Here is a 57,671-nt window from a genome sequence, read left to right on the forward strand (position 1 = left end):
GTCGCCATCGTGCTGCAGGCCGAGGGCGGTGGCGCGGTGCTGCTGACCCCGCGCGACCACCTCAAGCCCGGCGACACGGCCGCCATCGTCACCGACCGCACCTGCTTCTACGCCGAGGCAGGTGGACAGGTCGGCGACCGTGGCGAGCTAGTCACGGCGGAGGGTCGCTTCGAAATTACGGGCACGCTGCGACCGGGCCACTTCGTGCTGCACTACGGCACGCTGGTGCAGGGGACACTCGCGGCCGGCGACCAGGTCGAGCTCCGCGTGGACACCAAGCGGCGCGCGACGATGAAGAACCATACCGCCACGCACGTGATGAACTGGGCGCTGCGCGAGGTGCTCGGCGACCACGTGCAGCAGAAAGGCTCGCTCGTCGATCACGAAAAGACCCGCTTCGACTTCTCGCACCCGCAGGCCCTGACGCCAGCCGAAATCGAGCGCGTCGAGCAGCTCGTCAACGACGTGATCCAGCGGAAGCTGCCGGTGGATTACCAGGTTGTGCCGCAACAGGACGCCCTGAAGATCAACGGTCTGCGGGCCGTCTTCGGCGAGCGTTACCCCGACCTGGTCCGCGTCATGTCAGTCGGCGTGCCCGTCGCGGACCTGCTCGCGCGGCCCGACAATCCCGAATGGCGGCAGTACTCCATCGAGTTCTGCGGCGGCACGCACCTGAAGAACACCGCCGACATCGAGCACTTCGCGATTACGAACGAGGAGGCGGTCGCGAAGGGCATTCGCCGGATCGTGGCCGTCACCGGCACCTCGGCCCAGTTGACTGAAGAGATCGGGACGGCCCTGATCCAGCGCGCCGAGCAGCTCCTGCAGGGACCGCCGGAGGAGTTCGCCGCCGGCCTGTCGGAACTGCAGACGACGCTGGTGAACGCGAGTCTCGCGCTGCGGCACCGCGCGCGGCTGAACGCGTTGCTGGCCGATTTGCAGAAGGCCGCCCGCCGGCAGCAGAAAGCCGAGGCCGCCGATGCGGCTGACATCGTGAAGCAGCGCCTGGCCGAAGTGCTGGCGACCGCGCCACGGCACGGTGAGACTACGGTGGTCGTGGTCGAGATGCCCGACGTGCCCGTCGAGCAGCTCAAGATGGGCGCCGACCTGGTCAAGCAGAAATGCGGCTCGGCGGCGGTGCTGTTTGGAGCGACGGAGCGACCGGGCGAGGGTGGGGCTGGCGTCCCTGCCAGCCCGAGCGGCGGCAAGGTCGTTCTGCTGGCGGCGATGACGCCGGACCTGATCAAGAAGGGTCTCAAGGCCGGCGACCTGGTGAGGGCAATCGCCCCGATCGTCGGGGGTGGCGGCGGCGGCCCGCCAACCATGGCGCAGGCCGGCGGCAAGCAGCCGGAGAAACTCGGTGAAGCACTGGCCGCCGGCGCGGAGTGGATCAAAGCGAAGCTGTGAACACAGCGTCCACCGGCGCCGACATCCGGGCGGCGGCCGACCCCCATCCGACTCGGCCCCGGGACAGCGCGTGCGCTGCCGCGGGCGTCGCAACCGGCTACGGAAACGGAGAGGATGGGATTCGAACCCATGGAACCTTGCGGTTCACCGGTTTTCAAGACCGGCGCCTTGAGCCACTCGGCCACCTCTCCATGGACGCTTGCGGAACTGCACTCACCCGTTGTCCCACGGGGGGCAACTTCCCACGGCGAAGGCCACGCTCGCGGGACGAGGTCGCAAGTCCCGTCGGGCTCCACAAGCAAACGCTCCCCAGGGGGAGCACCGGGCGCATTCTATGGCTCCTGCACCGTTCCTTCCACGGGAGCGGAGCAGCATAGGTACTGCCCGCGGCCCCGCAGCTTGCCGGGACGCGCGATGCACAACGAGATCAACTCGCTTGGAGATCGGGGCAAAAACCGCTGACAACACGCACACCGCGCGACGACGCAACGTTGTTCCCTCTGCCGGGCCGGCCACACGGGCAAACGCGCAGATGAACGCCTCCCCCGCGGCAACGCCTGGCGGACTCGCCCCGGTGACCGGTACGGGGTCACGCGGCAAGCGCACGCCGCCGCCAGTACCACGACGCCTTGTGCAGTTCCATCACCACCAGCAACGTGCACGCCAGCAGCAGCAGGAAGCCCCATGTCGGCGCCGTGATCGGTTCGGTATGCAGGACCTTCTGCCCGAGCGGGAGATAGAGCATGCCGATGTGCAGCAATTGGGCCAGCACCACGCCTCCCAGCAGCAGCGGATTGCTCAGCGGCGACATGCTCAAGGCGGACTTCGTCTCCGAGCGACAATTGGCCACGTGCACGTTTTCCAGCAGCACCATCAGCATGAGCAGCACGTTGCGCGCCGAGTACTCGTCCATCCTGGCGACTTCGACCAGGTAGTAGAACATGCCGAACGCAACGACCGCCATCACGAGTGCCGCCACGACGGTGCGTTCCAGCATGAGCCGGTTGAAGACGGGCTCACGCGGCGGGCGCGGCTTGCGCCGCAGGGCGTCACCCTCGCCGGGCTCAAACGCCAGGGCGACGTCCTGGATGCCGTTGGTCACGAGATTCAGCCACAGGATCTGCGCCGGCAGCAGCGGCAATGGCAGGCCGGTCAATAGCGCGGTGCCCAGCAGCAGTACTTCGGCCACGCCCGTGGAAATCAGCAGGTAGATGACCTTGCGGACGTTGTCGTAGGCAATGCGACCTTCCTCGACGCCGGCCACGATGGTGGCAAAGTTGTCGTCGGTGATAACAAGCTCGGCGGCTTCGCGGGCGACATCCGTTCCGGCCTTGCCCATCGCCACGCCGATGTTGGCCTTGCGGAGGGCCGGGGCGTCATTCACGCCGTCGCCGGTGACCGCAACATAGTGCCCGGCCGCCTGCGCAGCTTCGACCAGCTCGAGTTTCTGGCGCGGCGCGACGCGTGCGAAGACACGGGTGGTGCGGACGAGGTCCGCCAGTGCCTCCGGGGGTTTGTCCATCATGTCGGCGCCGGACACGACCTGGTTGGGATCGGTGGCCATGCCAAGCTCGCGCGCGATCGCCAGAGCGGTCACTGGATGGTCACCGGTGATCATCCGCACTTCGATCCCCGCGGTCCGGCAAGACGCCACCGCCTCCGGCACACCCGGGCGGAGCGGGTCGATCATACCGGCCAGGCCGAGGCAGCGCAGCCCCTGCGGCTCGTCGGGCAGTCGGCTGGGATCGAACGCGGACCCCGCGTCGCCTGCGGCCAGGGCCAGCACGCGATATCCGTTGGCAGCCATCTCCTCGGCCGCAGCCAAGAGCACCGCCCGCTGATCGGGGGCGTCTTGCCAGGCACACATGCCGAGCACGCGTTCCGGCGCACCTTTCGCAAACACCCGCGTCCGCTCACCTTCACGGTGATAGGATGCGGCGAACTGGCGCTCCGATTCGAAGGGAATGTCTGCCGCCTTGGGAAACGCCCGCATCGCCGCGCCCGGATCGCGCCCCAGCTTGTGCGCCAGCGCCAGCAGCGCGAGATCGGTCGGGTCGCCACGCCAGACCCACGTCCCGTCCCGTTGATGCAGGTCGGCTTCGTTGCACAGCGCCCCGGCCAGCGCCAGTTCAGTCAACTGATGCTCCGGCGCGATCGTGACGGCCTCGCCGGCGGCGCGGATTTCACCTACCGGGGCGAACCCTTCCCCCGTGACCTCGAACACCGCCCCATCGACCAGGCGCACCTCGCGCACGGTGATCTCGTTGCAGGTCAGCGTTCCGGTCTTGTCGCTGGCGATCATCGTGCAACTGCCCAACCCCTCCACCGCCGCCAGGCGGCGCACAACAACCCCCCGCCGGGCCATCCGCGTCGTGGCTACCGCCAGGGCCACGGTCATGGCCACCGGCAGTCCCTCGGGGATCGCGGAGACCGCGAGCGCGACCGAGAACATGAACATGTCCGCGAGTCCATACCCGCGCACGAATACGCCCAGCGCCCCCACGACCACGACCGCCGCGAGGATGGCTACGGCGATCAGGTGCGTGAAATGCTCCATGCGCTCGATCAGCGGCGGTTTGCCGCCCACCGCGCCCATCACATCCAGCGCCAGTTGGCCTACCGCCGTCTGCGGCCCGGTGGCGACGACCACGCCTCGACCGCGCCCCCGAATCACCGTCGCGCCCGCGAAAGCCATGTTCAACCGGTCCCCCATCGGCGTGTTTGGCTCACCCGACCAGCCCGCATCCTTCTGCACGGGCAGGGATTCACCGGTCAGCAGGGATTCGTCGATCTCCAGCCCCTGCGACGCAAGCAGGCGCAAGTCGCTGGGCACCCGGTTCCCCGACTCCAGCCACACCATGTCACCGGGCACGATCTGCTCAGCATCGATTTCCCCCGTTTCGCCGTCACGCACGACGGCCGCGCGAATCCGCAGGAGCTTCTGCAAGGCCCGGCTGCTCTGCTCGGCGCGCCATTCCTGATAACCGCCGATCGCCGCATTCAGGACCAGCACCGCGGCGATGAACGCCGCATCAGTGAATTCGCCGATGGCAATGCAGACCAGCGCAGCCACGCCCAGGATGTAGATGAGCGGGTTCTGAAACTGGCGGAGCACGATCTCCCACGGGGTCGGTGGGGGCTTGTGCGGCAGCTCGTTTGGTCCGAACTGCTGCAGCCGCCGCGCAGCCTCGCGCGCGCTCAGGCCCGCTTCGGTGGCCTCGACTGCTGCGAGCACGTCGGCCGGCGGCAACGCATGCCACGACGGCGCAGAGGGGGTACGTGCCGGACCTTCAGTTCCCATGATGTCCGCTCCATTGTCGGGGGGCCGTGATATCGGCGGTGCCGCGTCACACCGCTATCCGGGCTCCTGGAACTGAGCCAGCACCGCATCAAGGAATCGAAAGGTCTCTCCCTTGCGCTTGACCAGGAGCACCGGCAGCGGCGCATTGAGCAGGACTCGTTCGGTGGTGCCGCCGAGCAGCGCGATGGCCGGCAAGGTGGCCCCGCGGCTACCGATCACGATCGCGTCCATGTGCCGGGCCGCGGCCAAGTCGTAGGCCGCCGCGGAGATGTTCAGCGAACACGTGTAGACGACCTCGAAATCGACGCCGGTGGTATCCACGTCCGCGAGGAACGCCTCGATCTGCTCCCTCTGCACCGCTTCGCGGTGCCGCTGGGCCTGGTCCAGGCTCATCCCCTCGTAGCGATAGCCATAGGCGACACCATATACCGACTGGACCACCACCTGGGGCTTGCCGACCCCGGCCCTGGCGAGGTGCAACGCCGTCTCTAGCGCCATGCGCGAATGCGCCGAACCGTCCACCAGGACGAGCAGGCGACTCAGATGCGCATGCGCGCCGACGGGCGCCACCAGCACGTCGCAGGGCGTCTTGCGGGCCAGCCGGTAGAACGCCGTGCCCACGCCGAGCTGATCATTCGGCAGGCGCCGGCCGACGACCAGCAGATCCAGATCCCGGTCCCGCGCGGTTCGCAGTATCTCCGGCAATCCGGTCGCCGCGGAAACGTGTATCTGCGCGCCCCCGGCCACGTCCGCCGGAAGCACTTCGAGCAGCCGGTGACGAATCGCATCCGCGTCTGGCGCCGGCCGCGCGGCCGCGTCTTCGATGCCACGCACGTGTATGCAGTGGATCGACTCGGGCCTGGTGAGCCGTGCCAGGAGGCCCGCGAACGCCAGAGCCTCGTTGTCGCCCGGTTCATCGTTCAGATACATGCCGAGTTTTCGCAGGCGCTCCATGGCCGCACCTCTACTGATCCATACGCGTCGACGTGTCTTTGCGCTGCCTGCCCGCCATCTTACGGGCCACGCGCGCCCCGTACAAGAATGCGGGCACTGCGCTCCATGCCGGCGCGTTTGCGAATTCGGCGCGGTGGCCGCGATGTGCCACTTCCTCCGCGGCGACGCGCGCCGCGCGCCTGGCCCGCACCACCCGGCGCGCCACGACGGGGCGTGGCGAGACCGACACGCAGCCGGGGCGCCCCGCGGCGACGGGCGGAGGCGCGGGGCGTATGATGGGCACCCGTACACGCGAGCCCCGGCATGTGCGCGCGAAGACTGCCAGCGCCGCGGCCGCGTCGGCCAGGAACAGCCCTGCTGATCCGCAATGCTCATGGTGTCGCCGCCGAACACAGACCGGACTTCCCAGCCGCCGCCGCCACCCGCCGGCACCAGCAAAGGCGCTGCGCGCATCCACCGCCTCGTCCTCGTCGCCCTGCAGTGCATCATGGGGCTCGGGTTGGCGGGGGCGCTCGCTGAGCAACAGTGGCTCAACGCACTGGTGGTGTTGGCAATCATGCTGCTCACGCTGGTGCCCGCGGCGCTCGGGCGGCGGCTGCAGGTGCTGGACATCCCGGCCGAATTCGAGGTGCTGGCAGTCGTATTCGTGTTCGCGGCGCTCTTCCTGGGCGAAGTCCGCGGCTACTACGCGCGTTTCTGGTGGTGGGACATCGCCCTGCACACGACCTCTGGGTTGCTGCTCGGCATCCTCGGGTTCCTGCTGATCTACGTGCTTAATGCCAGCGAACGCATCGATCTGCACATGCGTCCACGTTTCGTGGCGCTGTTCGCATTCGTGTTCGCCGTAGCGGTCGGGGCGTTGTGGGAGATCTTCGAGTTCGGCATGGACCGGCTCTTCGGCACGAACATGCAGAAGCCGATGTTCGACGACCCGTCCGGGCTGACTGACACGATGTGGGACCTGGTCGTGGACACGCTGGGCGCCGCGGCCATCAGCGGGCTAGGCTGGTGGTTCATGCACCGCCAGACCCGCTCGTTCATCCACGTGTGGATCCGCAAGTTCATCGCACGCAATCCGCGCCTCTTCCGAGCCTGATGCGCCACGTGACGGGGCGGCGCCGCTTGACTTCGCGCACCGCACGCCTACGATCCCACAGCAGGTCGGTTTCGGGCCGGCCACAGGAAAGATGCAGGTGGCGTTGACAACGGAGACCGCGTGGACCGCGCGTCCAGGCCGGCTCCAGCCGCCAATGCCGCCGGACAGCGCGAAAGGGAAGATCATGATGAACAGGAGTTCAAGGGCCGGGTTGTCGATGGTTGGGGTCCTCGCTGCCGCCAGCGTAGCCTGGGCGGCTGTGCCGGGCACCGTCGCGACCTTCGACACGGACGAGGATGGGTTCGTCGGCAGCACGATCGCCACCGTGCAGATCTATGCGGCCAGCGGGGGCAACCCCGACGGACACGTGCAAATCCGCAAGGATCTCACGCCGGGGTTCGACATCGGCACCCAGAACAGCGTGTGGCCGGAGTTCCTGGGCGACTACGCGGCGGCCGGCGTGACGGGCGGCGGGTTTGACCTGAACGTGTTCAATACGACGCTGGACTCGGCCCAACTCCGCTTTCGGCGCAATGTCGCCGAAAACGGCTGGTACTTCGACTTCGGGGCGGTCGCGCCCAACAACAACCTGTGGGCCTCGTACGACGTCGCGTTCGATCCGACCTGGAGCGATGCCAACGCGCTCGCGAACGGCTGGACCCAGGAGCCGCTCAGCCCAAGCTTCGCCGACCTGATGGCGTCCGTGGGCTGGCTGGAAGTGCGTCTGATCAACGAGGCCAGCTTGATCGCGGGTGTCGACAACGTGCGGATCGTCCCCGAGCCGACCACGCTGGGCCTCGTGCTCGCGGGCTGCGCTGCCCTCCGCCGCCGGCGCTAATCGCCCAAGCTGCCTGTGCGGACGACCGCCGAACGCCGCAAAACACGCGTTCGGCGGCGTTCGCGCGCTTAGATCTTTTCGTTCACGAGCACCAGGATCTCACGCTCCTTCTCGATCGCTTTCCGCTCGATCTCCGCCCCCCGCGCGAGTGTGTCGTTCACAAACATCTTGTCCTCCAGGCTCGCGCAGTTGATCTTCACGTTCAGGTACGCCCCCAGCACGGCAGTCCGGGCACACAACGCCCCGACGCCCGCGTCCGACACCGAGTTCGGGTTGCCGATCTCCGCCATCGCCTGGATCACGTCCATCGCCGCCAGCGCCGTCTGCATCACCTTGAACGGCACCAGAATCGCTCCCTTCGTCGCCTCCTGAATCGTTTGCTTGCGCGCCGCCTTCTCGGCCTCCGTGCCCTTCGGCAAGCTGAATGCGTCCATGATCTTGTTGAACGCCAGCGTGTCCTCGTCCACCAGCCGCAGCAGCTCGACATAGTGCGCCTTGCCTTTTTCTGCCCAGTCGGAGAACTCCTCCCAGCGCTCGTCCCAGCCGCGCTTGTGCGACGACAGGTTCGCCACCATCGTGGCCAGCGCCGCCCCCAGCGCCCCCACCGCCGCCGAGATCGACCCGCCGCCCGGCGCCGGCGATTCCGACGCCGTCTCCTCCACGAACCCCACCACGGTCCGATCCACCAGCTTCTTTGCCGGCTTGGACCGCGCCGCGATCGCGTATTCGATGATCTTCTCTTCGGGCTTGAACGGATACAGATCATCCAGCCCCAGCGATTTGACCGCGATCTTGATCAGCTCCTGGTCGGATACCCCGACCGACCGCTGCTGCTTCTTAAGGAAATACCGCCCCGCATCCAGCATCGCCCGCAGGGGTATCAGCCCGACCAGCTCCGAGCCCGTCACGCGAATGCCACGCTCCGCCGCCTTCCGGCAGCACTCATCGAACGCGACATGTACCGGCGTCACGCTGATATTCGTGAGGTTGATCGATATCTGCGCGATGCCGTACTCCTCGATAAACCAGCCGATCGCCTTCACGCACTTCAGTGTGCCGGGGATCATCACCGGTTGGCCGTTGGCGTCGCGGACGATCTTGCCCGTCAGCGGGTCGCCCTCGCGCTTCTCGCGGCCCTTCTCGCGAATATCGAACGCGATCGCATTCGCCCGCCGGGTCGAGGTCGTGTTCAGGTTGACGTTGTACGCGACGAGGAAATCGCGCGCCCCGACGGCCGTCGCGCCGCTCTTCGGATTGAACGTCGCCGGCCCGAAGTCGGGCTTCCATTCCGGACTTGCCAGCCGGTCCTTCAGGCCCTCGTACTCACCGGCCCGCACCGTCGCGAGGTTCCGCCGCTGCTCGCTCAGGGCCGCGTTTTCGTAGCAGAACACGGTGATGCCCAGCTCGTCGCCCAGCCGCTGCGCGAGCTTGCGGGCGTAGACGACGGTCTCCTCCATCGTGATGTTCGCGACGGGGACCAGCGGGCAGACGTCGGTCGCGCCGAACCGCGGATGAGCGCCTTTGTGCTTGCGCATGTCGATCAGCTCGGACGCCTTGCGCACCGCGCGCACCGCGGCCTCCAGCACCGGCTCCGGCGGACCGACGAACGTGACCACCGTGCGGTTGGTGGCCTGGCCGGGATCGACGTCGAGCAGCTTCACGCCCTCGACCGTCTCGATCTGGTCGGTGATCTGCCTGATGACGGCCGGATCGCGCCCTTCGCTGAAATTCGGTACGCACTCGATCAACTGGTTGCTCATCGCACGCTGTTCCTCATGTCCACTGTGTGCCACTGCTCTTGAGCAGTGTTCCTCGGAACCCGCTCGCTTGCGCTCGGGGCTCTGATTGCGCGCCACTGCTCCAGAGCAGTGCCACAAGTCCACCCGATACCCTATGTCACGTCGCGCCGCGCGCGAGCCTCCGCCCGGCGTTGCTCGTACACTTCCTCGCACTCCGGCGGACGCAGGTACGCCGGCACAATCTCGTCCGGGCTGCAGAATCGCCCAGCCGCGGCCAAGCGTCGCCCGATCGCGAGCACTTCCCGCGCATCGGGCTCCCAGAATTCCTCTGGCAGCACGTCCAGCCCTGCCAGCAGGTCCCGGCACGCCGGCACGCCGTCGCCCAACACCACGCCGGGGCGCTCCAATGTCGCCAGCCACGCCGGCGCAGCGTGCAGACCGGCGTCCGCGATCACGCGCAGCCCGACAGCGCCGATCCCTCCAAAGGAGGAGCCAGCCTCACTCCCTCTCCCTACCAGGGCGGGGCCAGCCTCAACCCCCCTCCCTTCCAGGGAGGGGCCGGGGGAGGGTTCTTCCGCCCGGGGGGCGCGTTCATACACCGCGCCAAACACCTGCCCGCGCCGGGCGTCGCGCAGCACGACGATCCGCCCCGCGACATCCGCCCGGCGAAGCACATTGCGCGCGATCGCCTCCAGCGTCGGCACGCCAACCACGCGGCTGCCGATGGCCGATTGCCACATCCGCGCCAAGGTCGCCGCCACGCGCAGGCCCGTGAAACTCCCCGGCCCCTGCGAGAAGCAGACCACGCCGACGTCGCGCGGCCGACAGCCCACCTCGGTGAGCAGCTCGCGGACCACGGGCAGCAACTCGGTGGTGTGCCGGCGGTCCGCGGAAAGCGGACGATACGCCATCACATCCGGGCCGCGACCCAGCGCCACGCTGCCATGTCGGCTGGAGGTCTCGAGCGCGAGCAGCCACGCGTCGTGCATCGGGTCATTTTAACGAGGGGGGCGGAAGAAGGCACGGAGGGAGGGGATCAAGGGAGCGAGGGATCAAGGGATCAAGGGAGCGAGGGAGTGACGGGATGAAGGGTCTACGCGTCGGCGCTCCGTCCCAAGGCTCCGAGCTCAAGTTCCGTGGCTGAACCCGAGCACCAAGAACTGACGACTGCCGACTGAAAACTGACAACTGATAACTGCCGACTGAGAACTGACAACTGACGACTGACCACGCCACCACCCCCCTACTCGTCATACCGGGCATTGAAGTACGACACTTCGCGCTGCCCGATGATCTCCGGCCGGCCGGTGCCCGGGAGCACACTGTAGTAGTCGGTGGGATTGTAGGGATCCCACACGTCCGCGGGATCCTGCCACGGATCCCTGTAAAGGTCGCCGTCGCGATCCTCCCACACCAGCCGCGGCAGCAGGTTCGTCCGGTCGATGGTCACCTGCGACCGCACGCTGGATTGCGGATTCACCCGGTCCGTCAGCGATACGTAGATCGTAAACGTGTTGCTGCGCGTCGTGAGGAAGTTCGTATCCAGCAGCGCCAGCAGGCTCACGGCCTTCATGAAGTCACCGCCGCCGCCGCTGAGGTAACCGCCCGCCCCTTCCAGCACGGTCGTGGGACCGCCGGCGGTGAAATCTCCGCAGTAGCTCGTGCGCGGATCGGTGCTGTCAAATCCCATGACGTTGGCGAGCTCGCCGATCGTGAGGAAGCCGCGCTCGGGGGCCCCGGCGCGGATCGTTCCGTATACCGTCGCGGTGCGATACACCATCCCGTTGCCGTCGTTGCGATACCACGCGTCGGCCAGATACGACGTGCTCGTTCTGGCGTACGGCACACGATCACGATAGGCCGTCACAGCTTGAGCAAGGTAGGGCCCAAGCCGGTACCACTGACCGCCGGCGCTGCTCGAGCGGTCCACGAGCGTCGGGCACCGCGGCCGCCGATCCCAGCCTTCGCCTGCCAGCACGCCCGCCTCGTAGCTCCAGAAGGCCGGCGCCGCGGTCGCCGAGAGCGGCAGGTTCGAGGTCGTGAAGCCGGCTGCACTCATCGGTCCGATCAGCGGCAGCCCCGCCATCACGTACCAGGAAGCGGAGTTGATGTTGATGCGCCCCGGCACGCGGTACGGGTCAACATCATCCGGTGTACCCGCAACGTTGTCCGGTCCATTTGGATTCAACGTCGTGAAATAGTCGAACACGAGCAGGCCCCACGGCACCTTGCCCAGCCGGTTGAAGCCGCCCGCGTTGCTGTTCTCTTCCTGGCGGTTGTCGAATATCGGCATGTGACCGAAGTCGGCCGGGACGCTGGCGATGCTCAGGCCGCGCTCTTCCCATTGCTCATACAGCCAGACACTGGCGGGTCTCCGTTCCGTCGTGGATGAGGTGTGACAGAAGCGTGGCACGAAGAGCATGAAGCCGGTGGTCGGGAACGACGGCACCCGCGCCATCCCGTGGATGAAGACCGTCGCGCCAGGGTCCGCGTTCATCGTGTACAGCGGCACGCACGGCATGGTCGGTGCGGCCGCCGTGCTCGGCATGAGATCGCCGGTTCGCAGTTCGGCCAGCGTCGTGGCGAGCGGTTGCCCATCCGTGTAGTTCGAGTTGTTGTGCGTGTCGTCCTTCGGGAACGACATCGTCATGCGCCAGCGGGCATGCGGCGTGAGTCCGCTCGGGGCAATTCCCAGGTAGGGCTCGTACGTGGTATCACGGCTTATGGTGATGTACCCCTCCTTATCAGTCTGCAGATCACCAGTCGACAGACCCGCGGTCTTCAACTCCATCTCGTCCACGACGTACCACATCGTACGCGCCCGGTTGGAGCGCCAGAGCTTGACGGTGATGTTGTCGCCTTGCGAGGAATACGGCACGTTCAGCGTCGGCAGCGAACCGTCGAGGACAAACGCCCCTGCCACGGCTTGATCGTTGAAAAACGAGTTCGAGCCGCTGTTCAGCGCGCAGACGAAGAACTCGCGCCCGGCCAGGCGCAGCACGCCCGTCGTGCTCAGGATCCCGAACACCGCCGGATCCATGTTGAGTGGTTGCCCCGGGGCGCCCGCCTCGTCATTGATGCTCAGCGCGAAATAGCTGAGATCGAGGTCAAAGCGACCGCTGCCGCCCGGGTCACGATCGTACGGGTTATACAGCTCCACCGCCAGCGCGATGTCCGCGTCCTGGCCGGGCGTATCCGTCTCGTTGTACGCAATGACCTGCGTGATGAACGGCTGCGGGGCAAAACCGAAGTAGGCCTTGTCCAGCGTGGCCGCGCTCATGTACACCGTATCAACATGACCATCCGTGGCGTCGTGCGGCGCGGCGAAAGCCACCGTGTTCACCGCCAGCATGAGCGCCTGTTCCATCTGCGACACGGCTTCGGTAGTAGTCCCGGCGCCGGCGCGCCACCCCTTATGTGCAGACAGCATCTCGTAGAAGTACGCCGCCAGCTCATACACGATTCGCGGCCCGCGCGTGTCGTTGTAGGTGCCGTCCGCGTTGAACGCACCCGAGACCGGGTCCGTGATCCGCCCGAGGTAGAACTTCAGCGTCCCCGGTAGCAGCCCTCGGCCGTCCCACAGCGGCGGTTGATTGGGGTCAAGCTGCTTGACCCGGTTGATCCGCGCCAGCTCGTCGCTGTTGTTGACCGTCGTCAGCACCTGCCGCGACGCGTAGGCGTTACGCTGCACGATCGGGTTCAGGTAGTACTGCTCCGGATCGATCGTCGCCGCCTGCCGCCAGAGCCGCCAGTCAGTCTGGTCCGCCAGGTTGAAACGCTGCCACGCGCCCGTCTTGCCGCTCAACGCGAGCGGCGTAAACGTGTTGCCGAAGTCTTCGTACACGGCGGAGAGCGCCGGCGGGACGTTCCCGGCCGCGAGGCCGCGCGCCTCCGGCAGCAGCCCTCCGCGCCGACGGAGGATCGGCTCGATGGCGGCGCTCTGCGCGTACATGTTGTACAACTGCTGGTAGGTCGGCGCCCCGCTGTCCGAAGGATGCTGCACCCACGCGAACATGCCGTACAGGAACCCGCTGTTCCACATCTGGGCGCTCAGCGACTGGCTCACCTGCACCATCCCGCCGTGCGAGACCACCTTCGCCGCCACCTCGTAGCGCGCCTGCTGGTCAAACTGCTCCCAGCGCCGCACGTTCGTGTCTGGCAGGTTGCTCGGATCCAGGTCCGCCGGGTTGATCCCCGTCGCCGACACCGCCCGCCCGGCGATGCTGTTGGCCAGCTCCGTCAAAACGGCCGACGCAGCGAAGGAGGCATCCGGGATGCCGTCGCCGTCGGCGTCCATGAACGGCAGCAGTGCGTTCGCGGCCAGGTCATTAGTCGAATCGCCATCGCGGTTCGCATCCACCAGGAGGTTCGTCAGCAGCACCGTCCCGCTGGCACCACCGGAGACGCTCGTCACCGCCGGCACGCGATAGTGCGCCGGCTCCGCGATCGTCGCCGACACGCTCGGCGCCAGCACCGGCTCCGGCGACGCCAGCCACGGCGAGCCCCACGCCGTATTCGTGCCGGTGACCACGCCCGCCAGCCCCGGCGCATCGACGTAGGCGGTCCCGGTCACGCGGTCGCCGCCGTCGGCATCGGTGATCGCCCCCTCGATCACGCCGTAAAGGCTTTCCATGATCTCGGTGACCTGCTCGGACTGGGCAACCATGCGGAGCGACTGGCGGTCGTTCCGGGCCAGGACGATGTAGGCCGAGATGAGGATGAACAGCATCGCCAGCAGTCCCACGATCATCAGCAGGACCGTCGCGCGTCGCCGGGAACGTAGTTCAACGCGTTTCATGCTGCACCCAAGGGCCGCAGATGCCGGCCGCCACGCGGCCTGCGCCTCTGCTCCACGAAATTATGTCGCCGGCGGTCAAAGCTCCCAGCTTTCCACACCGGATGCGGTCCCGTAATTCGCGCCATTGACGCGAATTTACGCCGGCCACGCGTCCGCGACCACCGGATTCAGCGCCCGAAGCGCCGGCGAGTGCCGGCCACTGCTTCAGAGCAATGCCTCGCGCCCGGGTGCCACTGCGCTTGAGCAGTGCTCCGCACCCCGCTCGCTTGCGCTCGGGGCTCTGTTCTGCCCCCGCGCCACCACGCGGGGCTCTGTTCCTGTCGAGCGCCGTGCCCCGACGCTCACCTCGATCTGCCCGCAAGCCACTGCTCGAGAGCCGTGCCACAAACCTCGAACTACCATCGTGCCACTGCTCGGGAGCAGTGGCACAGGTCCAACCGCCGCGCGGTGCCTTTCCCGCGTCCGGCAACTATCTGGCGGACCAACCTCCGGTCGGTCATTACTGCGTGCCTGTGTCCCTTCGTGCCTCCGCGCCTTGCTCTCATTCAAACCGGTGCACGAGGCTGCGCACGATCGGCTCATCCAGCCGGCCGCGCGGGTCCCACACCCGCACCGTGACCCGGATCGCATACGGCCACGTGCGGATGATGCGGTTGCTGACGATCGTCCCGGGCTGGCTCGCGTCGTTGCCCGGCGTCTGGTCCAGCCGCGCGAAATCGTTCAAAAGTCGGGGAGAAGGCAAGTTCAGATTCGCAGGCGTCGGATCAGACGCCAGCAGGTTTCGATTGTCCGGCGTGTCCGGCACGAAGATGTACGTCTCGCCTGGGACCACGCTCGTCCAGCGCGGCATGTCCGAGCGGGAACTGACGTTGATGTTCAACGGCGCCGGAGATGCGTACGTCACGCTGTTCCGCGGGTCCTCCGGCATCAGGAACTCGACCTGGAACCACGCGCAGGCCGGCAGCATCTGCACCGCCATGTTGCCTTGCAGGTCGACCGGCACGTCGTCGAGCACCGTCGCGACGTGGTGGAAGCTCGACAGCGGCGAATACGCCTGCGAGTACAGCAGCGGCTCGATGTACGCCCCCAGAATCGTATTGAATCCGCCGTAGAACGGTCCGTAGGGACGTTCCAGCGCCGCCGGCGAGCCCAGTCCGGCCAGCGTCCAGTGCGGGCCCAGGTAGTTCAGCAGTGTGGTGACACCGAACATCACGGCGTCACCCGGCAGCAGCCACCCGTTGCTGGTGTCGTTGTACCAGGCGCCCTGCGCGACATTCCACTGCGACTCCGCGGTCGGCACCGTCCAGTTCCCCCAGTCGAACATGATCGTCGCCCGGCGGCTCAGGTGCCACTGGTTCGCGGGGATTCTGCTCAAGGCCAGCGGGTCCGTGCCGCCACCCGCCACCTGCTCGATGTGCCGCAACGCCGCGGGGTTCGTCGGAAACTCGTACTGCCGCCGGCCGGCGTTCCACACCGGGCTCGCGAAGGCCGCGTGGCCATACACCACCTCGACCGGCGTGAACCTGGTGCCCAGCGCGGCGGCGTACGCCCATTCGTCGCTCGGGTCGACATCGGGCACCGGCGCGACGGAGACCGTCGGCCGCTGCGAGAAGAACATCAGCAGGTCGGCCCGCGGGTTGCTGTACTGCGGATTGGGGGCACCCGTCGTGTACTCCGGGTCATAGTTGCCCGCCACGCCCGCGTCGCCAATGAGCACGCGATGGAATTTGCCCGCCTGCAAGTCGTCCGCGGTCAACGCGGCGGCCTGCGTCCGGCCGACGAGGACCAGCACGCTCTTGGACGGGTCGCAGTAGCGCAGGTCTTCCTCGATCTGCAGCGTGAACTGCCGCACCCAGTTGTGGGCTTCGGAGTACGCCGCCGCCTGGCTGGTCGTCTTCGTCGTCACCGAGAAGACGACGCCGACCACCGCCATCGCCAGCGACAGCACGGCCAGCGAGACGAGCATCTCGATCAACGTAAAGGCACGGAGGCACGAGTGCACGCAGGCACGCAGTGCCGGGTGGGCGCGCGCGGTTACCTTGTTACCTGCGCACCTGGTTACGTCGGCGCGTCCACGGCCTTGCTCCGCTGCACTGCGCAAGACCGTGCCACCCGTGCACGCGGGACGGAGATTGTCATGACCGCACGCCATTACGGGATCCCCCGCAAACGCACCGTCCGCCGGGCCACCGCCAGGATCGAATTGCGGTCCGGAATCACGGGGGCCGCGGTCGTTCCTTCTTCATACGCCGGCGGGATCACCCAGACGGGCCACATATCGGCGTTCGAGCCCGGGATGACGGTATAGTTGCCTCCGACCACCGCCACCGGGTAGAAGCCGTTGTATTTCACCACCAGGGTCGTGTTGTTGGGCCGCTCAACCACCTCGTAAATGGGCAGCGCGTTCGGCGACGGCGGGCTCAACCCCACGCGGACGCTCCCCGTCGCCAGCCCGCTGGGCGTCAGGTCATTCCGCGCGGGAATGAAGATTGCGCCCACCGGAAACAGCGGACTGCGGCTCGGCGCGCAATTGAAAAACACCGTGGCCGGCGGCCCGCCAGCGCCGAACAGCGGCATGCCGGTAGTTGTGTTGACGCCCAGTGGCGGTGCGGCGAGCGCCGTGAGACTCACGAGCCAGGGCACGGGAGTCGCCGTGTCCACACCCGCCAGACCGGTCAGCCCCAAGGCGGACGTCCCAAACGCACCACCATCCGCCGGGTCCTGCAACGGGAAGCGACTGTTCGACGACGGCCGCCGCACGGCGACGCTGATCAGCTCGTACACGTACGGATCGCCGGCCTGCCCCGTCGCCCCGCTGGTATCGGCATACATCACGCGGCGGTAGAAGCCGGTCCAGGCCACACGCCGATCGTAAATCTTCCTGGCCTCGGTGGTGAACTGCCAGCCCGTGTATGAGTTCCTCGGCGGCAGGAAATCCGCGGGGACATACTCCGTGCGGCCGGCAGCCGGCCCCCCGTTGACCCAGACTGTGTTGGGCGTGATCGGAGGATACGCCATGGCCACCGCGGGCAGCGGCCAACGCATCCACGGTCCATCCTGCAGGTTGTCGCACTCTTTCGGGTCATCCCCGCCCAGCCAGGCGCGTACCGCACCTTCGACCGTCACACCGTAGCCGAGGTTGTCTTGCAGCCCGGCAGAGCCCGGCGTCGCATCCACAATGCGCGCGAAGAGCGCGTGGACCTTGATGAGCGGCTCGTAATTCGGGATGAACTGGCCGTGCACATAATCCGGAAACGCCGGGTCCGGCGGGTCGCTCTGCCGGGGCACGAACAGCGCGGCTTCGCGGATCAGATCGCCGGTGGTATCCAGCACCTTGTCCGGAATGCACAGGCTCTGCTCCATCAGGTCGAGCCCGTACGCCGCCGCCGCTTCGCCGGTGGCCATGTTGATCGACTCGCGCGTGTAGCGCACGCCGATCGGCAGCGCCGCCCCGATCACCAGCAGGCCCATCGCCAGGATCGCCAGGGAGATCATCATCTCGGCGAGGCTGAAAGCCCGGAAGGCACGGAGGCACGCAGGCACGGAGGCGCGGAGGGATAGCGCCGGCCCTCTGCGGCCGACGTCCGGCCGATGTCGCCGCGAAGTAGAGTTGTGCGTGCGCACCGTCATCGCCAATCCTTACTGTGGCGCCTGCTTGCCGGGCGTCAACCCACCGCTGAAGCGATGGACCAGGTACGGCCGGCCCGCCGTCTGCAGGTACTGCTGCCGGTCGTAGCCGCTCGCCGCCGCCCCCAGCGCGACGAACGGCTCCCGCCGATAGGTCACCACGCCGGAGAACGCGTAGCGCTGGTACCAGTGCCGCGCGTCGGCCGGGTTCGTGTCGCTGGTATCCGCGTCGATGCGCCAGCCGTCCTTCGGCACATAGGCCCGCAGGTGAAACGGCGTCGGCATGCCGCGCCGGGCGCCCGTTTCCGGATCGCACACGATCAGGAAGTCGTCCGCGTTGAGAAAGCTGCCGGAGTCGCTGTTGCCGCTCGCCCGCTCCGCATTGAACGCGAACATACCGCGCTGCCCGTCCAACACGAAGTCTTGCCCAATGGAGCGGTAGTACTGGCTCCACCCGTTCGGCCCAAGCAGCGCCGCGGGCTGGCTCGACAACGCCTCCAGCGGCGCCGCCCACACATCGTCCGGCATCGCCACCGACGCCAGGTCCTTCGCCCGCTCGAAGTATTCGCCGAACGAGACAAAGAAATTCCCGCTGCCGGGCGGCAGCTCCTGCGACGTCTTCCCCACGTAGCTGTAGATCGCCAGGTGCTGCCGTCCGCCCGGCGCCTGCGATTCCTTGTCGGCCACGTCCCACTCGCCCGGGAAGAACCGCACGGCGGTCATTGTCCGGTCCGCCATCGCCAGGTAGAACGCCCGCGTCGTCACGCCGCTGATCGTCTGCTGCGCGGACGTCAGGCGGGCCTCGGCGTTCATCGCGCTGAGCCCCGGGACGGCAACCGCGAGGATGAGGATGATCACGGTCACGACGACGATGAGCTCGACGAGGGTGAAGGCGGGGCGGAAGGCACGCAGGCACGTAGGCACGCAGGCACGCAGGGCGCGGGGGCCAGAACCGCGCGCACGTGCCACCTCCTGCGAGATCTGCGACCTGAACGCACTAACCTGCACTGCCGGACTCCAACTACAGCTTCGCCTCACCCATAATTCTAAAAGTCGCCATCTGTCTACTGCCGGCCGCGTGCCCGCTGGCCGGCAAATGGCGCTGATCTGACGCTCTACGGCACGAAACCGAACGCCGACTCGCGATCCCCCCCGACGCTCAGATCGCCGGCGCCAACCGCCCGCGCCCAACCGTTTTCCGTGCCCGCATTGGTGTTGAGCGTGCCCGTCTGCCAGAACGCGGCATTGGCCTGGTTAGCCGCCGGCGACGGGAACGGGTCGCTGAAGATCCAGTCCTGTTTGTAGTCCGAAAGCGTGCCGGCGGGGCGCGCCACGTCGTAAACGTCCTTCGAAACGCCCAGCGACCGCAACACGGGCACGCGCTGTGTGACCGTCCACCCCGTGATGCCCCACTCCAGTTTCACGTAGAGAAAGTAATCCAGCGGCACGCCCCAGGCATCGTGGATGCCCAGCACGTCCACCGCACCAGCAACCCCCGCCGACGCCCCCGTACCCGCGGGATTCACATACTCAGGCGTTGCCGACAGCGGCTTCAGCGCGCTCGCCGGCACTTGTGTCAACACGCTGTTGGCGTACACCCGCAGATACGTGTAGAGCGCGCGAATGTCCAAGTCCGCCGCGGGCGGATCGACTGTGCCCCATGAGACGAAGTTCTGCACGCTTCCAACCCGATTTCCAAAATCGCGGTGAAAACGATTGGCCAGCGCGTAGTCGCCTGGTAGCGACCCCCCCGGCTCCAACACCCCACTAACACACGTTCCGCCGCACGCCGCGAGCTGATATGGCGGATACGGCCCGAATGTCGGTCGGATGCCGAGGCTGATATTCGTCTTACGATCGTAGATCGCCCCCAGCGGGTTATCGTTCGCGAACTGGTCGATCGCCAGCCGCACGTTGCGCATGATCGACTGCGTGAAGTTGACCTTCTGATGGTGGATCACCTTCACGCCGACCAGGCCGATCGCCGCGATCAGCAGCCCGATCACGACGATGACGATGAGGACCTCGACCAGCGTGAAGGCACGCAGGCACACAGGCACGCAGGCACGCAGGGGGCTGCGCCTGGATCCCTTGAGCCCTTGATCCCTTGATCCCAGCATCATTGTCCGTTGTGCTCGAAGTTCGCGATGTCGTCCGCCGTGCCGTAGCGGCCGTCCGCGCCGGCACTGATGAGGAGGTACGAATCAGCGCGGGCCGGCTCCAGGCGGGCCTTCACCCCCATATTCATGATGTAGCGATTCAGCGTGCCCACCGGCGGCGGGTTGTTCAGCGCGTCGTAGCCCCCGGTGACCCAGTTCAGTGCATGATCTTCGCCGGCCTTGTTGAGCCGCAGCATCTCCCCGCTGTTGTTGCGATTGTCCACCAGGTTCGCATTGTCCTCCGCGTGGTAGATGCCGCGCGGGATGCCCGTGTTACTGCGCGAATCGTCCAGCATCGCGCGCCCCGCCGCATCGGCCCGGTAGTACAGGATCGGGTAACCGTAGGCGTCGAGGTACATCGGGTAGCGCCGCGTGGCCCGTTGCACGCCCAGCGACTTGCAGGTGTTCACTTCCTCGGCAATCGCGAAGTCCGGCGAATTGAACGCGCCCAGGTTCTGCGTCACGCGCAGCTTGCTGGAGTCCACAAACGGCCCGAAGCGCGGATGAACCGGCTGGTTGGCCTGCGCGTGACCGGTCGGATACAGCGCGTACAAGTCACTCAGCGTCGGGTTGCCCGTGTCCGCCTGGACACCCGTGGCCATGCCCCAATATGCGTTGGTACCCACCGTCTGGAAGCCCGCCGTCCCCAGCAGATCGGCCCCCGACAGTGCCCACACCAGCAATCCGGCCCCCGCGATCGGAATCCGGCCGCTCCCGTAGGGGCTTTCCACCTGCCACTCGCCGTTCTGCCACCAGTCGGACGCCGACGGCGGATACGCCCCGCCCAGCTTCTCGCTGGCCTTGAACGTCTCCAGCCCGGTCTCGATCGACGCCAGCGCAGCTTTGGAGGAGGCGGCCTTCGCCGCGTTGCGGGCCATGTTGACCGCCGGAATCAGCAGCCCGATCAACAGCGCGATGATGACGATCACCACCAGCAACTCGACCAGCGTGAATGCCACGTCTCGGCGTCGCCGCCGGCACCGCGCATCGGCCTTACCTGTCATGTTTGCGACTCCTGCGTGAGCGGTCCGGCGGCGAGCGGCGCCGCCGCGGCCCGCCGCGCTACAGACCACCTTTGTCGGAAATGAAGTTGGTCGGGTCATCCGCGGTCCCGTACAAACCGTCCTTGCCGGCGGAGATGAACAGGTACGTGTCCGGCCGCTGCGGCCAGACCTTGCCCTGGCCGCCCGATTGGCGCGTCTGCTCATACACGGCGCGATCGTAGACGAACCCGGCGAAGCCCGCCGGCTCCTGGAGCTGGTTCGGGCTGTTCTCCCGCCAGCCCAGGTTCCGCAGCGGGTGGTTCGCGCCGCCGCCCAGGTCCCAGCCCGCCACGTTGCCGTTCTCCGACCCGGTAAACGGCGTGTTGTCCCACTGCGTGTACCGGCCCGGCTTGCTCGCGCTCGGATCGGTGAACGGCAGCTTCGCATGCTCGTTCGCGCGGTAGTACAGGACCGGGAACCCGAATGCATCCACGGCGAACGGCAGTTTCCCGTTGTTCCAGTCCGAGGTGCCCGCGCTGCCGCCGGGCGTCAGCAGTTGCGGCAGCGTCTTCGTCTGCGACGTGTTGTCGCGATAGTACTCCGGCGACTGGGCGATCTTGCCGTCCACCTGGATGTACGGCCCGTAGCGCTGGTAGTCGCGATCAGGCTCCAGCGAGTACCAGTCGCGCCAGTCATTCTCGCTGAATGTATGCTCGCGCTCCTTGTCCGGCATCACGAAGCCCTTCAGGTCCGCGCCGGCGAGTTCCAGGATCAGCCACTGCGCCCCCGAGAGGTAAACCCCGGAGCCCTCGCCCTCGAACGGGTTCTCGCCGAACGACCGCGGATAGCGGTCGAACTCCTTGCTGTACAACTGGCAGCCCGTGTCGAGCGTGCTGATCAGCTTTTGTGTTGTGACCTTCTTCGCCTGGTCGCGGGCCTTGTTCACCGCCGGCACCAGCAGGCCGATCAGCAGCGAGATGATCGCGATGACGGCCAGCAGCTCGATCAGGGTGAACCCGCGGCGCGGCGCGCTTGCACGGCTTCTCATGGCGTACACCTTTGTCTGTTCCATTTTCTTCACTACCGCGGGCCAACCGCCCGCACCAGCCACGGTGCGCCACCGACAAGGCGCCGGGACCGCTAGCCGCCGCCGGCGCCGCTGCCCATCACCGACTGGATCAGCGTTACCAGGGGGAGGAACAGGGCCACGACGATGAACCCGACGATACCGCCGAGCACGAGCACCATGATCGGCTCCAGCAGGCTGACCAGCGAGGCCACCAGCGTGTCAACCTCGTCGTCGTAGTTGTCGGCGACTTTCATCAGCATCTTGTCGAGTTCGCCCGTCTCCTCGCCGACGTCCACCATGTTGACCACGATCGAGTCCACGGTCTTCGACGCGCGCAGCGGGTTGGCGAACGAGTCGCCCTCGCGGATCGCATCATGCACGCGCTGCAGCATCCGCGCGTAGACTTCGTTGCCGCTGGTCGCTCGCGTGATCGCGATGGCCTCCAGGATCGGCACGCCCGCCGCCACCAGCGTCCCCAGCGTCCGCGTGAACCGCGCTACCGACGACTTGCCCACCAGTTGGCCCAGCACCGGAATCTTGAGCGTCAACACGTCCAAGGCGTAACGCCCGAATTCCGCCTGCCGGATCAGCTTGTAAATGATGAACACCATGATCGGCGACAGCAGGATGACCAGCCAGCCCGGCGGACGGCCCGTGGCAACCCAGTTCGACAGGGAGATCAGGAACTCGGTCACTGCCGGCAACGTCGTCCCGAAATCCTGGAAGATCTCGCGGAACTTCGGCACGACGGTCACCATGATGAACGTCACGATGCCGCCCGCGGCCGAGATGACCACGGCCGGGTAGATCATGGCACCGATGATCTTCCGCTTCAGCTTTTCCGACTTCTCCAGGAAGTCCGCCAGGCGCTGCAAGATGACGTCCAGCACACCGCCCGCCTCGCCCGCGGCCACCATGTTGCAGTACAGCCGGTCGAACGCCTTCGGGTGCCGGGACATCGCCTCGGACAACGTCGCGCCGCCCTCCACGTCCTCGGTGATCTGCTTCAGGCACGACCGCAGCATGCCCGGCTTCTGCTGCTGCTCCAGGATGCGAATGCTCCGCAGGATCGGCAGGCCGGCATCCTGCAGCGTCGAGAGCTGCCGCGTGAACGAGCAGAGCACCTTCGTGCTGACCCACCCCATGCCCGTGCCGGCCGCCTTGCGGGCCTTCGGGCCGCCGCCCTTCTTGGCGGAAATCTTCTTCTTATCGGCCTTCTCTACAACCTTCGTCGGGAAGTAGCCCAGACCGCGGACGCGCGAGACCGCCTCTTCCTTCGACGGCGCCTCGATCTCGTCCTTGATCTCCTGTCCGGAGGCGTTCAGCGCCTCGTACTTGAAGACAGCCATACCCAAGCCTCCAAGCCCGCTTCAGTCCTGGGCTACGTCCGACGGACCCCCGGCCGGGGGCCGGGAGCGGGAAGATGACTTTCCCGCCGCCATTATGCGGGTTCCAAAGTGGCCGCGGACACTCGATTATGAACGCCGGCGGACTTAAACCGCTTCCTCCGCCAGGGTCTCGCGCACGATCTCCTCAATCGTCGTGATGCCGTCGTAGAGCGTCAGCAGGCCCGATTCGCGCAACGACCGCATCCCGCGCTTTCGCGCTGCCTGCCGCAGGACGTTGGTCGACGCGTGTTTCATGATCAGTTCCCGCAACTCGTCATCCAGGACCATGGTTTCAAAAATGCCACGCCGCCCCTTGTAACCGGTATGGTTGCAGTAGTCACATCCCTTGCCGTAGAAAAACGTCCGCCCCTTGATGTCCTCCGGCAGAAGCCCGAGCTCCATGAGCTGCTGCTCGGACGGGGTGTATTCTTCCTTGCAGTTCTCGCAGATCTTGCGCACAAGTCTTTGTGCGATAATGGCTTCCAGCGTCGCGGTCAGCAGGAACGGCTCCATGCCCAGGTCCAGCAGACGCGCAATGGAGCTGGGGGCGTCGTTCGTGTGCAGCGTCGAGAAGACCAGGTGGCCCGTAAGTGACGATTGAACAGAGATTTGCGCCGTTTCGAGGTCGCGAATCTCGCCGACCAGGATGATGTCGGGGTCCTGTCGCAGGAAGCTACGCAGGCAGCGCGCGAACGTAAGCCCAATATCAGCCTTAATTTGGCACTGAATCAGCCCGTCGATGTCGTACTCGACCGGGTCCTCGCTCGTGAGGATCTTGACCTCGGGGGTGTTCAGCTCCTTCAGCGCCGAGTACAGCGTCGTCGTTTTTCCCGACCCCGTGGGACCGGTCACGATGATGATGCCGTGCGGTTTGTTGATGAGCTGCTTGATCGTCCCCATGTCCTCTTCGCGCAACCCAAGCTGCGTGAGATCCAGGTTCACCTGCGTCCGGTCCAAGACACGCAGCACCACGCTCTCGCCGAACATGGTCGGGAGCACGCTGACACGCAAGTCCACCGGCCGGCCCTCGACCAGCAGTTCGATACGCCCGTCCTGCGGCACACGCCGCTCCGCGATGTCGAGGTTCGCCATGACCTTGATGCGCGATGAGATCGCCATCGCGACGTGCTTGGGCGGCGGCACCATCTCGAACAGCACGCCATCGATGCGATAGCGCATCTTGAATTCGTCCTCGAACGGCTCGAAATGGACGTCGGACGCCTTGTCGCGGATGGCCTGCAGCAGTACCAGATTCACCAGCTTCTTGACCGGGCTGCTCTCAGCCATCTCGCGCAGCTCGTCGAGGTCGATGCTCTCGCCGCGGCCCTGGAACTTCGCCAGGTCTTCGTCGCTGGACAGCTCGGTGATAATGTCGTTGATGGTCGCGGCGGCCTCTTCCGGGTAATACCGGTTGAGGGCGTCGTTCATGTCCGCTTCGGTCGTGATCCGCGCGACGACATTGAAGCCCATCAAGGTCTTCAGGTCGTCCGTCGCGTGGAAGTTGTCCGGGCTGGCCAGGGCCACACCCAGGGTGTGCGTCTCGCGGTCGTACTCCGTCGGGACGATGCGGTAGGCATGCGCCATCTGCGCCGGAACCATATCGATGACGTTCTTGTCAATGTCGATATCGGCCAGCTTGATCGACTCCATGCCGACCTGCGCCGCCAGCGCCCGGTTGACGTCGGCCTCCTCGACATAGCCCATCTCGATCAGCAGTTGCCCCAGCGGACCCCGCTTCTTCTTCTGCAGCTCCAGGGCCTCGGAGACCTGCACGCGGGTCACCTTGCCCATCTTGATCAGGATGCGCCCCAGCGGCCGGCCCCTGAGTTGCGCGATCGGCGGCATTCCGTCGGCTGGCATACACGTGACTCCTGTCGTCGCGCCACATTATATGGGCGATCGCGCGCGGCACAAACCGCGGCGGCACCGGCGGGGACGCCGCTATCCGGGCTTCGTCCCCAGTCCCTCCTGGGGGCCGGCTCCGGCGCGCGGCCGAGCGCAGTTCTGCACGGGGCGTGTCGCGCTGCCTCAGTTGGAGTGGCAGCCGGCCATGGCGCGCGGGCATCCGAGCGCGGGCGCCCGCCGCAACGCAGGCACCGATAACGGAAACGTCGCGCCCCGGCCGCCCGCGCGTTTGACGCGCCACCGCCCCAGCGTCAGAATGGGGTGTTTCGCAGAGGATCGGGAGACTTGGCCATGAGCGCTGCCGTCGTGCGAACAAGTGGACGCATGCTGCCCGCCGTTGCCTGTGCCGGCTTGATTCTCGTGACCGCCCCACTCGCAGGCTGTGACAGCCTCGGCGGGGGCGGGAGGGCCCAGGGCGCGACGGCGGCGCCGGTCCAGCACCCGTTGCTGGAGAACATCCCGCTGCCCAACGGGTTCCGGATCGTGCCGGAGCGGAGCGTGGCGCGCATGGCCGGGCCACTGCGCGTGGCCCAATGCGAGTTTCAGGGCTCGACCAGCCCGGACGCCGTGGCCCGTTTTTACGTCGAGTACCTGCCCACCGCCCGGTTCACGCTGCTGAACAAGCGGTTCGACAACGGGCAGTACAGCATGCGGTTTGAAAGCCCGAACGAGGAATGCAACATCCGCATCCGGCCGCAGAACGCGAAGACAGTCCTGGTGATCGACATCGGGCCGCTCGCGAAGGCCGCGAACGAAGAGGACTTGAACCCGGCCCGCCAACCGTGAGTGGCCGCCCGGGACGTTTCCCCGAGGTGTGAGTGATGGATGCCGATACACGACATCAACTGAAGCAGAACGAGCTGGCCGAGGCCCTCAGCAAGTTGCGCGACCTGCGCGATCCGCGGATTCTCTACGCCGCCGGTGCCGTGGTCGTTGTTTTGCTCGCCGTGCTGGTGTGGTACGGCTGGCGCGCCAGCCAGCAGGCCGCGCTCGAGCGTGGCTGGGAGCGCCTGTCGGATATTGCGGCAAACCTGTCGGGCGCCGACCCGACTGCGGTCACCGCGGCCCAGGGCGAATTGCGGACCTTAATCCAGGAAACCGGTTCGCCCAGCGTCGCCGGCTATGCCCGGCTCGCACTGGCCCGCTCCCGCTACGACCAGGGGATGCTCAAGCCGGACGAGCGCCAGGCCGCGTTCAGCGAAGCCATCACGCTGCTCGAGCAAATCCGCGCCGACCCGGCCACACGGACTGATCTCGACGCCGCCGCCGCGTTCCTGCTGGCCAGCACGTACGAATCGACGCGTCAATTCGACAAGGCCCGCCAGTTGTACCAGACGCTCAAGGACGACACGCGCTACGCCGGCCTGCCGTATGGCGCCCTGTCCGCAGACCGTCTGGCCACGCTCGATGATCTGACCGAACCGATCGCTTTTACGCCGGGTGAAGCCCCGCCGCCGCCGGCACCCGAGACCCAGGCGGCCACGCCGGCGCCCGCGCCGCAGTTCCAGCGCATGACGCCCGAGCAGCTCGGCGTGGTCGCGCCTCCGCCGGCCGCGCCGGTGCAGCCGCCGGCCGAACAAGTGCCCCCGGCAGCGGAGCCAGTCCCACCGCCGACACCGGCCCCCGACACGCCGCCGCCCGCGGAGCCGGCCCCGCCGACGCCAACCACCAGCCCCGGCTAGCTGCCGTGAAGCCCGAAGAAGAGGATATCCTCGAGCGACCGATTCCCATCGACGAGGACCAGGCGGAGCGTGTCCGGCTCCGAATCCGCCGCAAGCTGCCCGGACGGCGCCTGGACAAGTACCTGCACGCCCGCTTCCCGCGCCTGTCGCGCACCGCGATTCAGCGCTTGATCAAGCAGGGCGCCATCACCGTCAACGGTCAGCCCACCAAGTCCAGCTATGAGATGTGCGGCGGCGACGTCGTCGAGCTCGTCATTCCACCGCCCGAGCCGCGCGAGGTCGTGCCCGAGAACATCCCGCTCGACATCATCTACGAGGACGAGCACATCCTCGCGATTAACAAGCGCACCGGGATCATCTGCCATCCGGCCCGCGGCGATCAGACCGGCACCATCGCCAACGCCCTCGTCTACTACGCCAACCAACTCAGCCACGGCGAGGACCCGTTCCGCCCCGGCATCGTCCATCGCCTCGACAAGAACACTACCGGCGTCATGCTGGTCGCGAAGACCGACGAGGCCCACTGGCGATTGTCGCTGCAGTTCGAACGCCGCACCGTCCAGAAGACGTATCTCGCCATCGTGCACGGCTGCCCCCACCTCGACGGCGACACGATCGACGCCCCGATCGGCGTACATCCCGTCGTCCGCGAGAAGTTCGCCGTCATGGTCCGCGAGAACAAGATCGACGTGGCCAAGCACGCGGTCACGCACTACGAGGTCGCCGAGCGCTACAAGGGCTACGCCCTCGTGCAGCTCTTTCCGAAGACCGGCCGGACGCACCAGTTGCGCGTGCACATGTCGCACATCGGCCACCCGATCGTCGGCGACACGATGTACGGCGGGCGCGTCATCAGCGAATTCGACCTCACCGGCACGGGCTCCGTCGAGCCGCTCTTCGCGCACCAGGCGCTGCACGCCTGGCGCATCGCGTTCCGGCATCCCATTCACGAACGCCCCATGGAAATCGAGGCCCCGTTCCCACCCCCGTTCAGGACGCTGGTGAACCTGTTGCGGAGTCTGAGTAGTGCTTGATTACGGTTCCCCTTCGCGCCGAACCCGATTGCTCACCGCGCGCTTCACGGTAACCGCGCTGCTTGGATTCCTTGCGGCGCCGCCGGCCTGGGCCCAGCCTGCGGCGCTCACCGCGCGCCTTGACGAACGGCTCGCGCGCGTCCCGCAGAACACGCGCATCGGCCTGCTGGTCGCCGAGGCCGACAGCGGCGCCGTGTGGTACGCCCACGACGCCGACGCCCTGCTCAAGCCCGCCAGCGTCCAGAAGCTTTTCGTGACTGCCGCCGCGCTCGAGCGCTTCGGCCCGGACTTCCGCTTCGAGACGCGGCTCTACGCGCGCGGCGATGAAGTGTGGATTCTGGGCGGCGGCGATCCGGGCTTCGGCGACGAGCGCATCGAGCAGCGCCAGAATTGCCGCCTGACACGCATCTTCGATGAATGGGCCGCCGCCCTGCGCGCCCAAGGCACGACCGCGATCGGCAAGCTCGTCCTAGACGACTCGATCTTTGACGCGCTGGTCCGCCACCCCGACTGGCCCGACGACCAGTCCGACCGCTGGTACCAGGCCCCCGTCGGCGGGCTGAACATCAACAACAACTGCCTGGACGTCACCGTCGTCGTCCGCGGCCGCGACATTTCGCTGCGCCTGCACCCGGACGTGTCCACCGAGCTCATCCGCAACACCCTGCAACGCGGCAAGCAGCAACGCCCCGTGCTGAAGCGTCCTCCCAATAGCGACGTGTTCCAGCTTTCGGGCACCGTCACCCGCGGCGGCCCGCTCGACCCCGTCTGCGTGAATCAGCCCACGATGTTTTTCGCGCACGCGGTCCGCGCCGCCCTGCAGCAGCGTGGCATCAGCATTCGCGGCGACGTCGTGCGCCGCCAGCTCACCGCGCCGGAACTGGCCGGCGCCAAGCTGCTCGCCACGCACGCCACCGCCCTTCCCGACGTGCTGTGGCGCTGCAACACGTTCAGCCAGAACATGTTCGCGGAATCCCTCCTCAAGTCGCTGGCCGCCTATGGACCCGACGGTCAGCGTGGCAACGCCTCGGGCAGTTGGGATGCGGGCCGCGCGCTCGCACGCGCGACACTCGAACGGCTCGGTATCGACATGACCGGCGCGACGCTCCGCGACGGCAGCGGCCTCAGCCACGACAACCGCGCCACCGCCACGCAGTTCACCCGCCTGCTCATTCGCATGCGCCGCCATCCGCACGCGGACGTCTTCCTCAAGAGCCTCGCCGCCGCGGGCGAAGAGGGCTCCATGCAACGCCGCTACGGCGACCCCGCCCTGCGTGGTCGGCTGCGCGGCAAGACCGGCACCATCGCCGGCGTGCATACGTTCGCGGGGTATCTCACCCGCCCCGATGGCACCGTCCTGGCGGTCGCCGTCCTGGTCAACGGCCCCGCGGCCAACAATCTCCCGCCCGACGTCTGCAAGCTGCTTGCCACGGTCGATTAGCGTCGTCGCCGGGCCCGCGTGGCTGTCTTGGGTGGCGCTGCCGGCGTGCCTGGCGCCGGGACAAACGGCGGCCAGTCCGGCCGCGCCAACCGCTTCGCCGCCGGCAGCAGCTTGGGGAACTTGCCGTGCGGCTCGAACTGGTACCAGTACGCCGTGCTGCTGTAGTCGTTGCTCAGCTTGTTGTTGTGCCCATGCTCGATCGTCACCCGGATCGACCGGTTGAACCGGATCGGATCCAGCACGTGAAAACGATACAGCGAGTTCTTGCCGCGAAACGGCCAGTGCTGGTCCGCCTCGCCCCACTGCGGCGAGCCGCTGTATTGCGTGATTCCGGTATAGGGCGAGCTGTACTCCGTCCGGGGGCAGTATGCGCCGCTGAAGTAGTCCTCGGTCCCCGTGCCGTGCAGGCTCGGCGGCCACGGCTCGCCGTCGATGAAGATCATGTCGTCGCCTTCGCCGTACCAGTCGTTCTTCTCGCGCTGGAAGCAGTCCACGTCCAGGTGGCAGCCGACGTACTGTCCGCGCCCGCGCGCTTCAAGAATGACATAGTTCTCCGCCCCGGTCGTGTTCGGCGTGGCCCAGGCGCGCTTCAGGTGCGCGACATTCGGCGGCCCTTTGATATCCTGCCGCCCCCACCCCTGCGTCGGATTCTCACGCCGCCATTGCGCGTGAAAATACGCCAAGTCCGCTTCCCAGCGCGGGTACAGCTCGTAGTCGACGTAGAAGAAGATCTCGATCGGCTCGCGCCATTCGTTGTGAACCTCGAGGCGTGCCCGCCGGCGAAACGGCATCGGGAACCAGCAGTTCATCCCGCGCCCGCCATCCGGATTCATCTGCAGCGGCGCCGACCAGAAATTCCGGCAGATGCCGAACCCGCCGCCGAAGAAATCGGCCAGCGGCACCTCGACGCTGGGCGTTCGCTCGTCGTCCCACCACATCCGCAGCACCATGCTGCGCATCGCGTCGCGATTGTGGGCATGGCTGCACGTGCTCCAGATATGCTTGATGCACGCGGGACCGTCGATCGCCGCCAGCACGAGCCGCTTGCCTGGCGCCACCGGGATCGCGTCGTGGTTGCCGCCCGTGCGGTCAAAGCTGCTGCACCGTTTGGACTTGAAGTCGCGGATCTGAGCGAGCGCGCTTAACGACGAAAGACCGATCTGCATGACTGACTCCTACTTGTCTAACCAGGGCTGCCGCTGCTCGTCGCGGGCCCGCACAACACGGGAAACCGCGGACACAGCGTGGCCCGCACGCAATCCAAGACCTCCGCGGGACTGCCCCGCGCAGTCGCCTCGGCCAGCAGACGCTCCAAGGCGTCGGCGGTCGATTCCGGCGTGGCGCCGATGGCCTGCAGGCCTTCCTCAAGCTGCCCCGCGGCCAGCCGAGAGAACGCCAGTTGCCGCTGAAACGGGCCGACCAGCTCCTCGTACTTCTGCTCCTGGATCACCGGCAACCGCCGAATGGCCTCATCTACCAACCGGGCCGCCTCTTCCGCCCGCGCTGCCCCGCCGCGCAGCAGGTAATCGGCCTGCTCCGCCAGCGCTACCGACTGCAGCGTCGGAAACCGCGGACGCAGCGGCGCGTAAAGCTCCGCGGCGCGCGCCGCTCGTTCGGCCGCGCCGACCAGATCGCCGCGCAGCGCCAGCCACGCCGCCGCCAGGCGCTGTGTCTCCCCCGCGCGGGACGCGATGATCGCTTCGATGTCCGTCTCGGGCGTGATCGGTCCGGCCGCCGCCACAAACTGGCTCAGCACCGCCTCGAAGCCCGGCTGACTCCCCAGTTGACGTAGCACGTGCGTCCAGAACTGCTGCGCGCCGCGCCGGCTCTCCGCCACGAACGGCAGCGTGTCCATGAACCGCAGCGCATCGCGCAGCAGGCCCACGTGCGCGTCCAGCCCCGCCGGGTAGCGCGTCAGCGCCAACAGGGTGTCCACGTCGAACGGCGTCCGCTCCCGTTGCCGCAGCCAGGCCCGCCGGGCCCGCTCCGCCCACTCGGCGGCCGCCTGCGGCGCCGCCTGTCCATTCACCACAGCCAGCCACTCGGCGCACCGCGCCGCCGTCGCGTCCGTCTGCTCCAGCGCCGGGGTCACTTGAGTGAGTTCCAGCGCCTCGCCATACGCCGCCTCCGCCAGCGGCGCCGCTTTCGCTGCCGTCGCTGGTGACGGTTCGGCGATGAAGGCGCGCATCGCCTCACGCGCCATCCCCACGCGGTACTCCAGCGCCGCCTTGCGCGCGGCCGTCACCCGCACCGGATCCAGCAACCGCGACTCCGCCACGCGAATCGCCGCCTCGGCCGCTGCATAGTCCTGCCGGAGTTCGGCGACCGACGCCGCTTGCTCCGCGACCACGCCGGACCAGTTGCGCAGCCCCGCCCAGCCGGCCGCCCCGGATGCCGCGAGGCAGACCAGCGCCGCCAGCACCCACGAATGCTTGGCAGGCGTGCCGGCCGCGTGCGAAGCCGCACCCGCGCCACGCGGCGTCAACGGCCCCGCCACCGCCCACAACGCCCCCAACAGCGTGAAAAGGATCGGCGCCGCCCCCGGCAGGCGCAGCGACACCCCCGTCAGCGCGTCGGCCATCAACGCCGCAATGCTGCCCGTTAGCGCTAGATGGAGCCAGCGCTCCCGCCCCGGTGTGCTGGCCCGCAGCAAGGCCGACGCCGCAAACAGCGACGCCACGAACCCGCCGACATACGTCACGCCCCCGAGCAGGCCGATCTCCGTGAGCACCTCCAGCACTTCGTTGTGTGCATGCTCCACGATTTCGCCCATGAACGCCGCCGGGTCGAGCGCCCGGTCGCGAACTGCATAGACGCCGGCCAGACGCGGGTATGAGCCGGCCCCCTGCCCGGCCATCCGCGCCCACGACGACGCATTCCACAGCTCGGACGCATACCGCCAGGCGTAGATCCGGAAGCGGACGGTTGCGCCGCGCGCCATGGTCACGTCCAGGTGCGAGCTGTGGAACCACCACGTGCCGGCCCCCATCACGCCCAGTGCAAACACCAGCGACAACGCCCAGCGCAGCCGCCGCCCCACCTGAAACAGCCCGATCACGACCAGCCCGGCCGCCAGCCCCAGCAGCGCTCCCCGCGCCCCCGTCAGCACCTGGCACCAGATCAGCGGTACCAGCATCACACCCGCCCACGCCGCCCGCCCGAGCGCGCCGCGACGCCGCTCACGGACGAACTCGAGGACCGCCGACACCCCCGTCGCCACCGCGATCAACACCCCCGGCAGCAGCACCGCCGCCAGCACATTGGGGTTCCCGATCGGGAACCCGGGCCGGTGCGCGGGATTGCGTTCGTGCACGTACCAGATGCACAAGACCGCCCCCAGCGCCGAGATCGCCGTCAGCCCATGGAGCAGCCCCGGCAGGTGCCGGCGTTGCAGCGTGCCCGCCAGGCTCACCGCCCAGCACAGGTGCAGCGCGTAAAGCAGCGCCTGCCCCCGCGCGATCGCCGCGTCGCCCGCCCACAGGCTGCTGAGCAGGGAGAGCAGCACCCACCCCGCCAGCAACAACTGCGCCGACCCCGCCGGCCCAGACCGCAGGGGGCCCACGGCCGCCCGGGTCAGCAGCGTGCACGCCGCCAGCAGCAGCATCCCCAGGGCCGCCGCCAGGTGAAACACCAGATCCTTCACTTCCACCCCCCGGACCGTGGCCAGCCGGCCGTTCAAGGACATCCACTCCGTCAGCCGATGCAGCAGGGAGTGAGGACTCCAGGGGATCGCACCAGGATAGGTCTGCCCCGGCGGCGGACTGAGCAGGAAGAACGTGCCGGCGAGCAGCAGCCACGCCAGCAGCAGTGCGGTCCGCGAGCAGGTGCGCGCCGCGGACCCGGGCGGATCGGTGTGTGTGGCCGCGAGCGCGATTTCGGTATTCACAGCCCTGCGCACCTGCTACAATGCCCGGCGCGGTCACGAGCTTGCGGTTCGTCACGGATGGCGAACAACCGCGCCCCAGAAGCGGAGAGTATAGCCTCGATCCTCCAAGCGACGAGCCCCTCTGGGCCAAACATGGATGCGACGGATGGGCGGTACGTATGACGCAAGTTGCCGTTTCGATGAGCGCCCCGCGCTGCGATTCGCGCGTGATTCCCGGCGAGCTTGAAAAACTGCGCATTCACCTGGTCGGCATCGGCGGCTGCGGCATGTCCGCGCTCGCCACCCTGTTGCTGCGCCGCGGCACGCGCATCAGCGGCACCGATGCACGCGCATCGGCCGAGCTGGAACGCCTCGCCGCGTGCGGCGCGCACGTGACCACCGTGCAGACCGCTGCCGCGCTTCCGCCCGGCGCCGAGCTGGTCGTCGCGTCCGCCGCCATCCCCGCGGACCACCCGGAGCTGCTCGAGGCGCGCCGCCGCGGTGTGCCCATCGTCAAGTACGCCGAGCTGCTCGGCGCGGTCATGTCACGCTACGACGGCATCGCCATCAGCGGCACCCACGGCAAGAGTACGACCACCGCCTGGCTCGCGTTCGTTCTCCGCCAGGCCGGCCGCGACCCCAGCTTCGTCGTCGGCGCGACGGTCGCGCAGCTCGGCGGCGGCAGCGGCGCCGGCGCCGGCCGGCACTTCGTGGCCGAAGCCTGCGAGTACGACCGATCGTTCCTGAACCTGCGTCCCCGGCGGGCGGTGATCCTGAACATCGAGGAAGACCACCTCGACTGCTACAAGGACATCGACGCCATCCGCGCGGCCTTCGCGGCCTTCGCCCAACAGGTGCCCGACGACGGGCTGGTGGTGCTCAATGCCCAGGACGTCCGCTGTCGCGCGCTGCGGCCCGCAGTCACCGCGCGCGTGGAGACGTTCGGGTGTGACGAGCACGTTACCTGGCGTGCCACCGACATCACGCTCATCGACGGCCGCTATGCCTTCAACGTCGTCCACGACGGCACGCTGCTCGGTCGCGTGCACCCGGCCCTGCCCGGCCGTCACAACGTGGACAACGCCCTCGCCGTCATCGCGCTGGCCCACGACAGCGGCGTGCCGTGGTCGGAGATGCAGCGCGGCCTGCACGAGTTCGCGGGCGCCCGGCGGCGGCTGGAGCTGCGCGGCGAAGTGGCCGGACGGACGATTCTGGATGACTACGCCCACCACCCGACCGAAATTCGCGCGACGCTCAAAGCCGCCCGCGAGCGCTTCAATCCGAAGCGGCTGTGGTGTGTCTTCCAGCCGCACCAACACTCGCGCACGCGCTTCCTACTGACCGATTTCGCGCAGAGCTTCAGCTACGCCGACCGCGTCGTCGTCCCCGACATTTACTTCGTCCGCGACAGCCAGCGCGAGCGCGAGCTGGTCTGCGCGCAGGACCTCGTCAACGAGATTCAGGGCCGCGGCGGCGACGCCACGTTCATCCCGCAGTTTGACGCGATCGTCGCGCTGCTGGCCCAGGAAACGCAGCCGGGGGATATCATTCTGACCATGGGCGCTGGAAACATCTGGAAGGTCGCCGATGAGCTGGTGCAGCGGCTTGGAGGACATCTGCCGGCGTGATGTCCCGCTGTCCGAGCACACCTGGTACGGGCTCGGCGGGCCGGCCCGCTGGTTCGTCACTCCCCGCAGCGAGGACGAGCTGGCGACCGTCCTGGCGCGCTGTGCCGCGCAGGCCGTTCCCTGGCGCATCCTCGGCCGCGGCGCCAACGTCCTCGTCCGCGACGCAGGCGTCGACGCCGCCGTCATTCACCTGACCGGCCGCGCCTGGGAAGCCATCCGTTTTGAAGACCCACTGGTCCACGTCGCCGGCGGGGCGGATTTCACGCGGGTCGTGAAGCAGGCAGTCGAGCGCGGGCTGGTCGGCCTCGAAAACCTCGCCGGCATCCCCGGCAGCATGGGCGGCATCATCCACATGAACGCCGGCGGGCGCTACGGCTCGATCGCGCAGTACGTCCGCGACGCGCACCTCATGACCCCGGACGGCCAACGCCTGACCCGCAGCGCGGCGCAGCTTGGTTTCACCTATCGCCACTGTGCGCTCGCGGGCGCCATCGTCACCGCGGTGACGCTCGCGCTGCAGCCCGGCGACCGCGCTGCGGCGCGCGCGCGCTTCCGCGAAATCTGGACCGCGAAGCACGCCACCCAGCCGCCCGTGTCCGCAAAGTCCGCCGGTTGCATCTTCAAGAATCCCCCCGGCCACGCCGCCGGCAAGTTGATCGACGAGGCCGGTCTCAAAGGCACGCGCCGCGGCGGCGCGGAGATCAGCCCGCGCCACGCGAACTTCATCGTGGCTCACCCTGGCGCGCGGACCCAGGACGTGTTAGACTTGATCGCACTCGTCCAGGAGCGTGTGTATCACGCCACCGGCCTGACCCTGGAGCTCGAGGTCGAGCTCTGGTGAAGGGAGTTTTCGGCATGCCTAGTCCATCGTCGGCCAATCCGCCGGCCCGCCCGCGCAAGTTGCGCGTGACCGTCCTCTGCGGCGGCCCCAGCGCCGAGCGCGAGATCAGCCTCGCTTCCGGCCAGGCCGTCGCGGAAGCGCTGCGCCGCAACGGTCACGACGTGTTCGTCGCGGACATCGGCCCCGACCAGCTCGCGGCCCTCGATCAGCCCGCCGACGTCGTGTTCCCTGCTCTCCACGGCCCCTTCGGTGAAGACGGGACGGTACAGCGCTTGCTCGCCGAGCGCGACCTGCCGTTCGTGGGGTCCGATGCCCGCGCCTCCGCGCTGGCGATGGACAAGGCCGCGACGAAGGAAGCCGTCATCGCCGCCGGCATCCCAACACCAGCCTACGAAGTGTGGGACGCCGTCACGCTGCGCACGCGGCCAGCTCCCCGCCTGAGCTGGCCCGTGATCGTCAAGCCGGTGGACCAGGGCAGCAGCGTCGCGACCAACATCGTCCGCGAAGCCGCCGGCTTCCCGCCGGCCGTCCGCCTGGCCGTGGACCAGTTCGGCCGGGCCCTCGTGGAACAGTTCATCGCCGGCGAGGAAATCACGGTGGGCATCCTCGGCGACCAGGCCCTGCCGCCGATCTGCATCCGCCCCAAGCGCCAATTCTACGACTTCGAGGCCAAATACCGGGACAACGCGACCGAATACTTGTTCGACGCCGGCTATCCGGCGCGCGTCTTCGAGGACGCGCAGGCGCTCAGCCGGCAGGTGTTCGCGCGGCTCGGCTGTCGCCACTTGGCGCGCATCGACTGGATGGTGGACCAGGAACAGCGGCTGTGGTTCCTCGAAGTGAACACGTTGCCGGGCTTCACGAGCCATTCGCTGGTGCCGAAAGCTGCGGCCCGCGCGGGTCTCTCGTTCGACGCCCTCGTCGACCGCCTCGTGTACATGGCCCTCGGGGAGTCATCGTGAAAGGAGCCGCCCCGCGACGCCCGCTGACGCGCAACGCGATCACCACGTCGCGCCGGAGCGCCGCATCGGTGACAACCTGGCCCCTGTGGCAGAAGCTCGGCCGGGTCCTCGGCTGGGCACTCACCTTCGCCGCGGTTGGCTGGGGCCTGCAACGGCTGGGCGCGTTCGTGCTCGCCCCCCGCCCCGACATCGAGTGCCGCCTGGAATGGCTGGATCTGCCGCCGTGGCTCTCCGCTCCCGCGGGGGCGCCCATGCTGCGCCAGATCCAGGACGCCGCCGGCCTGGCGCCCAGCGACGATATCCACGACCCCATGCTCTGCCAGCGCGTCGCCGAGGGCCTGCTGAACTCCGCCTGGGTGGCCGAGATCAAGCGCGTGACCAAGCACCCGGACGGCCGCATCCGTGTCCAGGCCGTCTACCGCGACCCGTTCGCATTTGTCGAAGCCGGGGGCGTGGCATACCTGGTTGATCGCCACGGCGTGCGTCTGCCGTACCAGCACGACCTGGCTGTGATCGAGGCACTCGATCCCAACGTGTGGAACAACTGGCTGCTCATCACCGGCGTGAGCGAGCCCGTTCCGGAGGTGGGCCGCGCCTGGCCCGGCCCCGATCTCGCCGCCGGACTGCGCCTCGTCGACTATTTGAAAGAAGCGACTTCGCGCGGGGAAGTGCCGTTCCGCTCGTCGCTGCGTACGGTCAACGTGGCGAACTACAGCCAGCGCAAGTTCCAATACGAGGGCCGACTCCGCATCGGCTTGATTTATGCGGGGTACTATATTCATTGGGGCCTGCCGCCTGGCGAGGAAGCCGGGATCGAGCCCCCCGCGAGCCGCAAGCTGCAGTTGCTGGCGTACGAATATGCGACCCACGGCCAACTGCCCGTGAACGATCTGGATGTCCGCTACTTCGAAAAGGCGCGCCCCGGAAAACCGGGGCTTCGGCACTGAGCCCTGTGCCCGGCGAAAGCCGAGGAGTGCGATCTATGCCTACCAATGACTGGCCACGCATGGTCTTCGACGCCCTCAAAGAGCACATCCCGCCGGGCGCTGAGTGGGTCCCGCTGGCCGCGGCCGGCCTGACCGCTGCGATCGGACTCGTTTTCATGGTGAAGGGCGCCCGCCTCGCGCCGTACCTCGCCGCCCTCGTGTTCGCGGCACTGGGCGCCGGCGCCGGGCCGCTGATCGCGCACTACGGCGGGACGCCGCTCTGGCCGACCGTCGCCGGCGCGGGCGCCGTGGGACTCGTGCTGGGCGTACTGCTCTTCCGCGTGTGGCTCGCCGTGCTCGTGGGCACCTGCCTCACACTCGCGTCGCTGTCCATTTACAGCGGGCAGGTTTTGCGCAACCCCCTGAACGAGTATCTCACCGCCGGCCTGAATAGCGAGCAACAACTCGTCACGCTTCCGGACGCCGCCAATGCCGCCGCGTCCACCGACTGGCAGGCCAAGCTGACCGATCTATGGAACTACCTGGGCACCCACGTGCCGAACTTCCAGGTCAGCATTGTTGCCATCGCCATCTCAACCGGACTCGCCGGCCTGGTCTTCGGTCTCGCCCTGCCCAAGATGGCCCGCGCGTTCTGGGCGGCCTCGTTCGGCACCGCCCTGCTCGCCGTCGCCGCGCTGGCCATCATGCAGGTGAGCTGGCCCGCTGGGAAGGAATGGCTCAGCGGCCAGCGCGGCCTCATCGTCGCCGGCGCGCTCTGGCTGATCTCGCTCATCTACAACTGGGCCGATGTGCACGGCCTGCGCGCACCCAAGCCGCCGCCGGCCGAACCGAAGCAGGCCACCGCCTGAGCCGCACACGCTGCCGGGAGGTGTTCTCGGACGTAACCTCAGCACGCACTCCCCGGCCGGATGTCTGCAGCAGGTCGTGATTCGGCCGCCTCTCAAAGTAAACGATATACACCGACAGCCGGACGCTTAATCCATGCGCGCCAGGAGTCACCGTTGCTCCCGTATCAACACGCGGTATTCAGTTGGATCGCCGAGCAGGCGGGCTTGACGGGCGCGGTCATCTTCGCTGCGGGGCTCCTGTCCGCCTTCTACGGCTTCCGCTTCCTCCGTTTCCTCCTGATGATCGCCTGTGCCGGGCTGGGGTACGTGGGCGGGTGGCTGCTCACTGAGCACGTCGGGCAGCCGCCACTCGTCTGCGGCGCCGCCGGCGCGATCGCCGCCGGCCTGCTCGGCCTCGCGTGGCCGACGCCGGCGGTCGCGGTCGGCAGCGGCGGCACCTGGGCCTTGCTGGCCGCGTACATCGGCAGCCAGGTGGGCCTGAAAGGTCCGGCGCTTTGGATCGGCGTGGGGCTGCTCGGCGGTATCGGCCTGCTCATGACACTGGTGTGCCGCCGCGCGATGACCTTGCTGCTGACCAGCCTGCACGGGGCGGCGTGGATGATTATCGGGTTCGTGGGGGCGGCGTGCGCGTTCATGCCCGCCGTCGGGGCCACGTTCAAGAGCTGGGCCAGCGGGCCGTCGTACGTCGTGCCCATCCTGCTGCTGATGCTGGTGGCCACCGGATACTCGTGCCAGGCCAATGCCCGGCAGGGTGATATCCGCAGCGGCGTGCAGGACGGCGTGCGCGTCGCCCCGCCGCGGACCGCGGCGCGCCCGGGGTAGCCGAGCTGTCGAGTTCTTAGTTGACATCCCCGCCCCAGCCGATAAAGTGCTGAGTGTATCATCTGGTGGGACCGTTTCTGGTCACGACCCGGTTCGGGACGCCCAGGTCGCCGCGCCCGGGTACAGGATGGCTGTTTTGTGGCATGATGGATCACGGGGTTGAAACGTGAGCGAGCCGTCCAGCGGAGGGAGCGCCGGCAGCGCGCTCGCCCGCCCGTCCAGTTCGTTCCCGCGTTTCAACGGCCGGCTTCCTACCCGCCATCGCCGGCCTGGCCCCACGCTCCCCACACGCCCATGAGGATCACCTCTCCATGCTGAAGGTGCACCTACCCGACGGCAACGTCGTCGAACATCCCGACGGCGCGTCAGTGCTGGATGTGCTCCAGTCGGTTGCGCCGGGGCTGGCGCGCAAGGCCGTCGCCGCCAAAGTCAACGGCAAGATCGTGGACCTCGCGACGCGCCTCACCGGCCCGGAGGTCACACTCGTCGCGCTCAAGCCGGATGATCCGGCCGGGCTCGAGGTGCTCCGTCATAGCTGCGCGCACGTCATGGCCGAGGCCGTCTGCACGCTCTGGCCGGAGACGAAACTCGCCTATGGGCCGCCGGTCGACAACGGCTTCTACTACGACATCGAGCTGGACCACAGCCTGACGCCCGAAGACTTCGTCCGCATCGAAGCCAAGATGGACGAGATCGTGCGGGCCGACCGGCCGTTCACGCGCTATGAGCTGCCGCGCGACGAGGCCCTGGCCAAGCTGCGCGCCGAGGGTAACCCCTACAAGATCGACAACGCGGAGCGCGCCGACGGCAACACGCTCAGCTTCTACACGACCGGCGAGCCTGGTGCGGGTCATTTCGAGGATCTCTGCCGTGGCCCGCATGTCCCCAGCACCGGCCGCATCGGCGCCTACAAGGTCATGCAGGTGGCCGGCGCCTACTGGCACGGCGACTCCAGCAAGCAGATGCTCCAGCGCGTCTACGGCACGACCTTCCCCGACAAGAAGGCGCTGAAAGCCCACCTTGAGCAGCTCGAGGAAGCCAGGAAGCGCGACCACCGCAAACTCGGCCAGGAGCTCGGCCTGTTCACCATCGACCCGCTGGTCGGCACGGGCCTGGTGCTCTGGAAGCCCCGCGGGGCCGTCATCCGCCGCGTGCTGGAAGCCTACATCCTCGACGAACTGCTCAAACGCGGCTACCAGCCCGTGTACACGCCGCAGATCGGCCGCCTGGATTTGTACCGCACGAGCGGACACTTCCCCTACTACAAGGACGCCCAGTATCCGCCGCTGTTCGAGTCGGACCGCGCCCGCCTGCTGAACGCCCTCTGGGAAGTCGCGCACGCATCGAAAGCGGATCACGCGGACGCCGCCGAGATCGCGCTCTTCGAGCGCATCGCCGGCGAATACCCGGAGCTGGCGAAGGCCGGCTATCCGGCGAAGTCGCCCGCGGAGGATCGGCTGCGGCGCATCCGGAGCTGGCTCGCCCAGGAGGACGGCTACCTGCTCCGGCCGATGAACTGCCCGCACCACATCCGCATCTACGCATCGGACGCCCGCAGCTATCGCGACCTGCCCGTGCGCATCGCCGAGTTCGGCCAGGTGTATCGCTACGAGCAGTCCGGCGAAGTCTCCGGCATGACCCGCGTCCGCGGTTTCTGCCAGGACGATGCTCACATTTTCTGCACGCAGGAGCAGTTGCTCGACGAGATCGCGGGCTGCGTGGACATGGCGAAGCTCTCACTGCGGGTCATCGGCCTGAAGGACTACCGCGTGCGCGTCGGCCTGGGCGACGGCAGCGAGAAGTACATCGGCGGGCCCGAGCTCTGGGCCAAGGCCGAGGCCGCCGTGCTCGATGCCGTCCGCACCAGTGGCATGGACCACGTCGTCGAGCGCGGCGAGGCCGCGTTCTACGGCCCGAAGATCGACTTCATCGTGAAGGACTGCATCGGCCGCGAGTGGCAGCTCGGCACCGTGCAGGTGGACTACAACCTGCCCGAGCGCTTCGACCTGAAGTACGTCGGCGAGGACAACCACGAGCACCGGCCGGTGATGATCCACCGCGCGCCATTCGGCAGCATGGAGCGCTTCGTCGGCATCCTCATCGAGCAATTCGCCGGCGCGTTCCCGCTCTGGCTGTCGCCGGTGCAGGTGCGCATCTGCTCGATCAGCGCGAAGTCGAAAGAGTACGCCCAGAAGGTTTTCGAGCTGTGCCGCGCCGCGCCGCTGCGGGCCGAGCTGGACAACAGCGATGACCGCATCGGCAACAAGATCCGGCTGGCCGCACACGCGAAGATTCCGTATATCCTGGTGGTCGGCGAGCAGGAAGCCGCCGAAGGGAAGGTGAACGTCCGCACGCGCGAGGGCAAGCAGTATGGAAGCTTCACGCTGCCCGAGTTCCTGGCCGCGTGCGCCATTGAAATCGCGAACCGGGGCGAAGAGCCCCGTGCCTGAGCTGCCAGGCTCAGGTAGCCCAGCGCGGCCGGCTGCGACCGGCTGCATGAAAGGATGGTGTCTGCATCAATCTGAACTTGCGCTGCAACGAGCAGATTCGCGTCTCGCCGGTGCGCTTGATCGGTGAGAACAACGAACAGCTCGGGATCCTCCCCAATTACGAGGCCCTGCGCCTGGCGCGCGAGGCCGGGGTGGATCTGGTCGAGGTGGCCCCGAACGTGCGGCCACCGGTTTGCCGCCTGATGAACTACGGCAAATGGAAGTACACCCAGAAGAAGAACGTCAAGAAACACCACGAGCAGCAGACCAAGGAAGTGCGCTTGCGGCCCAAGACCGACACGCACGACCGCCAGATCAAGGTTCGCCAGGCCATCAAGTTCTTCAAGAAGGGTGACAAGGTCCAGTTCACGATGGTCTTCCGCGGCCGCGAACGCTTCCGTCGCGAGGTCGCGCTGGACGTCTTCAAGTCGATCCTCGACGAGTTCGGCACGCGCGTGAAGGTGGAACGCCCGCCGTCCATGGACGGCCGGCACATGGTCATGATCCTCTCCGCGCTGAAAGACGCCTTCGGCGACGTCGATGCCAGCGACGAAACCGCCGCGGCGCCGTCGTCGAAACCCGCGCCCGCTCCGCCGCCGGCCTCCGCCGACCCGGCTCCCGGCGCCGAGCAGGCCCCCGCGCTCCAGCACGAGACGCCACCGGCCCTGTCCGTGCCCGAGCCCCAGGGCTGACACCCGCCGGCCAGCGACCGGCGACCACAACCCCGTTCGTATCCACGACCCCGCTTGCAGCCTTCGGCTGAGCGGGGCCGGTGATCGCGTCCACAGTATCAGGGGAAGGACGCCACCATGCGTACGCCATCCACGGCGCTCGGCTTCATCGGCCTGGGCATCATGGGTGCGCCCATGGCCATGCACCTGCTCCACGCCGGCTACCGGCTCTACGTGCACACGCGCACCGCCGCACGCGCCCAGCCCCTGCTCGACGTTGGCGCCGTCTGGTGCGACACCCCCGCTGACGTTGGCCGCCAGTGCAACGTGCTGATCACCATCGTTACCGATACGCCCGACGTCGAAGCGGTCCTTTTCGGCCCCCACGGTGCCGCCGAAACGCTGCCCACTGGTGCCTGCGTCATCGACATGAGCACGATTGACCCGGAGCAGACGCGCGTTTTCGCGCAGCGCCTGGCCGCGCGCGGTGTCACCCTACTCGACGCCCCCGTCACCGGCGGCGACGTCGGGGCCCGCAACGCCACGTTGACCATCATGGTCGGCGGCGACGCAACCGCGTTCGAACGCATCCGGCCCGTATTGGCTCACCTGGGCCGCCGCATCGTGCATGTAGGCCCCAGCGGCAGCGGCCAACTGCTCAAAGCCTGCAACCAGATCCTCTGCGCCGTGAACATGATCGGCGTCTGCGAAGCTCTCACGCTCGCCCGGCGTGCCGGCCTGGATCTCGCACAGGCGATCGAGACGCTGAACTCCGGGGCGGGCGGCTCCTGGGCACTCGGAAACCTCGGCCCCAAGATCGCCGCCGGCGACGACGCCCCGGGCTTCATGATCAAGCTGATGCAAAAGGACCTGCGTATCGTCCAGTCCGTCGCTGCCACGCTCGGCATCACGCTGCCCGGCGCCGCACTGGCACAGCAGTTCTACCGCAGTGTCAGCGCCGAGCCGGAAGGCGCGCGCCTCGGCACGCAGGCCATGATCCACGCGCTCAACCGCCTCAACGACCCCTGAGCCCCGCGCTGTCGCCGAATCCGCCCCCCGCCGCTAGACTCCATGCGCGCCCCATCCGCGGGCGACGAGGTGCCATGATGCGCTGCGCGTACTTCGACTGTTTCTGCGGGGCGGCGGGCGACATGATCCTCGCCGCGCTCGTCCACGCGGGCCTCAAGCTCGATTCCCTGCAGGAGGTCGTCGCCCGCCTGCGTCTGCCCGGCGTGGAGCTCGACGCGGAACCGGTGCGGCGCGGCGGCTTCGCGGCCACGCACGTCACCGTCCACGTCGCGCACGAGGCTCACCACCATCACCGCCATCTGCCTGATATCCTGAAGATCATCGCTGCGGCACAGTTCTCGCCGCGCGTCACGAAGGACGCCGGCCGCGTATTTACGCGCCTCGCCGAAGCCGAGGCCACCGCCCACGGCATCTCCGTCGACAAGGTCCACTTCCACGAGGTCGGCGCCGCCGACGCGATCGTCGATATCGTCGGAGCCTGCGCCGGGCTCGAAGCCCTCGGCATCGAGCAGCTCGTCTGCTCGCCGATCCCCACCGGCAGCGGCACCGTCGAGTGCGCCCACGGCATCCTGCCCGTACCCGCGCCCGCGACGGCCGAGCTTCTCCGCGGCGTACCCCTGGCGGCGTGTGACGCGCCGGGTGAGCTGACTACCCCGACCGGTGCTGCCATCCTCACGACGCTCGCCGAGTCCTTCGGCCCCCTGCCGCCCATGCGCGTAGCCACCATCGGCTACGGCGCCGGAACACGCGAAAATCGCTCCCGGCCCAACATTCTTCGCGTCCTGATCGGCGATCTGCCCGTACCCGCCGGCGACGTACCCGAGTCCATTCTCGTCCTGGAAACGCAGGTGGACGACGCCACGGGGCAGAACGTCGCCTATGCCGTCGAACGGCTCCTGGAAGCGGGTGCGTTGGACGTGTTTACGGTGCCGATAGGAATGAAGAAGGGTCGGCCCGGGCAGCTTGTGACGGTGCTCTGCCGGCCCGCCGACGTCGCCGCGCTCGAGGCGATTCTGTTCGGCGAGACCACGACGCTGGGGGTCCGCCGGCACGAGTGCCAGCGGACGGCGCTGGAGCGTGCGACGCATACTGTGACGACGCGTTTTGGTGCGCTCCGCGTGAAGGTCGGGCGGCGCGGGGACCAGGTCGTGCAGACCTGGCCGGAATACGAGGATTGTGCCGCGGCCGCCCGGACGCATGGCGTGCCCCTGCGGACGGTGCAGGACGCGGCGTTGCGCGAATGGGCCGAACGGCATGCTGGTGACGACGCTCGGGACGCTGGATAGCACGCTCCTGATCCTCGTTGGGGTCATTTGTCTGGCACTCATCGCGATCGCGTTCTTTCGACGCGCCGCGTGGCGCAGCGCGACGGCGCGTGATCTGACGCGCGAGCAACGTGCCCGTCTGCGCGAGCAGCGCGAAGTGTGCCGCACGATGGACGAGTTGCTCGTGCAGCTCGAGGAAGCGTCCCGCCGGATCAGTGCCCAAGCGGACACCCAGTTCGAGCGCTTGCGGGCCGCGATTCGCGACGCCGACGAGCGCATCAACCGCCTGTCACACGCTGGGCCCGTCCGCCAGTCGACCGCCCCGCCGCCAGCGCAGCCGCCGCCGCGACCGCTGGAGGAATTCAAGCCGGGCTTGCCTACGGCCCCGCCGGCCGCACCAGCCGCCGCGCCCGCCCCACCCACCGTCACGCGCGCCGTCGTCAGTGCCGTCGTCCCCGCCGCGCCGCCCGCCGCGGTCTCTTCGCCGCCCCCGACGCCGGCCGACGAAAGGCGCCAGCGCATCTACGAGCTGGCCGACGCGGGAACGTCATTGGTCACAATCGCCGACGTGCTGCAAATCCCGGTCGGCGAGGTCGAGCTGATTCTCAGCCTCCGCACGTTCACAAACACTTAGACAAGATGTCAGTTCTGCCGGCAGCATCGCCGCGGCCCTGCGGTAGAATGCTGCCAGTTCACCCGGCGACGCCGTCGGGCGCGATGATCGCGGCACCGGTGATGGGAACACCCACCATGCGCAAGACCGTAATGACGGCCCCGATGTGCGTCATCCTCGCCTGCGCGCTGATCAGCCAAATGAGCATCGCCGTCGCGCAACCGTCCCGCGCGCTGGGCACGCCGAACGATGTGCCGCTCTGCCTGGCACATGGCAGCGCGCCCGCAGCGGAGCCCACACTGCTCGTCGGCTACGCGTCCGGTCGCGTCGCACGCGTGGGCTGCGCCGCAGGCCAACCCCGCGTCGCCTGGGAAGCCCAGGCCGATGGCGCCATCCTCGCTCTCGTGGAACTCGCCTCGCCAGGACAATCCGGGCGAGACGTCGTCGCCAGCACCGCCACCGGCCGCGTGGTCTGCTTCCGCGGCGACGCCCCGGCCCCCGTCTGGCAGTTTAGATCGACGTGCGAGGTTTCCGCGCTCGCCGGCGTGGCTGATGTCGACGGCGACGGGGCCACCGACCTCGTAGCGGCCGGCGCGGCGCAACGCGTCCACCTGCTCAGCGGCCGCGGCGGCCAGGAACTCTGGTCGCAGCTCTTCGAATCCAAGGAGGGCACCGCGTCCGTGCAGCGGCTCCTGGTCATCGCCGATCAGAATCAAGACGCGCTCCCCGAGGTCGCCGTCTGGCTCTGGAGCGGCGAACTGGCCGTGCTTAGTGGCCGGACCGGAAATCCAATCTGGCGTCGGCCGATCGGCGGCGGCTTCACGGAAGGCTTTGCGCTCGTGCCCGACCTGAACGGCGACGGTGCGGCTGAGCTGCTCGTCGGCGGAAACGACGGCATGGTCCGCGCCTGCTCCCCGCTCGACGGGACCGTCTTGTGGTCCGGCCAGGTCGCCCGGCCAATCCGCGACCTGGCTGTGCAGCCCGCCAGTGCAACGCCGGCCAACGTGTACGTCGCCTCCGCCGGCGGTGAAGTCGCGCGCTTCGATCCCAAGCCGCAGACCACGCCGGATGAGCCGAAATGGACGGTCAGCCTCGGCGACGTTTGCCGCAGCGTAGCGACGACAGTCGATGTGGATAACGACGGCACGCTCGACGTAGCCGCCTGCGCCGAAAATGGCGTGGTCGCACTGCTCTCCGGCCAGACCGGGCAAGTCCTGCAACGCTGGCAGGCCAGCGACGTCGTCCGCACCATCTGCCCAATTTCGACAAGTGACCAGGCGTACATCGCCGCCGCAAGCCTGGATGGCGAAGTGCGCTGGCTCCCTGTGTCCGGCCGCGCATGCGCCACACAGGCGACCAACGCGCCGACGACGCGACCCGACATCAGGGGCCAGCCCCGCCTGATTTCGCCGGCGACTGCGGAAGACCCGCGCGTCATCATCCTCCTCTATCACGACGTGCTCCCCGAGGCGCGCTATCACTACGCCACGTCAGTCGAGAACTTCCAGTCGCAGATGGACGCGCTCGTCCGCGAGAAGTACATCTGTGTCTCGCTCGACCAGATCGCCGACTGGCTCGAGGGCACCGGCGGCTTGCCGGCGCGGGCCGTGTGCATCACGTTCGACGGCCAGTACCAGGGGCAATACACGTACGCCTACCCGATCCTCCGCGCCCGCGGCCTCTTCGCCACGTCCTACATCACAACCGACTGGATCGGCACGCCCAATCACTGTGACTGGCACCAGATTCGCGAAATGGATGAGGCCGGCGTGCTCGATGCACAGAACCACACCATCAATCACCCGATCTTGACGAAGTGCGCGCGCCCCGCTCAGATCGCCCAGCTCACCGGCTGTGATCGCGCGATTGAACGACACGTGAAAACGCCGCTGTGGCGTCATCACGCCTACCCGGCCGGCGTGTACGATCCCTCTGTGCAGGCGCTGCTCCGCGAGCTCGGATTCCGCACCGCGACCACCGTCCGCGCGGGCGCGGTCACCCGCGAAGATGACCGCCTGACGTTGCCGCGCTACACGCTCTGTATCCACAAGACGCTGGCACAGTTCGAAAGCTGGCTGACCGGCAAAGACGCACCGGACGCCGGCCACGGCCAGGCGCCCGCGAAGTGATCTCGCCCCGCTCCCGGCCGCCGCTGGCGAGCACGTCGCTCAGACTTTGTCCGCCGACGGGCAATCCGCCGCCAGCGGACAATTCGCGCACGCCGGCTTGCGCGCCGTGCACACGCGCCGTCCATGCTCGATGAGCGCATGCGCCAGCCACGTCCACGTGTCCTGCGGAAACACCGCCATCAGGTCGCGTTCGATCTTCTCCGCATCCTTGCTGCCCTTCGCGCTCGGGGCCAGCCTCAAACGCTCGGCAATGCGCCCGACGTGCGTGTCCACGACGATGCCGACGTTACGGCCGAACCACGTCCCCAGCACGCAGTTCGCCGTCTTGCGCGCGACGCCGGGCAGTCGCAGCAGTGCCTCCATCGTGTCCGGCACCTGCCCGCCAAACTCGTCGCAGACCAGCCGCGCCATCCCCAGCAGGCTCTTCGTCTTGTTGCGGAAAAAGCCCGTCGACCGAATCGCCGCCTCCAGCTCCGCCGGGTCCGCCTCCGCCAGCGCCCGCGCATCGGGATAGCGTCGGAACAGATCGGGCGTCACCATGTTCACGCGTTCGTCCGTGCACTGGGCCGACAGAATGGTCGCGACCAGCAGCTTCAGCGCACTGTCATGGCGCAGCGCACAGGTCGCATCAGGATACGCCGCCTGCAGCGCCGCCAGCAGCCGCGCGGCCCGCGCCGCGCGCCCGGCTTCGCTTTCACGCGGGCGCTTCGCGGCTGGGCACTTCGGCGACGGACGCTTCGCAGCGGGCTTGCGCTTCGCGCGCGGCTTCTGCGTTTTCGTGGCAACCTCCTTCATACCGCCCCCGGTTCGTCGCGTCTCGGCGGCAGCTCGCGATTATCCTCCGGCTCCGGAATCTCGCCGCCCCGCGGCTCCAACCGCCGGCTGGCTTTCAAATCGATCTGAAACTGCCCGCCCGGCGGATCAGGCAGCCGGTCCGCCGCCGGCCCGAGAAACACCATTTCGTACGGGTCCCAGACGTATCGCGCGATCTCAGCATCGCCCCGGACCCCGGCAGCCAATAGCCCGACGTAGCTGTACCCGCTCTGCTGACGCAGCGCGAACCGCACCGGCTGCTCCGCCTTCCGCACAATCGCCGGCACAACCTCCTCCCCGACGATCAACACCCGCAGCGGCGAAGTCGCGACGTGGGGGAACACCTCCGCGTCGCGCGACACGTGCAGGACCTGCAGCTCTTCTTCAACCCCCTCGGCCAGCACCGTGACGGTCCCGTCGGCCGCGATCAACACCGGCGCCCGCAATACATCCTTCTTGCGCTTCTCCGCCAACCCAAGCGCCCACCGCTCCGGACCCAGCGTTACCAGCCGCAGCCGCCGCATGTGCTCCGCGGTCAGTTCATCCGGCACACACAGCGGCTCCAGCGCCGCCAGGCGCACGAGCCGCACCGCCGCGCTGACTGCGAGCTTCGGATCGTCCAGGTGCGCAGAGGCCTCTTCACGCGACCACTCCGACGACCCAGGCGCCACCACCTCGGCCACCGGCTGCGACTGCGGTGCCCCACCGGCCGGATCTTTCCGACTGCACCCCGCCACCGCGGTGACCGCCACCAATGCCAGAGTGAGCCCACGATCGGCCACCGGACATCTCCAGCAGGGCGCCGCCATCACTTCCGCGCCCGCGGTCGTTAGTGTATTCCGAGCCGGCGGCCCGGGACAATCGTCTCCCGTGCCGCATGCTCGCCCGCGACCGGCCCGCCCGCTACCATGCCCCGCGTGTCCGCTTCCGTGACATCCGCCGTCGAACCCTTGCGCTGCTCCGCCGTGTTGACGCACCATTGGCTCGTCCGCCGGCGTGGCGGCGAAAAAGTGCTCGAAGCTCTCGCCGAATTGCTGCCGGACAGCCCGCTCTACACGCTGGTGCACGACGCCGCCGGCATGGCCGGATCGCCGCTGATCCGCCGGCCGGTACACACTTCCTGGCTGCAACACCTACCCGGTGCGACGCGCCACTATCCCAAGCTGCTGCCGCTGCTACCTTCGGCCGCCCGGCGAATGAAACTCCCGCCGGTCGATCTCGTCGTCTGCTCCGACGCCGCCATCGCCAAGGCCATGACGCCCGACCCGCGCAGCAAGGTTGTCTGCTATTGCCACTCGCCGATGCGCTACGCGTTCGAGCCCGAGATCAGCCGAGGATATCGCCGGACGCTCCCGCTGCTCGCCCGGCCATTGTGGGGACCGACGTGTGCCTACGTGCGCAAGGCGGACTACCGCGCCGCGCAACGCGTGGACCGGTTTGTCGCCAACTCGTGGCACGTCGCCGCGCGGATCAAACGCTGTTACGGCCGCGAAAGCGTGGTCGTCTACCCGCCGGTGGACATCCCTCCGGCCCCCACGACCAGCCCACGCGAGGACTTCTACCTTTGCGTCGGCTATCACACGCCCTACAAGCGGCTCGATCTGGCCATTGAAGCCTGCCGGCGCCTTCGGCAGGGACTGGTCGTCATCGGCGACGGCCCGGACACCGCGCGCATCGACCCGCAGCGCGACAAGCACGTCGAGCTGCTCGGCTGGCAGTCCGCCGACGTGATCGACCGCTACCTGGACCGCGCCGCCGCCCTGCTCTTCCCCGGCGAAGAGGACTTCGGCATCGTCCCCGTCGAGGCCATGGCCCACGGCTGCCCGGTGATCGCCTACGCGGTCGGCGGCGCGACGGAAACAGTCATCGACGGTCAGACTGGCGTGTTCTTCGAGCAGCAGACGGTAGAGAGTCTGGCTAACGCGATCGAGCGCTGCACACAGTGCGCGTTCGATCCGAGCGCGATGCACCGCCATGCGGCGCAATTCGGCCGCGCGCGGTTCTTGCGCGCGATGCGCGAGGTGCTGGCGGACGTTATGATGCGCCCGGCCGCCCGGGCACTTGGGCGCTGACGCGAGCAGACGTGCGCATGACCGGCCCACTCGACAAGGACTGGCTCGACCGGCAGGCATCGGTGCAGGTCGACGATCGCACCGTCGATCTTGACACACTGCCGAAGTGCCCCGAGTGCGGCTACATCATCTACAAGCTCCCGCGCATGCGCTGCCCCGAATGCGGCAACGTGATCCGCGCGGAAGACGTGCACTGTGCGCCCCTGCGGGCCGAACTGGAACGCGCCGTTTGGCACGATCGCTGGAAGAGCTGGATCGGCGTGGGCTCCGGCCTGGCCGGGGCGGCACTCGTTGTGTGGACGACGCGCGGCGCGCGCCTGGCCTTCGGCTGCTTCTTCGTGCCACTGACCATTTTCACGGTCGCCGCACTTGCCTGCCGGCTGTACCTGGGCGATAGCCTGCCCCCCGCGCTGCTGCTGATCGGCACGCTGTGGCTCGCCGTCGGCCTGTTCCTCTTCTTCGTCTGACACCACACAGCTCGCCGTCACCCCCTGCCGGAGACGGGGCCGGGGGCAGGCTGAGCCGCTGGATTGCCCCCCGCGTTTCGCGTCCGCGCATGGACGCGCGTCTGCGGATCCTACCCCGACTTGTGAAGCTGCTTCAGAAACCCCAGCAACACCGCCCGCGGAATCTTCGCCAGCCGCGCCGGCGGCAGCTCGTCCATCGTCAGCCGCTGGATGTACTCGTCCGCGCGGGCCATGTCCATCCGGATTTCGACCGCGAGGTCCTCCGCTTCTTTCAGTTTGCCTGCGGCCATGGCCAGCACGTAGTCGCTGACCAGCACCTCCATGTCGCTCGGCAGGCGCACATCGCCGAGTGGCGCCGGCATCGACGGCGACGCCTTGGCAACCTCGGGCGGCACTTCCTTGTCCTCGCGCAGCCGCCGCGCGATCTCGCGTGCTTCCTCCTCCGCCCGCTTCCGCGCCTGCTCATCCGCCGTATCGCGCGGCGCCAGCCGCAACGGCTCGATTTCCTCGCTCGGCGTCGGGATGTACACGCTCTGGTGGCAATGCGGACACTTCCCGCGCTTGCCGGCGTGCTCGTTCGCCGTCCGGATCATCTGGCCGCAGTGGTTGCAGTGAAACTCGATGGCCATCAGCACTCCCTCTCGCCACGACTCGGACTATTATCCCGAGCCCGCAGGCCCGTGCAAGCTCAGCCCGGCCGCGCGCGATCCGCCCCGCTCGCGCGGAACCACAGCCGCAACGGCACTTCCTTGAACGGCGTCAGCTCGCGCAGCCGGTTCTGCATGAACCGCCGGTATTCCTCGCGCACCAGCGCCGGGTCGTTGCAGAAGCACACCAGCGTCGGCGGCGCCACGGCCACCTGTGTCGCATAGTAGATCTTGACCGGCTTGGTCCCGTGCTTCGCGCTCGGGCCGCGCAGCGCCAGGATGTCCTGCAACGCCGCGTTGAGCCGCCCGGTCGTCATCCGCGTGTTGGCCTGTTCGTGCAGGCTCAGCGCCACCTCCACCGCCGCGTCCACGTTGTACCCGGTCTTGGCCGTCATGAACGTGATCGGCGCGAAGCTCAGCGCCGGCAGCACGCGGCCCAGATAGGCGTTGAACTCCGCCGGCTCGGTCAGCTCGCACGCCAGGTCCCACTTGTTCACGGCGATCACGACCGGCTTGTACTCGTCGAGCACGGCCGACGCCAGCTTCAGGTCCACCTCCGCCACGGGCACAAGTGCGTCGATCAGCAGCAGCACCACGTCCGCCCGCCGGATCGAACGCAGCGCCCGCGTGTACGAATAGAAGTCGATGTCGTCCATGCTCGACTTCTTGCGCACGCCAGCCGTGTCGATCGCGATGAACTGCCGCCCGTCGCGCTCGAAGCGCACGTCCACCGCGTCGCGCGTCGTGCCGGGAATCTCGCTGACGATCATCCGCTCTTCGCCGGCCAGCGCGTTGACCAGCGTGCTCTTGCCCGCGTTGCGCTTGCCGACGATCGCCAGCTTCATCACCGGCGCCTCGGGCTCGGCCACCGCCTCCGGCCCCAGCAGCGGCAACAACCGGTCCAGCAGCAGGCCGCGCCCCTGCCCGTGCAGCGCCGCGACGCACAGCGGCGTGCCGTGCCCCAGCCGCTCGAATTCCCCCGCCGCCGGCTCGTGCTTGGCGTCGTCCACCTTGTTCGCCACCAGAATGACCGGCTTGCCCGCCTTGCGGAGCAGTTCCGCCACGGTCTGGTCCAGGGCCGTGATCCCCGCGGTCACATCCACCAGGAAAAGAATCACGGTGGCGTTCTCGATCGCGAAGCGGATCTGCTCCTCGACGTGGGACTCCAGGTGGTCATCGTCGACGATGCCGATCCCGCCGGTGTCGACCAACTCGAAGTAACGCCCCGCATGCTCGATGACCGCGCTGACCCGGTCGCGCGTGATGCCCGAGCGCGGATCGACAATGCTGATCCGTTCGCGCGCCAGCGCGTTCAGCAGCGAGCTCTTGCCCACGTTTGGGCGCCCGACGATCACCACCCGCGGCAGTGCCATGGGCGGAATGATAGACGATGCCGTGCCGCGAAGCACGGCGGGCGCGTCCCGGCTTGTCGCGGCGGATCAGGCGACCGAGCGGCTGCGATAGCGATGATGACCGTTGCGTTTGTGCTGCCCGAGGGAGGTCTCCAGTAGCTGCGCCGTCGTCAGCAGCTCACAGCCCTTGGCCGCCAGTTGACGGAGCGCCATCTCGCCGTCTTCGGCATCCCACCAGCCGCAGGCGTCCTGCACCACCGCGATGCGCCGGTGGCGCAGCAACAAGCCCAGCGCCAAGAGCCGGATCGACGTCTCGAGCGACACGCCGAACACGACGAAGCGCCGGATCGGCAACTCGGTCAGCAGCCGGTCGAGCTTCGGGTTGGTGAAGGGGTCGCGGTGCTCCTTGACGAGGATGGCCTGCTGGTGCTGCTGCAGGACCTCGAGCGAGACGCACAGGCAGTTGTCCGAATCGATCTGCACGCGATCCGGCAGCAGCGTGAACGGCAGCTTTTGCTGCCCGCGCGTGCCCAGCACGCAATTGCTCGCCGCCAGGCCCCGCACGTCGCCCGGCCGGCGGGCGTCCACGCATGACAGCGTGGGGATGTGCGCCCAGCGGGCAAACGCCATCAGGTGTTTGAGGTTGGGCGTGATCTGCGAGGCGTTCAGGCTGGGACTGGCACCATCCAGGGCGAGATAGTCGCGCTGGGTGCACATGTCGACGAATACGTCCGGTCTGCGCGCGATACTCACGGCGCAGTCCCTCCATAGAGCCACAGATGGGCAGGCAGTTCCACCGTACGGCGGCGAACCGCGTGTGCTTCTTACGCGACGGCTGCGCGAGTCTTCAGTTGTGAACTGAAATGATCGGCAGAGCTGCCAACCACTTTCTCCTCCGTTAGCGGCTGATTCTACGCAGACCCGCGCGGCTTGGCAATCAAATTCCGCGCGGCTTTCTGCGTCGTAAGCTCCGATAACTCGGGCACTTCCAGCGCCGCGCCGCACCCGAGTGGCGGCGGCGTTTTTATGACGCGCTCAGGCTGTGTTAACCTGCCGCCAGTTTCTGCGCCGACATGATCAGGCCAGGCCCGCTGCGACTCCCAATAAACCTGCAGCCGCGGCGCGCCGCACGGCTGCGCAGCGTCGCGCTCCGGCCCGCGCGAACGACCGACGACCTCGACAAATATCTCGTCGCCCGACAGCGCGCCGTTCGCGTCATTACACGGCAGAATCAGCACGGTTCGCACGTTCGCCGCGTGACGCTCTGCGACGCCACCTCGTTGCAAATCCCGGCTGGGCCTCGTGACACCCGCGCCCGTCTCCAGCGACGGCACAACCGAGACCCGGACCCACACGCCGGAACACCAGGGCACATCCACGCATGGTCCGCCGGCCAGAACGCGACGGGGTAGCGGGCGCCCTCGGCCTGGCTTGCGGCGCCGCGCCGGCGCGGCATACTGTGCGGCTCGCCGTCGCGGCGCCCCGTGGAGCGACCGCCAGTTGAATCCGTGACGCACCCCCACAGGGGTCCCGATCGCGGCGGTCTGCGCGAGGTTGACGAAATGACGCTCATGGTCGGCGTTTCCGGCATTCGCGGCACCGTCGGTGAGACCCTGACCCCGCTGGTCGCGCTCGAATTCGCCCACGCCTATGGCATCATGCTGGCAGGCGGTCGCGCCGTGCTGGCCCGGGACTCGCGCCCCAGCGGCGCCATGTTCGAGGCCGCCGCCGCCGCCGGCCTGATGGCCGCCGGATGCGCGGTCACCCAGCTCGGCGTCGCCATGACCCCGACCGTCGGCCGCGCGATCCGGGACGGAGAATACGACGGCGGGGTGATCATCACCGCCAGCCACAACCCCCGCGAATGGAACGGGCTGAAATTCCTCGACGACCTCGGCGTCGCGCCCGATCCGGAGCGGGCCGGGCGTGTCGCCGAGCTGCGGGCCGCCGGCCGCTGGGACCTGCCCGCGCGCGGTTTCCGTCCGCCGAGTGTGGACACGGAAGCCGGCCGCCGCCATGTCGCCGCGGTGCTGGATGCGCTCGAGGTGGACGTCGCGGGCCTGCGCGGCCTGCGGGTTGTGCTCGACAGCATCAACGGGGCGGGCTGCGTCGATACGCCCGCGCTGCTCAAGGCGTTGGGCTGCGAAGTCATTCACCTGAACGGCGAGCCGACGGGCGAATTTGCCCATCGGCCCGAGCCGATCAAGGAAAACCTCGGCGACCTGTGCGCCGCCGTGCGCGCCGCGCGGGCCGCCATCGGTTTCGCACAAGACCCGGACGCCGACCGTCTGGCCATGGTCGATGAGCACGGCACCTACATCGGCGAGGAATACACGCTCGCGCTCGCGACGCGCTCGGTCCTCTCCCGCCGCCCGGGACCGGTCGCGGCCAACCTCAGTACGTCGCGCATGATCGACGACGTCGCGGCCCGCTTTGGCGCGACGGTCGTGCGGACCCCCGTCGGCGAAGCGCACGTCGCGCACGGCATGCTCGCCCACCAGTGCGTGATCGGCGGCGAGGGCAACGGCGGCGTCATCGACCCACGCATCTGCTACGTTCGCGACAGCCTCTCGGCCATCAGCCTCGTGCTGCAGCTCCTCGCCGCCACCGGCCAGCCGCTCAGCGCCCTGGTCGCCGAGCTGCCCCGCTACGCTTCCGTCAAGCAGAAGGCCGAGCTGCCACGCGAGCGCATCGACGCCGCCGTCGCGGCCGTCGCAACCGCGTTCGCCGACCGAAAGCCGAATACGGCCGATGGCGTCCGTGTTGACTTCCCCGCGGGCTGGGTACACTTACGGGCGTCGAACACCGAGCCGATTGTGCGCGTCGTGGCCGAGGCCGCCACCGCAGCCGAGGCCGAGCGACTCGTCGCCCAGGTGCGCGCGGCCGCCGGGATCTAGCCCTCATCCAGGTGGCGCGGCGGCGCGTTTCGGGTCACGTCGCGGCCCAGCGCGGCCGATAATAGAGATGGACTTGCGATGCCACCAGCAATGAACCCCCGCGGCGACTCGGCGTCTTCGCTGGCCGGAGAGTGCATGAAGAACATACGTACCTTCGTCATCGTCCCCTCCCTTCCCGAACTGCTCGAGCCGCTCCGCCAACTGGCTTACAACCTGTGGTGGACCTGGAACCCTACGGCCACCGACTTGTTCCGCCGGCTGGACGTGGACCTCTGGCGCCGGGTAGGGCACAACCCCGTGGCCCTGCTCTGGCAGGTCAGCCAGGCGCGCCTCATCCAGGCCGCCCGCGACGATGCCTACGTCGCCCAGCTCTGCCGCGTCATGGACAGCTTCTACGTGTACATGAACAGCCGCACCTGGTTCGACGAGCACTACCCCAGCGAACGGGACACCGTCATCGCCTATTTCTCCGCCGAGTTCGGGCTGCATGAGAGCATGCCGATCTACTCCGGCGGCCTGGGCGTGCTCGCCGGAGACCACCTGAAGTCCGCCTCCGACCTGGGCGTCCCCCTGGTGGCCGTCGGCCTGGCCTACCGCCACGGCTACTTCAAACAGCAACTCACGGAGGACGGCTGGCAGCTCGAGAGCTACCCCGTCCACGATCCCCACCAGTGGTGCGCCACGCCCGTTCTGACCCCCGAGGGCCATCAGCTCCAGATCAGCGTCCCGCTCGGGACCCACGCCGTGCACGCTGGACTCTGGCTGGTCAACGTCGGCCGCGTCAAGCTCTACCTGCTCGACACCGACATCCCCGACAATCCGCCAGAGCTGCGCGGCCTCACCGCGCGGCTCTACGGCGGCGATGGCACCATGCGCATCCGCCAGGAGATGCTCCTCGGCATCGGCGGGCTGCGCGCCCTGCGCACGATCGGGATTCACCCGCTCGTGTGCCATATGAACGAAGGCCACGCCGCTTTCCTGGCCCTCGAGCGCATCCGCCTCGCCATGCGCGAGCACAACCTCAGCTACCGCGAGGCGCGCGAGGCCGCGTTCGGCGGCAACATCTTCACCACGCACACGCCCGTCCCCGCCGGCATCGACCGCTTCGATCCGCGCATCGTCGAGCAGCACCTCGGCTGGATGGCGCATGAGCTCGGCATCAGCATGCGCGACCTGCTCGCCCTCGGCCGCGAACACCCGGACCGCAACGAAGAGGAATTCTGCATGCCGCTGCTCGCCCTGCGCATGTCGTATCGCAGCAACGGCGTGAGCAAGCTGCACGGCGACGTGGCGCGCGGCATGTGGCAGGGCTACTGGCCCGGCATCCCGCGCGAGGAAGTGCCCATCACCCACATCACCAACGGCATTCACACGCGCACCTGGACCAGTCCCACGATGGCCGACCTGTTCGACCAGTACCTCGCCCCGGGCTGGGCCGAGGCCGACGAGCACGACCCGCTCTGGCGGCGCATCGCCGAGATCCCCGACGCCGAGCTCTGGCGCGTCCACGTCCGGCGCCGCGAATGGATGATCGCGGCCATCCGGCGCCGGCTACGCGACCAGCTCAAGGGCCGCGGCGCCCCGCCCGCCGAGATCAAGGCCGCGGAGGAAGTGCTGGATCCGGAGGCCCTGACGATCGGCTTCGCCCGCCGCTTCGCCCCGTACAAGCGGGCCACGCTGATCTTCCGCAACCTGGAGCGCCTCGCGGCCCTGATCGGCAACCGCGAGCGCCCCGTCCAGTTCATCTTCGCCGGCAAGGCCCACCCCAACGACGGCGCCGGCAAGGAGCTGATCAAGCACATCGCGGTGATCTGTGCCCGGCCCGAGTTCCGCCGGCGGATCGTGTTCCTCGAGAACTACGACATCTCGCTGGCCCGCGTGATGGTGCAGGGC

At 68.0% G+C, this 57,671-nt stretch carries 44 protein-coding genes and 1 tRNA gene (2 of these 45 cut by a window edge); 23 read left to right on the top strand and 22 right to left on the bottom strand.

Translation table 11 applies throughout. The features are described 5' to 3' along the window. Nucleotides 1-1,407, top strand: the final stretch of a protein-coding gene (gene alaS, locus KA383_11015; protein ID MBP7746650.1) for an alanine--tRNA ligase. It extends 1,536 nt beyond the left edge of the window; only the last 1,407 of its 2,943 coding nucleotides appear in the window; the start codon falls outside the window, past its left edge; it ends in the stop codon at nucleotides 1,405-1,407. 106 nt (nucleotides 1,408-1,513) lie between these two features. Here alaS and KA383_11020 read toward each other — a convergent pair. The 3 genes from KA383_11020 to KA383_11030 form a co-directional block, all read right to left on the bottom strand. Beyond that, a tRNA-Ser gene (locus tag KA383_11020) sits at nucleotides 1,514-1,598 on the bottom strand. A gap of 398 nt (nucleotides 1,599-1,996) precedes the next feature. Next, nucleotides 1,997-4,708, bottom strand: a complete 2,712-nt coding sequence (locus KA383_11025; protein MBP7746651.1) for an HAD-IC family P-type ATPase — start codon at nucleotides 4,706-4,708, stop codon at nucleotides 1,997-1,999. A 54-nt stretch (nucleotides 4,709-4,762) separates the two neighbouring features. Continuing rightward, complete coding sequence (locus KA383_11030; GenBank protein ID MBP7746652.1) at nucleotides 4,763-5,662, bottom strand: universal stress protein; 900 nt, start codon at nucleotides 5,660-5,662, stop codon at nucleotides 4,763-4,765. 487 nt (nucleotides 5,663-6,149) lie between these two features. Here KA383_11030 and KA383_11035 point away from each other — a divergent pair, with 487 nt between their 5' ends. Together KA383_11035 and KA383_11040 are read left to right on the top strand one after the other, a co-directional pair. Next, nucleotides 6,150-6,758 carry a hypothetical protein gene (locus KA383_11035; GenBank protein MBP7746653.1) on the top strand — a complete coding sequence of 203 codons (609 nt, stop codon included), beginning with the start codon at nucleotides 6,150-6,152 and terminating at the stop codon, nucleotides 6,756-6,758. Between the two features lie 184 nt (nucleotides 6,759-6,942). Further along, entirely contained in the window at nucleotides 6,943-7,596 is a 654-nt protein-coding gene (locus KA383_11040; protein MBP7746654.1) for a PEP-CTERM sorting domain-containing protein, read from the top strand. A 68-nt stretch (nucleotides 7,597-7,664) separates the two neighbouring features. Here the strand turns inward: KA383_11040 and ftcD are convergent, their stop codons facing one another. From ftcD to tadA, 11 genes are all read right to left on the bottom strand, one after another. Next, nucleotides 7,665-9,356 carry a glutamate formimidoyltransferase gene (gene ftcD / locus KA383_11045; GenBank protein ID MBP7746655.1) on the bottom strand — a complete coding sequence of 564 codons (1,692 nt, stop codon included), beginning with the start codon at nucleotides 9,354-9,356 and terminating at the stop codon, nucleotides 7,665-7,667. Nucleotides 9,357-9,487: 131 nt separating this feature from the next. Continuing rightward, entirely contained in the window at nucleotides 9,488-10,324 is an 837-nt protein-coding gene (gene tsaB, locus KA383_11050) for a tRNA (adenosine(37)-N6)-threonylcarbamoyltransferase complex dimerization subunit type 1 TsaB (GenBank protein ID MBP7746656.1), read from the bottom strand. 254 nt (nucleotides 10,325-10,578) lie between these two features. Continuing rightward, entirely contained in the window at nucleotides 10,579-14,133 is a 3,555-nt protein-coding gene (locus tag KA383_11055) for a hypothetical protein (GenBank protein ID MBP7746657.1), read from the bottom strand. A gap of 541 nt (nucleotides 14,134-14,674) precedes the next feature. After that, on the bottom strand, nucleotides 14,675-16,135 hold the full coding sequence (locus KA383_11060; GenBank protein MBP7746658.1) for a prepilin-type N-terminal cleavage/methylation domain-containing protein: 1,461 nt from the start codon (nucleotides 16,133-16,135) through the stop codon (nucleotides 14,675-14,677). Between the two features lie 149 nt (nucleotides 16,136-16,284). Further along, a complete protein-coding gene (locus KA383_11065) occupies nucleotides 16,285-17,631 on the bottom strand; it encodes a hypothetical protein (GenBank protein ID MBP7746659.1) in 1,347 nt (448 codons plus the stop codon). Nucleotides 17,632-17,772: 141 nt separating this feature from the next. After that, a complete protein-coding gene (locus tag KA383_11070) occupies nucleotides 17,773-18,684 on the bottom strand; it encodes a hypothetical protein (GenBank protein MBP7746660.1) in 912 nt (303 codons plus the stop codon). A gap of 191 nt (nucleotides 18,685-18,875) precedes the next feature. Next, nucleotides 18,876-19,820: a prepilin-type N-terminal cleavage/methylation domain-containing protein gene (locus tag KA383_11075; GenBank protein MBP7746661.1), complete on the bottom strand. Its 945-nt coding sequence runs from the start codon at nucleotides 19,818-19,820 to the stop codon at nucleotides 18,876-18,878. A gap of 59 nt (nucleotides 19,821-19,879) precedes the next feature. Next, a complete protein-coding gene (locus KA383_11080; GenBank protein MBP7746662.1) occupies nucleotides 19,880-20,923 on the bottom strand; it encodes a prepilin-type N-terminal cleavage/methylation domain-containing protein in 1,044 nt (347 codons plus the stop codon). A gap of 58 nt (nucleotides 20,924-20,981) precedes the next feature. Next, entirely contained in the window at nucleotides 20,982-21,950 is a 969-nt protein-coding gene (locus KA383_11085) for a type II secretion system protein (protein ID MBP7746663.1), read from the bottom strand. A gap of 92 nt (nucleotides 21,951-22,042) precedes the next feature. Beyond that, nucleotides 22,043-23,320: a type II secretion system F family protein gene (locus KA383_11090; GenBank protein MBP7746664.1), complete on the bottom strand. Its 1,278-nt coding sequence runs from the start codon at nucleotides 23,318-23,320 to the stop codon at nucleotides 22,043-22,045. Nucleotides 23,321-23,464: 144 nt separating this feature from the next. Then, the gene (gene tadA, locus KA383_11095; GenBank protein ID MBP7746665.1) at nucleotides 23,465-25,204 is read right to left on the bottom strand and encodes a Flp pilus assembly complex ATPase component TadA; all 1,740 of its coding nucleotides are present in this window, start codon (nucleotides 25,202-25,204) and stop codon (nucleotides 23,465-23,467) included. 351 nt (nucleotides 25,205-25,555) lie between these two features. On the opposite strand from tadA, the gene KA383_11100 reads away from it, so the two are divergent. The 4 genes from KA383_11100 to dacB are packed head-to-tail and all read left to right on the top strand — an operon-like array spanning nucleotide 25,556 to nucleotide 29,421. After that, nucleotides 25,556-26,050, top strand: coding sequence for a hypothetical protein (locus KA383_11100; protein MBP7746666.1), 495 nt, complete (start codon nucleotides 25,556-25,558; stop codon nucleotides 26,048-26,050). A gap of 35 nt (nucleotides 26,051-26,085) precedes the next feature. After that, nucleotides 26,086-26,946, top strand: a complete 861-nt coding sequence (locus KA383_11105) for a hypothetical protein (GenBank protein MBP7746667.1) — start codon at nucleotides 26,086-26,088, stop codon at nucleotides 26,944-26,946. A 5-nt stretch (nucleotides 26,947-26,951) separates the two neighbouring features. Continuing rightward, nucleotides 26,952-27,980, top strand: a complete 1,029-nt coding sequence (locus KA383_11110; protein MBP7746668.1) for an RluA family pseudouridine synthase — start codon at nucleotides 26,952-26,954, stop codon at nucleotides 27,978-27,980. Between the two features lie 28 nt (nucleotides 27,981-28,008). Further along, a complete protein-coding gene (gene dacB / locus KA383_11115) occupies nucleotides 28,009-29,421 on the top strand; it encodes a D-alanyl-D-alanine carboxypeptidase/D-alanyl-D-alanine-endopeptidase (GenBank protein ID MBP7746669.1) in 1,413 nt (470 codons plus the stop codon). Here the strand turns inward: dacB and KA383_11120 are convergent. Both KA383_11120 and KA383_11125 read right to left on the bottom strand, forming a co-directional pair. Then, on the bottom strand, nucleotides 29,418-30,587 hold the full coding sequence (locus KA383_11120; protein MBP7746670.1) for a DUF2961 domain-containing protein: 1,170 nt from the start codon (nucleotides 30,585-30,587) through the stop codon (nucleotides 29,418-29,420). The genes dacB and KA383_11120 overlap by 4 nt on opposite strands. A 17-nt stretch (nucleotides 30,588-30,604) precedes the next feature. Continuing rightward, nucleotides 30,605-33,307 carry an O-antigen ligase family protein gene (locus tag KA383_11125; protein MBP7746671.1) on the bottom strand — a complete coding sequence of 901 codons (2,703 nt, stop codon included), beginning with the start codon at nucleotides 33,305-33,307 and terminating at the stop codon, nucleotides 30,605-30,607. Between the two features lie 158 nt (nucleotides 33,308-33,465). Here KA383_11125 and murC point away from each other — a divergent pair, with 158 nt between their 5' ends. From murC to KA383_11185, 12 genes are all read left to right on the top strand, one after another. Then, the gene (gene murC / locus KA383_11130) at nucleotides 33,466-34,914 is read left to right on the top strand and encodes a UDP-N-acetylmuramate--L-alanine ligase (GenBank protein MBP7746672.1); all 1,449 of its coding nucleotides are present in this window, start codon (nucleotides 33,466-33,468) and stop codon (nucleotides 34,912-34,914) included. Beyond that, nucleotides 34,874-35,755, top strand: a complete 882-nt coding sequence (gene murB, locus KA383_11135) for a UDP-N-acetylmuramate dehydrogenase (protein MBP7746673.1) — start codon at nucleotides 34,874-34,876, stop codon at nucleotides 35,753-35,755. Before murC ends, murB begins: the two co-directional genes overlap by 41 nt. A gap of 14 nt (nucleotides 35,756-35,769) precedes the next feature. Beyond that, nucleotides 35,770-36,717: a D-alanine--D-alanine ligase gene (locus KA383_11140; GenBank protein MBP7746674.1), complete on the top strand. Its 948-nt coding sequence runs from the start codon at nucleotides 35,770-35,772 to the stop codon at nucleotides 36,715-36,717. A gap of 68 nt (nucleotides 36,718-36,785) precedes the next feature. After that, the gene (locus KA383_11145) at nucleotides 36,786-37,664 is read left to right on the top strand and encodes a hypothetical protein (protein MBP7746675.1); all 879 of its coding nucleotides are present in this window, start codon (nucleotides 36,786-36,788) and stop codon (nucleotides 37,662-37,664) included. Nucleotides 37,665-37,699: 35 nt separating this feature from the next. Continuing rightward, nucleotides 37,700-38,512, top strand: coding sequence for a hypothetical protein (locus KA383_11150; GenBank protein ID MBP7746676.1), 813 nt, complete (start codon nucleotides 37,700-37,702; stop codon nucleotides 38,510-38,512). A 153-nt stretch (nucleotides 38,513-38,665) separates the two neighbouring features. After that, the gene (locus tag KA383_11155; GenBank protein MBP7746677.1) at nucleotides 38,666-39,334 is read left to right on the top strand and encodes a hypothetical protein; all 669 of its coding nucleotides are present in this window, start codon (nucleotides 38,666-38,668) and stop codon (nucleotides 39,332-39,334) included. Nucleotides 39,335-39,645: 311 nt separating this feature from the next. After that, nucleotides 39,646-41,784 (top strand): threonine--tRNA ligase, encoded by a 2,139-nt coding sequence (locus tag KA383_11160; protein MBP7746678.1) that lies wholly within the window; start codon nucleotides 39,646-39,648, stop codon nucleotides 41,782-41,784. A gap of 65 nt (nucleotides 41,785-41,849) precedes the next feature. After that, nucleotides 41,850-42,515, top strand: a complete 666-nt coding sequence (gene infC / locus KA383_11165) for a translation initiation factor IF-3 (GenBank protein MBP7746679.1) — start codon at nucleotides 41,850-41,852, stop codon at nucleotides 42,513-42,515. A 117-nt stretch (nucleotides 42,516-42,632) separates the two neighbouring features. Further along, a complete protein-coding gene (locus KA383_11170) occupies nucleotides 42,633-43,523 on the top strand; it encodes an NAD(P)-dependent oxidoreductase (GenBank protein ID MBP7746680.1) in 891 nt (296 codons plus the stop codon). Nucleotides 43,524-43,600: 77 nt separating this feature from the next. Then, nucleotides 43,601-44,809, top strand: coding sequence for a nickel pincer cofactor biosynthesis protein LarC (larC, locus tag KA383_11175; protein ID MBP7746681.1), 1,209 nt, complete (start codon nucleotides 43,601-43,603; stop codon nucleotides 44,807-44,809). Further along, nucleotides 44,778-45,422: a hypothetical protein gene (locus tag KA383_11180; protein ID MBP7746682.1), complete on the top strand. Its 645-nt coding sequence runs from the start codon at nucleotides 44,778-44,780 to the stop codon at nucleotides 45,420-45,422. Before larC ends, KA383_11180 begins: the two co-directional genes overlap by 32 nt. Before the next feature lie 116 nt (nucleotides 45,423-45,538). Beyond that, nucleotides 45,539-47,530 (top strand): polysaccharide deacetylase family protein, encoded by a 1,992-nt coding sequence (locus KA383_11185; GenBank protein ID MBP7746683.1) that lies wholly within the window; start codon nucleotides 45,539-45,541, stop codon nucleotides 47,528-47,530. A gap of 39 nt (nucleotides 47,531-47,569) precedes the next feature. Here the strand turns inward: KA383_11185 and nth are convergent, their stop codons facing one another. Together nth and KA383_11195 are read right to left on the bottom strand one after the other, a co-directional pair. Next, the gene (nth, locus tag KA383_11190; protein MBP7746684.1) at nucleotides 47,570-48,325 is read right to left on the bottom strand and encodes an endonuclease III; all 756 of its coding nucleotides are present in this window, start codon (nucleotides 48,323-48,325) and stop codon (nucleotides 47,570-47,572) included. Beyond that, complete coding sequence (locus KA383_11195) at nucleotides 48,322-49,125, bottom strand: hypothetical protein (protein MBP7746685.1); 804 nt, start codon at nucleotides 49,123-49,125, stop codon at nucleotides 48,322-48,324. Before KA383_11195 ends, nth begins: the two co-directional genes overlap by 4 nt. A 183-nt stretch (nucleotides 49,126-49,308) precedes the next feature. On the opposite strand from KA383_11195, the gene KA383_11200 reads away from it, so the two are divergent. Both KA383_11200 and KA383_11205 read left to right on the top strand, forming a co-directional pair. Continuing rightward, nucleotides 49,309-50,415, top strand: a complete 1,107-nt coding sequence (locus KA383_11200) for a glycosyltransferase (protein ID MBP7746686.1) — start codon at nucleotides 49,309-49,311, stop codon at nucleotides 50,413-50,415. A gap of 17 nt (nucleotides 50,416-50,432) precedes the next feature. Continuing rightward, a complete protein-coding gene (locus KA383_11205) occupies nucleotides 50,433-50,882 on the top strand; it encodes a hypothetical protein (GenBank protein MBP7746687.1) in 450 nt (149 codons plus the stop codon). A 110-nt stretch (nucleotides 50,883-50,992) separates the two neighbouring features. Here KA383_11205 and KA383_11210 read toward each other — a convergent pair whose 3' ends face one another. From KA383_11210 to KA383_11225, 4 genes are all read right to left on the bottom strand, one after another. After that, entirely contained in the window at nucleotides 50,993-51,511 is a 519-nt protein-coding gene (locus KA383_11210) for a hypothetical protein (GenBank protein ID MBP7746688.1), read from the bottom strand. A gap of 59 nt (nucleotides 51,512-51,570) precedes the next feature. Then, complete coding sequence (gene der, locus KA383_11215) at nucleotides 51,571-52,902, bottom strand: ribosome biogenesis GTPase Der (protein ID MBP7746689.1); 1,332 nt, start codon at nucleotides 52,900-52,902, stop codon at nucleotides 51,571-51,573. A gap of 66 nt (nucleotides 52,903-52,968) precedes the next feature. Beyond that, nucleotides 52,969-53,634, bottom strand: coding sequence for an isochorismatase family protein (locus KA383_11220; GenBank protein ID MBP7746690.1), 666 nt, complete (start codon nucleotides 53,632-53,634; stop codon nucleotides 52,969-52,971). 158 nt (nucleotides 53,635-53,792) lie between these two features. Beyond that, a complete protein-coding gene (locus KA383_11225; GenBank protein MBP7746691.1) occupies nucleotides 53,793-54,260 on the bottom strand; it encodes a hypothetical protein in 468 nt (155 codons plus the stop codon). 183 nt (nucleotides 54,261-54,443) lie between these two features. On the opposite strand from KA383_11225, the gene glmM reads away from it, so the two are divergent. Together glmM and glgP are read left to right on the top strand one after the other, a co-directional pair. Continuing rightward, nucleotides 54,444-55,778, top strand: a complete 1,335-nt coding sequence (gene glmM, locus KA383_11230; protein ID MBP7746692.1) for a phosphoglucosamine mutase — start codon at nucleotides 54,444-54,446, stop codon at nucleotides 55,776-55,778. A gap of 135 nt (nucleotides 55,779-55,913) precedes the next feature. Further along, nucleotides 55,914-57,671, top strand: the 5' portion of a protein-coding gene (glgP, locus tag KA383_11235) for an alpha-glucan family phosphorylase (GenBank protein MBP7746693.1). It continues 798 nt past the right edge of the window; only the first 1,758 of its 2,556 coding nucleotides appear in the window; its start codon is at nucleotides 55,914-55,916; its stop codon lies off the right edge, out of view.

Source organism: Phycisphaerae bacterium, from assembly GCA_017999985.1.
GTDB lineage: Bacteria > Planctomycetota > Phycisphaerae > UBA1845 > Fen-1342 > JAGNKU01.

Coding starts and splice junctions, on each gene's coding strand:
- tadA (MBP7746665.1), bottom strand. CDS start 25,204: ATGCCGCCGATCGCGCAACTCAGGGGCCGGCCGCTGGGGCGCATCCTG.
- der (MBP7746689.1), bottom strand. CDS start 52,902: ATGGCACTGCCGCGGGTGGTGATCGTCGGGCGCCCAAACGTGGGCAAG.
- KA383_11205 (MBP7746687.1), top strand. CDS start 50,433: ATGACCGGCCCACTCGACAAGGACTGGCTCGACCGGCAGGCATCGGTG.
- nth (MBP7746684.1), bottom strand. CDS start 48,325: ATGAAGGAGGTTGCCACGAAAACGCAGAAGCCGCGCGCGAAGCGCAAG.
- KA383_11105 (MBP7746667.1), top strand. CDS start 26,086: ATGGATGCCGATACACGACATCAACTGAAGCAGAACGAGCTGGCCGAG.
- KA383_11030 (MBP7746652.1), bottom strand. CDS start 5,662: ATGGAGCGCCTGCGAAAACTCGGCATGTATCTGAACGATGAACCGGGC.
- KA383_11025 (MBP7746651.1), bottom strand. CDS start 4,708: ATGGGAACTGAAGGTCCGGCACGTACCCCCTCTGCGCCGTCGTGGCAT.
- KA383_11140 (MBP7746674.1), top strand. CDS start 35,770: ATGCCTAGTCCATCGTCGGCCAATCCGCCGGCCCGCCCGCGCAAGTTG.
- KA383_11090 (MBP7746664.1), bottom strand. CDS start 23,320: ATGGCTGTCTTCAAGTACGAGGCGCTGAACGCCTCCGGACAGGAGATC.
- KA383_11185 (MBP7746683.1), top strand. CDS start 45,539: ATGCGCAAGACCGTAATGACGGCCCCGATGTGCGTCATCCTCGCCTGC.
- larC (MBP7746681.1), top strand. CDS start 43,601: ATGCGCTGCGCGTACTTCGACTGTTTCTGCGGGGCGGCGGGCGACATG.
- KA383_11160 (MBP7746678.1), top strand. CDS start 39,646: ATGCTGAAGGTGCACCTACCCGACGGCAACGTCGTCGAACATCCCGAC.
- glmM (MBP7746692.1), top strand. CDS start 54,444: ATGACGCTCATGGTCGGCGTTTCCGGCATTCGCGGCACCGTCGGTGAG.
- ftcD (MBP7746655.1), bottom strand. CDS start 9,356: ATGAGCAACCAGTTGATCGAGTGCGTACCGAATTTCAGCGAAGGGCGC.
- KA383_11080 (MBP7746662.1), bottom strand. CDS start 20,923: ATGACAGGTAAGGCCGATGCGCGGTGCCGGCGGCGACGCCGAGACGTG.
- murB (MBP7746673.1), top strand. CDS start 34,874: ATGAGCTGGTGCAGCGGCTTGGAGGACATCTGCCGGCGTGATGTCCCG.
- KA383_11040 (MBP7746654.1), top strand. CDS start 6,943: ATGATGAACAGGAGTTCAAGGGCCGGGTTGTCGATGGTTGGGGTCCTC.
- murC (MBP7746672.1), top strand. CDS start 33,466: ATGACGCAAGTTGCCGTTTCGATGAGCGCCCCGCGCTGCGATTCGCGC.
- KA383_11180 (MBP7746682.1), top strand. CDS start 44,778: ATGCTGGTGACGACGCTCGGGACGCTGGATAGCACGCTCCTGATCCTC.
- KA383_11085 (MBP7746663.1), bottom strand. CDS start 21,950: ATGAGAAGCCGTGCAAGCGCGCCGCGCCGCGGGTTCACCCTGATCGAG.
- KA383_11210 (MBP7746688.1), bottom strand. CDS start 51,511: ATGGCCATCGAGTTTCACTGCAACCACTGCGGCCAGATGATCCGGACG.
- KA383_11055 (MBP7746657.1), bottom strand. CDS start 14,133: ATGAAACGCGTTGAACTACGTTCCCGGCGACGCGCGACGGTCCTGCTG.
- KA383_11065 (MBP7746659.1), bottom strand. CDS start 17,631: ATGATGATCTCCCTGGCGATCCTGGCGATGGGCCTGCTGGTGATCGGG.
- KA383_11120 (MBP7746670.1), bottom strand. CDS start 30,587: ATGCAGATCGGTCTTTCGTCGTTAAGCGCGCTCGCTCAGATCCGCGAC.
- KA383_11035 (MBP7746653.1), top strand. CDS start 6,150: ATGGGGCTCGGGTTGGCGGGGGCGCTCGCTGAGCAACAGTGGCTCAAC.
- tsaB (MBP7746656.1), bottom strand. CDS start 10,324: ATGCACGACGCGTGGCTGCTCGCGCTCGAGACCTCCAGCCGACATGGC.
- KA383_11170 (MBP7746680.1), top strand. CDS start 42,633: ATGCGTACGCCATCCACGGCGCTCGGCTTCATCGGCCTGGGCATCATG.
- KA383_11150 (MBP7746676.1), top strand. CDS start 37,700: ATGCCTACCAATGACTGGCCACGCATGGTCTTCGACGCCCTCAAAGAG.
- KA383_11100 (MBP7746666.1), top strand. CDS start 25,556: ATGAGCGCTGCCGTCGTGCGAACAAGTGGACGCATGCTGCCCGCCGTT.